46 protein-coding genes and 1 tRNA gene are annotated in these 48,950 nt (G+C 71.0%); 38 read left to right on the top strand and 9 right to left on the bottom strand.

Annotation, left to right across the window (positions count from 1 at the left end; translation table 11 throughout):
- On the bottom strand, positions 1-1,775 hold a 1,775-nt coding region (locus AC792_RS00265; protein ID WP_049828597.1), incomplete at its 3' end, for a DNA gyrase/topoisomerase IV subunit A.
- A gap of 134 nt (positions 1,776-1,909) precedes the next feature.
- Between AC792_RS00265 and AC792_RS00260 the strand changes: the two genes are divergently transcribed.
- From AC792_RS00260 to AC792_RS00245, 4 genes are read left to right on the top strand one after another with little or no spacing between them, the layout of a single operon-like run.
- Positions 1,910-4,735 carry a bifunctional acetate--CoA ligase family protein/GNAT family N-acetyltransferase gene (locus tag AC792_RS00260; RefSeq protein WP_049828596.1) on the top strand — a complete coding sequence of 942 codons (2,826 nt, stop codon included), beginning with the start codon at positions 1,910-1,912 and terminating at the stop codon, positions 4,733-4,735.
- A gap of 48 nt (positions 4,736-4,783) precedes the next feature.
- The gene (locus AC792_RS00255; protein WP_049828595.1) at positions 4,784-5,461 is read left to right on the top strand and encodes a DUF5998 family protein; all 678 of its coding nucleotides are present in this window, start codon (positions 4,784-4,786) and stop codon (positions 5,459-5,461) included.
- 6 nt (positions 5,462-5,467) lie between these two features.
- Positions 5,468-6,676, top strand: a complete 1,209-nt coding sequence (locus AC792_RS00250; RefSeq protein ID WP_049828594.1) for an alkaline phosphatase family protein — start codon at positions 5,468-5,470, stop codon at positions 6,674-6,676.
- Positions 6,669-7,442, top strand: coding sequence for a thymidine kinase (locus tag AC792_RS00245; protein WP_049828593.1), 774 nt, complete (start codon positions 6,669-6,671; stop codon positions 7,440-7,442). Before AC792_RS00250 ends, AC792_RS00245 begins: the two co-directional genes overlap by 8 nt.
- A 20-nt stretch (positions 7,443-7,462) precedes the next feature.
- Here the strand turns inward: AC792_RS00245 and sepH are convergent, their stop codons facing one another.
- Positions 7,463-8,860, bottom strand: coding sequence for a septation protein SepH (gene sepH, locus AC792_RS00240; RefSeq protein ID WP_049828592.1), 1,398 nt, complete (start codon positions 8,858-8,860; stop codon positions 7,463-7,465).
- Between the two features lie 201 nt (positions 8,861-9,061).
- On the opposite strand from sepH, the gene AC792_RS00235 reads away from it, so the two are divergent.
- Positions 9,062-9,358 (top strand): DUF4193 family protein, encoded by a 297-nt coding sequence (locus tag AC792_RS00235; protein ID WP_049828606.1) that lies wholly within the window; start codon positions 9,062-9,064, stop codon positions 9,356-9,358.
- A gap of 45 nt (positions 9,359-9,403) precedes the next feature.
- On the opposite strand, the gene AC792_RS00230 is transcribed toward AC792_RS00235, so the two are convergent.
- Positions 9,404-9,880, bottom strand: coding sequence for a DUF3093 domain-containing protein (locus AC792_RS00230; protein ID WP_049828591.1), 477 nt, complete (start codon positions 9,878-9,880; stop codon positions 9,404-9,406).
- A 98-nt stretch (positions 9,881-9,978) separates the two neighbouring features.
- On the opposite strand from AC792_RS00230, the gene dut reads away from it, so the two are divergent.
- The 4 genes from dut to AC792_RS00210 are packed head-to-tail and all read left to right on the top strand — an operon-like array spanning position 9,979 to position 12,522.
- Entirely contained in the window at positions 9,979-10,530 is a 552-nt protein-coding gene (dut, locus tag AC792_RS00225; protein WP_235436277.1) for a dUTP diphosphatase, read from the top strand.
- A gap of 13 nt (positions 10,531-10,543) precedes the next feature.
- Positions 10,544-11,290 (top strand): DUF3710 domain-containing protein, encoded by a 747-nt coding sequence (locus AC792_RS00220; RefSeq protein ID WP_049828590.1) that lies wholly within the window; start codon positions 10,544-10,546, stop codon positions 11,288-11,290.
- A 5-nt stretch (positions 11,291-11,295) separates the two neighbouring features.
- Complete coding sequence (locus tag AC792_RS00215) at positions 11,296-11,646, top strand: hypothetical protein (protein WP_235436276.1); 351 nt, start codon at positions 11,296-11,298, stop codon at positions 11,644-11,646.
- Positions 11,647-12,522, top strand: coding sequence for a DUF3159 domain-containing protein (locus AC792_RS00210; protein WP_082177205.1), 876 nt, complete (start codon positions 11,647-11,649; stop codon positions 12,520-12,522).
- Here AC792_RS00210 and AC792_RS00205 read toward each other — a convergent pair.
- Positions 12,519-13,196: a potassium channel family protein gene (locus AC792_RS00205; protein WP_049828589.1), complete on the bottom strand. Its 678-nt coding sequence runs from the start codon at positions 13,194-13,196 to the stop codon at positions 12,519-12,521. The genes AC792_RS00210 and AC792_RS00205 overlap by 4 nt on opposite strands.
- Positions 13,193-13,864, bottom strand: coding sequence for a potassium channel family protein (locus tag AC792_RS00200; protein ID WP_049828603.1), 672 nt, complete (start codon positions 13,862-13,864; stop codon positions 13,193-13,195). Before AC792_RS00200 ends, AC792_RS00205 begins: the two co-directional genes overlap by 4 nt.
- Before the next feature lie 104 nt (positions 13,865-13,968).
- Between AC792_RS00200 and AC792_RS00195 the strand changes: the two genes are divergently transcribed.
- The 20 genes from AC792_RS00195 (at position 13,969) to AC792_RS00100 (ending at position 37,145) form a co-directional block, all read left to right on the top strand.
- Complete coding sequence (locus AC792_RS00195; protein WP_235436275.1) at positions 13,969-15,945, top strand: APC family permease; 1,977 nt, start codon at positions 13,969-13,971, stop codon at positions 15,943-15,945.
- A 10-nt stretch (positions 15,946-15,955) separates the two neighbouring features.
- Positions 15,956-17,296 (top strand): class I SAM-dependent RNA methyltransferase, encoded by a 1,341-nt coding sequence (locus AC792_RS00190; RefSeq protein WP_049828587.1) that lies wholly within the window; start codon positions 15,956-15,958, stop codon positions 17,294-17,296.
- Positions 17,297-17,436: 140 nt separating this feature from the next.
- On the top strand, positions 17,437-19,410 hold the full coding sequence (dxs, locus tag AC792_RS00185) for a 1-deoxy-D-xylulose-5-phosphate synthase (protein WP_049828586.1): 1,974 nt from the start codon (positions 17,437-17,439) through the stop codon (positions 19,408-19,410).
- A 374-nt stretch (positions 19,411-19,784) separates the two neighbouring features.
- Complete coding sequence (locus AC792_RS00180) at positions 19,785-23,420, top strand: Rne/Rng family ribonuclease (RefSeq protein WP_082177204.1); 3,636 nt, start codon at positions 19,785-19,787, stop codon at positions 23,418-23,420.
- Positions 23,421-23,611: 191 nt separating this feature from the next.
- Positions 23,612-25,204 carry a bifunctional hydroxymethylpyrimidine kinase/phosphomethylpyrimidine kinase gene (gene thiD / locus AC792_RS00175; protein ID WP_049828585.1) on the top strand — a complete coding sequence of 531 codons (1,593 nt, stop codon included), beginning with the start codon at positions 23,612-23,614 and terminating at the stop codon, positions 25,202-25,204.
- A gap of 223 nt (positions 25,205-25,427) precedes the next feature.
- Positions 25,428-25,736, top strand: coding sequence for a 50S ribosomal protein L21 (rplU, locus tag AC792_RS00170; protein WP_049828584.1), 309 nt, complete (start codon positions 25,428-25,430; stop codon positions 25,734-25,736).
- 57 nt (positions 25,737-25,793) lie between these two features.
- Positions 25,794-26,054, top strand: coding sequence for a 50S ribosomal protein L27 (gene rpmA / locus AC792_RS00165; protein ID WP_028280075.1), 261 nt, complete (start codon positions 25,794-25,796; stop codon positions 26,052-26,054).
- A gap of 111 nt (positions 26,055-26,165) precedes the next feature.
- On the top strand, positions 26,166-27,749 hold the full coding sequence (obgE, locus tag AC792_RS00160; RefSeq protein WP_049828583.1) for a GTPase ObgE: 1,584 nt from the start codon (positions 26,166-26,168) through the stop codon (positions 27,747-27,749).
- 5 nt (positions 27,750-27,754) lie between these two features.
- Positions 27,755-28,915 carry a glutamate 5-kinase gene (gene proB, locus AC792_RS00155; protein ID WP_049828582.1) on the top strand — a complete coding sequence of 387 codons (1,161 nt, stop codon included), beginning with the start codon at positions 27,755-27,757 and terminating at the stop codon, positions 28,913-28,915.
- A gap of 46 nt (positions 28,916-28,961) precedes the next feature.
- A complete protein-coding gene (locus tag AC792_RS00150) occupies positions 28,962-30,332 on the top strand; it encodes a glutamate-5-semialdehyde dehydrogenase (RefSeq protein WP_049828581.1) in 1,371 nt (456 codons plus the stop codon).
- A gap of 106 nt (positions 30,333-30,438) precedes the next feature.
- Positions 30,439-30,663, top strand: coding sequence for a hypothetical protein (locus tag AC792_RS00145; protein WP_049828580.1), 225 nt, complete (start codon positions 30,439-30,441; stop codon positions 30,661-30,663).
- An 83-nt stretch (positions 30,664-30,746) separates the two neighbouring features.
- Complete coding sequence (gene nadD / locus AC792_RS00140) at positions 30,747-31,412, top strand: nicotinate-nucleotide adenylyltransferase (RefSeq protein WP_268753324.1); 666 nt, start codon at positions 30,747-30,749, stop codon at positions 31,410-31,412.
- A 1-nt stretch (position 31,413) separates the two neighbouring features.
- Positions 31,414-32,331 (top strand): hypothetical protein, encoded by a 918-nt coding sequence (locus AC792_RS00135; protein ID WP_049828578.1) that lies wholly within the window; start codon positions 31,414-31,416, stop codon positions 32,329-32,331.
- A gap of 27 nt (positions 32,332-32,358) precedes the next feature.
- A complete protein-coding gene (gene rsfS, locus AC792_RS00130) occupies positions 32,359-32,760 on the top strand; it encodes a ribosome silencing factor (RefSeq protein WP_049828577.1) in 402 nt (133 codons plus the stop codon).
- Positions 32,757-33,437 (top strand): histidine phosphatase family protein, encoded by a 681-nt coding sequence (locus AC792_RS00125; protein WP_049828576.1) that lies wholly within the window; start codon positions 32,757-32,759, stop codon positions 33,435-33,437. The genes rsfS and AC792_RS00125 overlap by 4 nt, the downstream gene beginning before the upstream one ends.
- Before the next feature lie 93 nt (positions 33,438-33,530).
- Positions 33,531-33,603 (top strand) — tRNA-Ala (locus AC792_RS00120).
- A 193-nt stretch (positions 33,604-33,796) separates the two neighbouring features.
- Positions 33,797-34,537 carry a M15 family metallopeptidase gene (locus tag AC792_RS16660; RefSeq protein WP_152915926.1) on the top strand — a complete coding sequence of 247 codons (741 nt, stop codon included), beginning with the start codon at positions 33,797-33,799 and terminating at the stop codon, positions 34,535-34,537.
- Positions 34,538-34,642: 105 nt separating this feature from the next.
- Entirely contained in the window at positions 34,643-35,299 is a 657-nt protein-coding gene (gene pnuC, locus AC792_RS00110; RefSeq protein ID WP_049828575.1) for a nicotinamide riboside transporter PnuC, read from the top strand.
- Positions 35,296-36,402, top strand: coding sequence for an AAA family ATPase (locus AC792_RS00105; protein ID WP_049828574.1), 1,107 nt, complete (start codon positions 35,296-35,298; stop codon positions 36,400-36,402). The genes pnuC and AC792_RS00105 overlap by 4 nt, the downstream gene beginning before the upstream one ends.
- On the top strand, positions 36,399-37,145 hold the full coding sequence (locus AC792_RS00100) for an NUDIX hydrolase (RefSeq protein ID WP_049828573.1): 747 nt from the start codon (positions 36,399-36,401) through the stop codon (positions 37,143-37,145). The genes AC792_RS00105 and AC792_RS00100 overlap by 4 nt, the downstream gene beginning before the upstream one ends.
- A gap of 173 nt (positions 37,146-37,318) precedes the next feature.
- On the opposite strand, the gene AC792_RS00095 is transcribed toward AC792_RS00100, so the two are convergent.
- The gene (locus AC792_RS00095) at positions 37,319-38,215 is read right to left on the bottom strand and encodes a serine hydrolase (protein WP_049828600.1); all 897 of its coding nucleotides are present in this window, start codon (positions 38,213-38,215) and stop codon (positions 37,319-37,321) included.
- Positions 38,216-38,301: 86 nt separating this feature from the next.
- Between AC792_RS00095 and AC792_RS00090 the strand changes: the two genes are divergently transcribed.
- The 3 genes from AC792_RS00090 to AC792_RS00080 all read left to right on the top strand — a co-directional run bounded on the left by AC792_RS00090 (position 38,302) and on the right by AC792_RS00080 (position 40,623).
- Positions 38,302-38,829 carry an AAA family ATPase gene (locus tag AC792_RS00090; RefSeq protein WP_049828572.1) on the top strand — a complete coding sequence of 176 codons (528 nt, stop codon included), beginning with the start codon at positions 38,302-38,304 and terminating at the stop codon, positions 38,827-38,829.
- A gap of 17 nt (positions 38,830-38,846) precedes the next feature.
- Positions 38,847-39,092 carry a hypothetical protein gene (locus AC792_RS00085; protein WP_049828571.1) on the top strand — a complete coding sequence of 82 codons (246 nt, stop codon included), beginning with the start codon at positions 38,847-38,849 and terminating at the stop codon, positions 39,090-39,092.
- 127 nt (positions 39,093-39,219) lie between these two features.
- Positions 39,220-40,623 carry an acetamidase/formamidase family protein gene (locus AC792_RS00080; protein ID WP_049828599.1) on the top strand — a complete coding sequence of 468 codons (1,404 nt, stop codon included), beginning with the start codon at positions 39,220-39,222 and terminating at the stop codon, positions 40,621-40,623.
- Positions 40,624-40,714: 91 nt separating this feature from the next.
- Here AC792_RS00080 and AC792_RS17405 read toward each other — a convergent pair whose 3' ends face one another.
- The 3 genes from AC792_RS17405 to AC792_RS00065 all read right to left on the bottom strand — a co-directional run bounded on the left by AC792_RS17405 (position 40,715) and on the right by AC792_RS00065 (position 42,100).
- Entirely contained in the window at positions 40,715-40,996 is a 282-nt protein-coding gene (locus AC792_RS17405) for a hypothetical protein (protein WP_049828570.1), read from the bottom strand.
- 296 nt (positions 40,997-41,292) lie between these two features.
- A complete protein-coding gene (locus AC792_RS00070; protein WP_152915925.1) occupies positions 41,293-41,550 on the bottom strand; it encodes a hypothetical protein in 258 nt (85 codons plus the stop codon).
- A 196-nt stretch (positions 41,551-41,746) separates the two neighbouring features.
- Positions 41,747-42,100: a hypothetical protein gene (locus AC792_RS00065; protein WP_049828568.1), complete on the bottom strand. Its 354-nt coding sequence runs from the start codon at positions 42,098-42,100 to the stop codon at positions 41,747-41,749.
- A gap of 186 nt (positions 42,101-42,286) precedes the next feature.
- On the opposite strand from AC792_RS00065, the gene AC792_RS00060 reads away from it, so the two are divergent.
- From AC792_RS00060 to nrdF, 6 genes are all read left to right on the top strand, one after another.
- Positions 42,287-43,417 carry an App1 family protein gene (locus AC792_RS00060; RefSeq protein WP_049828567.1) on the top strand — a complete coding sequence of 377 codons (1,131 nt, stop codon included), beginning with the start codon at positions 42,287-42,289 and terminating at the stop codon, positions 43,415-43,417.
- A 94-nt stretch (positions 43,418-43,511) separates the two neighbouring features.
- Positions 43,512-44,414: a methylenetetrahydrofolate reductase gene (locus AC792_RS00055; RefSeq protein WP_049828566.1), complete on the top strand. Its 903-nt coding sequence runs from the start codon at positions 43,512-43,514 to the stop codon at positions 44,412-44,414.
- Positions 44,415-44,860: 446 nt separating this feature from the next.
- Positions 44,861-45,106, top strand: a complete 246-nt coding sequence (gene nrdH, locus AC792_RS00050; RefSeq protein WP_049828565.1) for a glutaredoxin-like protein NrdH — start codon at positions 44,861-44,863, stop codon at positions 45,104-45,106.
- Between the two features lie 54 nt (positions 45,107-45,160).
- Positions 45,161-45,619, top strand: a complete 459-nt coding sequence (gene nrdI, locus AC792_RS00045; RefSeq protein WP_049828598.1) for a class Ib ribonucleoside-diphosphate reductase assembly flavoprotein NrdI — start codon at positions 45,161-45,163, stop codon at positions 45,617-45,619.
- Complete coding sequence (gene nrdE / locus AC792_RS00040; RefSeq protein ID WP_049828564.1) at positions 45,616-47,769, top strand: class 1b ribonucleoside-diphosphate reductase subunit alpha; 2,154 nt, start codon at positions 45,616-45,618, stop codon at positions 47,767-47,769. Before nrdI ends, nrdE begins: the two co-directional genes overlap by 4 nt.
- Before the next feature lie 83 nt (positions 47,770-47,852).
- Positions 47,853-48,827, top strand: coding sequence for a class 1b ribonucleoside-diphosphate reductase subunit beta (nrdF, locus tag AC792_RS00035; protein ID WP_049828563.1), 975 nt, complete (start codon positions 47,853-47,855; stop codon positions 48,825-48,827).
- Positions 48,828-48,950: the final 123 nt, after the last annotated feature.

The raw sequence follows: 48,950 nt of genomic DNA, 5'->3' as shown, positions 1-48,950 counted from the left end.
AGGGTGGGCATGTCCATCACCTGCAGGCGGACCATCCGGCCCGCGGAGGTCACGGCACCCACCTCACCGCGCGCGGTGGCCGGCAGGACCGAGCGCAGGGCGTCGTGCTTGACGCGCCGGCCGTCACCGAACGGTTCGCGGTCGGAGGTCCGGGCGAGCTGGCCCGAGGCGGAGAGCACCACCCAGCAAGGGTCGTCGGCGATCTCCAGCGGCAGGACCGCCCCGGCGTTCCTCCCGGCGGCGCCCGACGGCGGTGTGCCCTTCAGGGGCGCGGCCGCCTCCGATTCCAGCAGCACGGTGCGCCGCGGTGTGGCGTACTGCTCGGACAGGGCGCCGAGCTCGTCGGAGACGAGGCCGCGGAGCCGCTCGTCCGAGCCGAGGATCGCCTCGAGCCCGGTGATGTCGAGGCGCAGCTGCTCCTGCTCCTTCTCCAGCTCGATCCGCGAGTACCGGGTGAGCTGGCGCAGCCGCAGCTCCAGGATGTGGTTGGCCTGGATCTCCGAGAGGGCGTAGACGGACATGAGACGCGTCCGGGCGGCGGCGGTCTCGTCGGAGGACCGGATGATCCGGATCACCTCGTCGATGTCCACGATCGCCACCAGCAGGCCCTCCACCAGGTGCAGGCGGTCGCGCTTGCGCGCCAGGCGGTAGGAGGTGCGGCGCCGGACCACCAGGACGCGGTGGTCGATGTACACCCGGAGCAGCTCCAGCAGACCGAGGGTGCGCGGCTGCCCGTCCACGAGGGCCACGTTGTTGATCCCGAAGGAGTCCTCCATCGGGGTGTGGCGGTAGAGCTGGGAGAGCACGGCGTCCGGGTTGAACCCGTTCTTCAGCTCGATCACGAGCCGCAGCCCCTTCACGCGGTCGGTGAGGTCCACGATGTCGGAGATGCCCTGCAGCTTCTTGGCCGTGACGGCGTCCTTGATCCGCTCCATGACCTTCTCGGGGCCCACCGTGTAGGGCAGCTCCGTGACCACGAGGCCGGTCCGGCGGGCCGAGAGCTGCTCCACCGTGACGGTGGCGCGCGTCCTGAAGGAGCCCCGGCCGCTCGCGTAGGCGTCGCGGATGCCCTCCAGCCCCACGATCTTGCCGCCGCTCGGCAGGTCGGGGCCGGGGACGAGGCGCATGAGGTCCTCGAGCGCGGCACCTGGTTCGGCGATGAGGTGCCGTGCGGCCGCCACCACCTCGCCGAGGTTGTGCGGCGGCATGTTCGTGGCCATGCCCACGGCGATCCCGCTGGCGCCGTTGACCAGCAGGTTCGGGAACGCCGCGGGCAGCACCTCCGGCTGGGTGAGCTGGTTGTCGTAGTTGGGGACGAAGTCCACGACGTCCTCGCCCAGGTGCTCCGTCATGGTCAGGGCGGGGGCCGCGAGGCGGGCCTCGGTGTACCGGGAGGCGGCCGGGCCGTCGTCGAGCGAACCGAAGTTGCCGTGCCCGTCGATCAGGGGCAGGCGCAGGGAGAAGTCCTGCGCCATGCGCACCATGGCGTCGTAGATGGCGCTGTCGCCGTGCGGGTGCAGCTTGCCCATCACCTCGCCCACCACGCGTGCCGACTTCACGTGCCCGCGCTCCGGGCGCAGGCCCATCTCGCTCATCATGTACAGGATGCGGCGCTGCACGGGCTTCAGCCCGTCCCGCGCGTCGGGCAGGGCACGCGAGTAGATCACGGAGTACGCGTACTCCAGGAAGGACTCCTGCATCTCGGCCTCGACATCGATGTCGATGATCTTCTCGGTGAAATCCTCCGGCGGGACGGAGCTCTGGCGCCTGGCCATGTGCGTGGTGGTTCCTCAACGATTCAGGGGTACGGAGACTCAGGGGTACGGGACAGGTGCGCCGGCGGACCACCGCGACGGGGGCCGAACACGGTGGGACCTCCGCCCGGGGGCATGCCGACTACCCTGAGTCTATGGTGAGCGAGGGACAATACCCCGAATACTGGGAGGCCGACGTCGTCCTGCGTGACGGCGGGACGGCCCACCTGCGGCCCATCTCGCCCCTCGACGCGGACGCCGTGCAGGCCTTCCACGTGCGGCAGTCCCAGGCCTCCGTGTACCTGAGGTTCTTCACCTACAAGGCCAGGCTCAGCGCGAAGGAACTCCGCCGGTTCACGGAGGTGGACCACCGCGACCGGGTGGCCTTCGTGATCACGCGCGGCACGGACATCATCGGCATCGGCCGCTACGACCGCCTCGACGACCCCCTCGAGGCGGAGGTGGCCTTCAACGTCTCGGACCACCACCAGGGGCGCGGGCTCGGCTCGATCCTGCTCGAGCACCTCGCGGCCGCCGCCCGCGAGAACGGGATCCGCCGGTTCTCCGCCGAGGTGCTGCCGGAGAACCGCAAGATGATCACGGTGTTCGCCGAGGCCGGGTACGAGGTGGAGCGGCACTTCGACGACGGCGTGGTGGTGCTGAGCTTCGACATCGACCCCACCCGCCGCTCGCGTGACGTCATGGAGGCCCGCGAGCACCGCGCGGAGGCCAGGAGCATGGCGGAGATCCTGACGCCGTCGTCCGTGGCCGTGATCGGTGCCAGCCGCGAATGGGGCACGGTGGGCCACGCACTCCTCGAGCACCTCGTGGACGGCGGGTTCACGGGTACCGTGCACGCCGTGAACCCCGAGGCCTTCGAGCTGAACGGCATGGTCTCCCACGCCTCCCTCGCCGAGGTGCCCGGGCCGGTGGACCTCGCGGTCATCGCCGTGCCGTACGAGCAGGTCGACGCCGTGGTGGACGAGTGCGCCCGCGCGGGTGTCAAGGGCCTGCTGGTGGTCACCGCGGGCTACGCGGACGACGACGGCGACGGCCTCGCGCGGCAGCGCGCCCTCGTGCACCGCGCCCGGGCGCACGGGATGCGCGTGGTGGGACCGGCGTCGCTCGGGCTGGTCAACACGGATCCCGTGGTGCGCCTCAACGCCTCCATGGCCCCCGGTCTGCCGGAGCGGGGCGCCATGGCCCTGTTCAGCCAGTCGGCGGGCCTCGGTGTGCTCCTCTACGCGAGCGCACGCCGGCGCGGCCTCGGGGTCTCCTCCGTGATCTCCGCGGGCAACAGGGCGGACGTCTCGGGCAACGACGCCATGCAGTTCTGGGAGGACGATCCCGCCACCCGCGCCGTGGGACTCTACTTCGAGTCGATCGGCAACCCGAGGAAGTTCTCCCGGATCGCCCGCCGGCTCGCCCGCACCAAACCCGTGATCGTGGCGAAATCGGACGTGACGGGGCTGCAGCTCCCGCCCGGCCACGCCGTGCGCACCACCGAGGCACCGCCGGGCGCCCTGGACTCCATGCTCCGGCAGTCCGGGGTGATGCGGGTGGGAACCACCGAGCAGCTCATGGACATCGCCACCATCGTGGCCAGTCAGCCGCTGCCCCAGGGTCCGGGGATCGCGGTGTTCAGCAACTCCTCCGCCCTCGGCAAGGTGGTGGCGGACGGCGTGGTGGCCCAGGGCATGGAGGTGGCACGGCTGGAGGTCGGGTTCGATCTCGACGCCGGCCACTCGGTGGTGCTGCCGGCGCTGGCGGCCATGGTGGGTGCGGCGCTGCGCGAGGAGTCCGTGCACGCGGCGATCGTCACCACGCTCCCCGCCCGCGGCCTCACCGCCGAGTCGGTCGCCGCGTGTCTCCAACGGTGCGCCGAGGACGCCGGCAAACCGGTCATCGCCTCCTTCACCGGGATCCTGGACGACCGCCTCCAGCTGGACGGGCTCGTGGCCGACCCCTCACGCCCCGCACCCGGTGCCGGTGCCGGATCCCCCGGGACACCCTCCGGATTGCTCGATCAGGCCGGGGCAAGCGGAGCGGCTAGTGCGGCCGGCACGGCGTCCGGCACGCCCGCCGACGTCGACGCGGAGGGCACCCGGCTGCCCCTCCAGCCGGGTGTCCCGTGCTTCCGCAGCCCGGGCGCGGCGCTCGCGGCGCTCGGCAAGGTGGTGCGGTACGCCTGGTGGCGCTCCCGCGACCACGGGGAATTCACCGACCCCGCCGGCGTCGACGTCGACGAGGCGGCACGCGTGCTGCTGAGGGTGCGCACCCGCGTCTCCGGCGTCGACCTCGTCCGGCTGACCGAGGAGGAGGGCACCGCACTGCTGGCCGCGTACGGGATCGGGCTCCTGCCCTCGGCGCCGTTCGTGTCCGCCGAGCAGGCCGTCGAGGAGGCCGCACGGCTGGGCTGGCCGGTGGCGCTGAAGACCACGGACGAGAACCTCCGGCACCGCCTGGATCTCGGCGGCGTGCGGCTGAACATCGACACCCCGCAGTCGCTACGGCGGAACATCACCCGCATGGAGGAGATCCTCGCGCCCTTCGGCAGCTTCGGCATGGAGGTGCAGTCCATGGCGCCCGCCGGGCAGGCCTGCACCGTCCGCGCCATCGAGGACCCGCTGCTGGGGCCGGTGATCTCCTTCGGGCTCGCCGGCGACGCCGTGAACCTCCTCGACGACTGGGCGCACGCCGTCCCACCCCTGAGCACGGTGGACGTCGCGGACCTCGTCCGGGCGCCGAGGGCCTCCCGCAAGCTCTTCGGGTACCAGGGCCTGCCGCCGGCCGACGTGGCCGCGCTCGAGGACCTCGTGGCGCGCGTGGCCCTGCTCAAGGACAACCACCCGGAGATCGCCCGCCTGGACTTCAACCCGGTGCTGGTGGCCGCCGAGGGGCTCGCCGTGCTGAGCGCGGCGATCGACGTCGGCAATCCGCAGCAGCGCACGGACAGCGCGCGGCGCGCCATGCGCGACTGAGGCCCGCCGGGTTTCGCACAACGAGACCCGGTGGGGGAAACTGGGGGCATGACCCCATCGCTCTCAGCGCCCTGGCGTGACCTCGATGCATCGCTCGAGCGGGCCGGCTTCTACCCGCGGCTCGTGGCCGACGTCGTCCACGACGCCCTGGACGGCCGCGAACCGCTCTCCCACGTGGCCCACCTCGAGACGCACTTCGAGCGCACCGAGGTGCACCGGCACATCACCGTGCTCGTGCTCACCGAGGACATGCTCGTGATCACCCACGTGGACGACCAGCAGCTCGACGACGCCGGCGAGCAGGTGACGGCCCAGGTCTCCACCGAATCGGTGCCGGTCAGCCAGATCCGCTCCGTGGTGCTCAGCTACCTCTACGCGCAGCCGCAGAACTACAAGCCCAGCGACCCGGTGCGGGAGATGACGCTCGCGATCGCCTGGTCCGGCGGACAGCGCCTGGACCTCGGGCCGGCCGGCTGTGGCGACCCCTCCTGCGACGCCGACCACGGGTACACCGGCACGGTGGCCCAGGAGGACATCGTGCTGCGGGTCAGCGCGGAGGCCGACGGCGCCCAGGCGGTGCAGAACGCGAAGGCGTTCGCGCGCGCCCTGCGGAAGGCCAACACGGAGAGCCCGCTGACCGGTGGGGCGCTCGCCGGGTCCGACGCCGTGGAGCGCCGTCAACAGGGCTTCGGTGGGCGGTTCACCCGCGCGCACCGCCAGCGGTAACGGTTGATGCCCGCGCCCTTCCCCGACCCCCTCCCGCCGCCTCCCGCCTACGGTGCCTCCACCCTGGCCGAGGTGCTGCCCAGCGCCGCCGCCGCCCTCGGCGTCGAGGGGTTCACGAACACCCTCGGGCTGCCGTCGGCGCCCCGGGTGGCCGTGGTCATGGTGGACGGCCTCGGGGCGGTGCTGCTGCGCAGACACGCTGCCCACGTGCCGTTCCTCCGGGAGAGCCTCGACACCGCCAGGACCCTGACCTCTGCGTTCCCCTCCACCACGGCGGCCTCGCTCGCCACGTTCGGCACCGGACTGCCGCCGGGATCCCACGGCATGGTGGGGTACGACGTCCTCGACCCCGCACAGGACAGGATCGTGAACATGCTCGGGCGGTGGGACGCCGGCGTGGACCCGCTCGTGTGGCAACCGCACGCCACGGTGTTCGAGCGCGTGGCCGAGCACCTCCCGGTGGTCACCGTGAGCTCGCCCCGGTTCGCCGACTCGTCCATGACCCGGGCCGCGCTGCGCGGCGGGTCCTTCCTCGGCGCGAACACCATCCACGCCCGCATCGACGCCGCCGCCGGCGCGCTCTCCGGTGAGCCGCGCATGCTCCTGTACTTCTACCTCAACGACCTCGACAAGGCCGGGCACCGGTACGGCGTGGACTCCGCCGAGTGGGTGCGGGCCCTCGAGGACCTCGACGCGGCCCTGAGGCTCCTGGCGCGCAGGGTCCCCTCCGACACGCTGCTGCTCCTCACCGCGGACCACGGGATGGTGGATGTCCCTGCGTCGCAGCGGATCGACTACTCCGCGCTGCCGGGGCTCCTCGAGGGTGTGGTGCACACCGGCGGTGAACCGCGCATGCTGCACCTCTACCTCGACCCGGCGATGTCCGACGCCGGGCGGGCGGCGCTGGCGGCCCGCTGGGAGACGGCCTTCGGCAGGTACGCCTGGGTAGTGACCCGCGCGGAAGCGGTCGGGGCGGGGTATTTCGGTGAGGTGCACGCATCCGTGCTCCCGCGCATCGGGGACCTGCTGGTCCTGGCGCGCGAGGGGATCGCCCTGATCGACGGCCGGAAGGCAGGGCCGGCCGCCTTCGGGATGGTGGGTCATCATGGCTCGCTGACGCGCGCGGAGCGGGAGGTCCCGCTCCTGACGCTGACCGGGCCCGCGGACGCGGCAGCACGCCGGCGGGGGAGCGGGAAGGGGGCACGGCGTGGCTGAGCTGCTCTTCTTCTCGGGCACCATGGACTGCGGCAAGTCCACCCTCGCCCTCCAGATGGACCACAACCACCAGGCACGGGGCCGCCGCGGCGTACTGTTCAGCTCCCACGACCGCGCCGGCGAGTCGATGATCTCCAGCCGCCTCGGACTGCAGGTACCCGCCGTCGAAGTGCTCCCGGACACCGATTTCTGGGTGGAGCTGTCCCTGCGGCAGACCCTCGGCGCGCGGATCGACTACGTCATCTGCGACGAGGCCCAGTTCTACACCGTGGAGCAGATCGACCAGCTGGCACGCGTGGTGGACGAGATGGACATCGACGTGTTCGGTTTCGGGATCACCTCGGACTTCCGCACCCGGCTCTTCCCCGGATCCCAGCGGCTGATCGAGCTCGCGGACCGCATCCAGGTGCTGCAGGTCGAGGCCCTGTGCTGGTGCGGGAAGCGCGCCACCCACAACGCCCGCATCGTGGACGGCGTGATGGTGGTCGAGGGGGACCAGATGGTGGTGGGGGACGTCGACCAGCACGCGCAGGCCGCTCCCGGGCAGGAATTCTCCGAGCCGGGCACGGCGTCCTCGCCCGGCTCGGCTCCGGCACCCGTGGTGGGCTACGAGACGCTGTGCCGCCGCCATCATCTGCGGCGCCAGACCTCCGGCAGCTCACCCTCGCTCGGGGCCAACGAGGTCCCGCTGCCGTTCGACCAGGCCGCGGTCACGGACGGCCGGGCCGCGGAGCTGACGCCGACGGCGGAGCACCGCACCGGCTGAGGGCCGCACCGGAGGCGGGACTACTCGCCCTTCCGGCCGAAGACGATGTCGTCCCAGCTGGGGACACTGGAGCGCTTCGGCTTGATGCGCCGCTCAGGGCCCACGGCCTCGGCGTCCTCCGCGGGGGCATCGCCTGCGTCCCGGTTGCCCCCGGAGCCCGGGGTCCGGGCGGCGGTGTCGTCCTTGCCCGACGCCTTCGCGCTGCCGGGTTCCGCCCGCTCCGGTCCGGCATGCCGCTGGTCCCCGGTAGGCCGCTGAGCCCTGGCCGGTCGGTGCGTCGGTCCGGCGAACGCGCTGACCTCGCGGGTCCCGGAGCCCACGCCGTCGCGAGGCCGGGAGGCCCCGTCGTCCTGGCGTCCCGGTGCACCGCCGGGGAACTCCCCGGCCGCATCGCTGCTGTCGCCACCGCTGTCGTCGTGATGGTCGTCGTCGTGGTCCCCGCCGGTCACGCGGTCGGCGCCGGGAGCGAGGGACAGCCTGCGGGCCGCGGGGCCCCCGGTCCCACCCGTGTGCTCGGCGGCGGGACCGTCGGCCTCGTCGACCTCGTCGTTCGGGCGGGCCGCGGGGACGGACCCGCGGGTGAGGAGCACCGCGAGGGCGTCGTCGCCCTCCTCGTCCACCCCGAGCCGCTGCCCGCGCCGCGAGCGGAGTACGTCGAGCAGGCCGTCCGTGTCCGTCCCCGTCCCCGAAGGGGCGTGCTCCTGCTGCTCGGCCTCGACGTCGGACACGCGGTCCGCCACCGCGCTGAGGCGACGGGCTGGCAGGGGGCCGTCCAGCGGCTCGAGCTCGCTGAGCACCTGCGCCCACCGGTTGCCGTTGACCACGGTCTTCCGCGTGGGGTTGTACGTCCACTGCGCGGGGGGCTGCTCCCCGAGGTCCACGGTGGAGGAGTCGGGGAGCTCGAAGGACACCTCGACGTGCCAGGAGCCGTCCGGCCGGCGCCACGAGTCCCACTCGAGGGACGCGGCGTCGACCCCGTAGCCCTGTACCCGGTAGGCCACCATGTCGCCGAGCAGTGCCGGCTCGTCGCCGAACGCGGAACGGTAGCCGTCGTGGCTGGGGATCGGGGTGGCCACTTCCACGCGCTGCGCCAGGTAGGCCACGTAGTCGCGTTCGGCGCGCACCGGGCCCTCGTAGCGCCGTACGGAGGCGAGCTCGACGCCGGACTCCGCGGCCACCTGCTCCGCCGTGGCCCCGGCGCGGATCCGGGCCTGGATGTCGCGGGGTGTCAGCGGGACCGGTGGCCTGGGCTGCTTCTGACGTACCGGTGCGGCGGGTGCCGGGGCCTCGCCGGGGGTGCGGGAGGTGGCCGAGCGCAGTGCGTCGTCGATGGGCAGCGAGAACCTCGCATCCTGGTCCCCGCCCAGCAGCAGGTGCTCGCCGTCCTCGTGGACACTCACCAGGCGTAACTCCTGCATCAATTCCTCCAGCCGACAGTGATTCCTAGGGCAAACTTTGCCATTGAACGGCGGGCATTCCTACTACGGCCCGACGCGTGGCGCCGACCGCCCCGCCTGCAGCACACGGGAGCCGGGCACAAATCGGCCCGCCGCGGCGTTGGGAACGCCGTGGGAACCACCACCGAGACGCCGAACAGCATGGAGCGTGAGAACACAGGTATGAGCACGAACTACGACGTACGCGGCACGACGGTCCCGGCCGACCGCCCGGGCCGGGAGCCGCACCCGGGACGGCTCCCGGCCCCGCAGCACCCCGTGGTGGACGCGGAGGAACTCGCCGCCGCGGACTCCTTCGAGCTGCCCGGCGCCGATCCCTCCACCGAGGAGATCGCGGTGGAGATCCGCCCCGCGCAGGCCGACGAGTTCACCTGCGCGTCCTGCTTCCTCGTGCGCCACCGGTCCCAGATCGCCCTGGACCGCGGCGGGATGCTCTACTGCTCCGACTGCGAGGGCTGAAGGCCCGGGAACGGGCTGCGCGTGCTCCGCCGGCGGGGCACGCGCTCAGGCCCCGAGGGCCTCGACCAGGGCCTCGGGGCGGCGCGAGGAGACGAGCCAGTAGGGTGTGCGGTCCTCCGGGTCCGTCACCTCGATCCGCACCACCGGTGAGATCCAGCCGCGGATACACAGGTAGGCAAGACCGTGGAGGCCGGGTCCGCGCTGGTAGGTGGCGTCCTCGCCCCGGAACGACTCGACGCCCCCCAGGTACTCACGTCCGATCGTGGCCCGGCCCACCGTGAGCGTGGACGGGGTGAGCACGATGCGCGGCGTGGACAGCACGAGCAGGGTGGCCACGATGCCGGCGAACACCACGGCGGCCCCGTACCCCACCTCCAGCGAGATCGGGGCGAACATCACGATCACCGCGGAGGAGACACCGGCGGCGATCACCCAGATCCAGAAGGAGGGCCGCAGCTTCTCCTCGTACAGGACGGTCTGATCGGGTGGGTTGAGGGGAGCTTCCCCTGACGCGCTGGACATGACACCAGCATTCCACCATTCGGGCGCAGTCTCATCCGGGCCGATGACGCTAAAGTGGGGTGCTGGTAACCGGACAGCTTGCGTGGGAGATGCAGTCGATGAGTACACAGCAGGACCTCCCGGTCCAGATCTCGATGCTCGACGACGGCCTGGAACCCCCCACCTACGCCACCGAGGGTGACGCCGGCGCCGATCTGAGGTCCACGACGGATCTCGTGCTGCTGCCCGGTGAGCGTGCACTGGTCCCCACGGGCGTCGCGATGGCCCTGCCGTCCGGGTACGTGGGCCTCGTGCACCCGAGGTCGGGGCTCGCCGCCCGCCACGGCGTCACCATCGTCAATGCTCCCGGCACCGTCGATGCCGGGTACCGGGGTGAGATCAAGGTGTGCCTCCTCAACACCGACGCCCGGGAACCCGTGCGGATCTCCCGCGGCGACCGGATCGCGCAGCTGCTGATCCAGCGCGTGGAGCACGCACGTTTCAGCGTGGTGCAGGAGCTCCCGGCGAGCGCACGCGGCACCGGGGGCTTCGGCTCCACCGGGGGCTTCACGGGCGCCGGGACCGCAGCGCGGCCCGAGGACGGTCCTCCCGCACACCGGGCGGCGACGACCGCCGGCAGCACCACAGAATCCGACCTCCGTCACCAGTGAAAGGGATCCGGACATGGTATTCGGCCGCAGGAAGAAGAATCAGGACGACGCCGCCCAGAGCGTGGCGGAGCAGGAAGCGCAGGCCACGCCCGCGACCGGCGCAGCCGCGGACGGTCCCGCGGCGGGCGCCGCGTACGACCGGGCGGGAGAGGGGCCGTTCGACGAGTCGGAGCAGGACACCGCGAGCGGGTACGTGGATCTCGGTGCGCTGCGGATCCACGCCACCGAGGGTCTGCAGCTGCGCCTGGAGGTGGAGGAGCGCACCAAGCGCGTGATCGCGGTGACGCTCGATCTCGGCGGGTCCACGCTGCAGCTCCAGGCCTTCGCCGCGCCGAGGACCGAGGGTCTCTGGGACGAGATCAGGGAGCAGATCGGCGTGTCCGTGGGCTCCCAGGGCGGAACGGTGGAGGCCCGGCCCGGGCGCCTGGGCACGGAGCTGCTCGCCAAGGTCCCCGCGCAGACCCCGGACGGCCAGGCGGGCTACCGGGTGGCCCGCTTCGTGGGGATCGACGGCCCGCGCTGGTTCCTGCGCGGGGTCTTCGGGGGCCCGGCCGCGATCGACGACGCGGCGGCGGCCCCGGTGGAGGAGCTCTTCCGCAGCGTGGTGGTGATCCGGGGTGACCTGCCCTTGCCGCCCCGCGAGCTCCTGCAGCTCAGGGTCCCGAAGGACGCCGCAGCGGCCCCGGCCCCGCCGCAGGCTCCCGCGCAGCCGGACTTCGACCCGCTGCAGCGCGGCCCCGAGATCACCGAGACCCGCTGACGCCGGTGCCCTCCCGGCCGCGCGCCCCTCGCACCCTCCCTCCCGCGGGGCGGGCGTCCCCCCCGCCCCAGGAGACGGCCGCGCTGCCCGTCCGCGGCAGGGTGGGGGTACGCGGGGTCATCGACCGCATCACGGTGGCTCCCGCCACCGCCCTTCCCTCCTTCACTGCACGTGCGCGGATCGAGGGGGGCGGTGTGCAGCAGAGCATCCGCATCATCTGGATGGGCCGACGGCGCGTCCCCGGGGTCGAGGCCGGCGTGGAGCTACGGTTCGAGGGCATGGTGAGCCGGGTGGAGGGCGTGCCCACCGTCTACAACCCCCGCTACGAGATCATCGGCCGTCCCGAGGAGAACTGAATGAGCCACCCCACGAACGATCCCCGGAACGAGACCGGGCCCCGGGCCGAACCGTCCGCAACCACTCCGGCGGAGGGTGCGCCCGGTGCCGAGGGCACCCCTCCCGGCAGTGTTCCGCGGACCGACGGACGCACAGGCACCGGATCGCGTGCGGGATCAGGGGGCGCGGTCCCTCCCGCCGAGCAGGCGGGAGCGCCGTCGGCCGCGGACTTCGCCACGCAGTACGCGGCCAGGTCCGGGGTGCGGCGCAACGACGCCGGGCAGATCGACGTGCTCTCCTCGATCGGCGGTGTCCAGGGCCTCGCGGAGAGCATCGCCCCGGGGCTGGTCTTCACGGTGCTGTTCACCATCACCCGTGACCTCACCGTCTCCCTCGTGGCGGCACTGGCCGTCTCCGCGGTCTTCACCCTGGTCCGCCTGGTCTCGCGCACCCCTCTCACCCAGGCCGTGGCCGGGCTCGTCGGGGTGGCGTTCTGCGCCTTCGTGGCGCAGCGCACCGGGAACGCCGAGGACTTCTTCCTCCCCGGGTTCTTCATCAACGGCGCTTACATCATCGCCATGGCGGCGTCCGTGGTGTTCCGCTGGCCCTTCGCAGGGCTCCTGTTCGGGTTCATCCGCAACGAGGGCATCGAGTGGCGCAAGGACCCCGCGCGCGTGCGGGCGTACGGCACCGCCACCTGGATCATCGTGTCCGTGCTGGCGCTCCGGCTCGTGGTGCAGGTGCCCCTGTACCTCGCCGGGAACATCACCGCCCTGGGTTCGAGCCGCGTGGCGATGGGACTGCCGCTCTACGCGCTGGGGATCTGGCTGGCCTGGCTGGTCTCCCGCCCGCGGACGGTCCGCGGGGACGCTGACGCCGCACGCCCGGGTCCCTAGTCCTCCGCGACGTCCGTGCGGGCCGCGAGGACCGTGCGGAGCTCGTCCTCCGCGGCGATCGCGGCCAGGAAGAACACCTCGTCGCCGCCCTCCACGACGTCGTCCGGGTTCGGGGTCATCGGCGATTCGTCGCGGAGCACCGCCACCACGGCGCAGTCCTCGGGCAGCCGGATCGACCCGATGGTCTCGCCCACCAGCGGCGAGTCCTGCGGCACGGTGAACTCCACGATCGAAGACACCCCGGTCTGCAGCGTCAGCAGGCGCACGAGGTCACCGACCTCCACGGCCTCCTCCACCAGGGCCGTCATCAGCCTGGGCGTATTGACGGCCACGTCCACGCCCCAGGAGTCGTCGAACATCCAGTCGTTCTTCGGGTTGTTCACGCGCCCCACGGTCCGGCCCACCCCGAACTCGCTCTTGGCGAGCAGCGAGACCACGAGGTTGACCTTGTCGTCACCCGTGGCGGAGACCACCACGTCGGCGTCCTCCAGGCGTGCGTCCTTCAGCGTGGTCAGCTCGCACGCGTCACCGATCAACCAGGTGGCGCCCTTCAGCCCGCTCCGCCCGACCACCTCGGGCTTCTCGTCGATGAGCAGGATCTCGTGCTTGTTGCCGAGCAGCTCGCGGGCTATCGAGGACCCCACGCTGCCGGCACCGGCGATGACCACCCTCATGGCTCCTCCCTCGGTGCCGCGGCGAGGATGCGCCCGATCTCGTCCGTCGCCGTCGTGCTCATCATGGCGTGCACGATGTCCCCCTGCTGGTAGCTGGTGTCCGCGGAGGGGAGCATCCCCTCGCCGAAGCGGGTGAGGTAGGCCACCCGGACGCCGCTGGCGGCCTCGATGGTGCGCAGCGACCGGCCGAGCCACGCGTCGCTGAGGGCAAGCTCGGCGAGGATCAGGCGCCCGGAGCTCTCCCGGAAGTCACCGTTGATGCTCTGCTCCGGCAGGATCCGGCGCAGCACCTGGTCCGCGCTCCAGCGCACCGCGGCCACCGTGGGGATCCCGAGGCGCTGGTAGATCTCCGCGCGGCCCGGATCGTAGATGCGGGCCACCACGTGCGGGACGTGGAAGATCTCCCGCGCCACCCGGGTGGCCAGGATGTTCGAGTTGTCGCCGCTGGACACCGCGGCGAAGGCGTACGCCTCCTCGATCTCGGCGTACGTGAGCGTGTCGCGGTCGAAGCCCACGCCGGTGACCTTCCGGCCCCCGAAGGAGGAGCGCAGGCGGCGGAACGCGCGGTCGTCCTGGTCGATGATCGCCACCGAGTGACCGGACTCGTCCAGGGTGTGGGCGAGGCTCACCCCCACCCGTCCGCACCCCATGATCACGAAATGAGCCACCGCGGGCACCCCCTGGTCCTTGTCCGTCGATCCTGCCGTTCCCTGCCGTTCCAGCCCTCAGCCTAGTGGCTGGGGAGATGGGCGGACGCGCTAGTCTGTGGGCTGTGCTGACATTTCTCGAGGCCGTCAAGCGGGTGCTGGTGGGAAGGCCCTTCGCCAATGACAGGCTGAGGAACAGGAGTCTGTCCAAGCGGTTCGCCATGCCGGTCTTCTCCACCAGTGCGCTCTCCTCGGTGGCCTACGCACCGGACGAGATCCTGCTGACGCTCGCGCTCGCGGGCGTGGCCGCCGTGGCCATCTCGCCCTGGGTGGGTCTCGCGGTGATCGCCGTGCTGCTCGTGGTGGTGGCCTCCTACCGCCAGGCCGTCCACGCCTACCCGTCCGGCGGCGGCGACTACGAGATCGCCAAGCGCAACATCGGTCCCCGTGCGGGCGCCACCGTGGCCTCCGCGCTGATGATCGACTACCTCCTCACGGTGGCCGTCTCGGTCTCCGCGGCGGCGCAGTACGCGGTCTCGCTGGCACCCGGGCTGGCCGACGTGCGGGTGCTGCTCGCGGTGCTCGGCGTCCTCGTGCTGGTGCTGCTGAACCTGCGCGGTGTCACCCGCGGTGTGCGGGCCCGCGCCGTGGTCACCTACGCCTTCCTCACGGGGGTGCTCGCCCTGTGCGTCACGGGGATCGTGCAGGAGCTCTCGGGGACCCTCGCACAGGCGCCGAGCGCCGGGTTCGAGGTGCTGCCGGACGCGGCGCTGGACAGCGGGCTCGTGGGACTGGCCGGGGCGCTGCTGATCCTGCGCGCGTTCTCGGCCGGCGCCGTCGCACTCACCGGGTTGGAGGGCCCGGGCGCGAACGTGCCCCGGTTCCGGGCCCCCCGGAGCCGGAACGCCGCCACCACGCTGCTGGTGCTCGGTGTGGTGTCCTCGATGATGCTCGCCGGCGTGATCCACCTCGCCCGGACCACCGGCGTCCACGTGGTGCAGGACCCGGCGGCGCAGCTGCTCATCGACGGCAGCCCCGTCGCCGCGGACTACCTCCAGGCCCCCGTGCTCAGCCAGCTGGCCTCGACGATCTTCACGGCCGGCTCGCCGGCCTTCTCCGCCGTGGTGGCGGTGACGGCGCTGATCCTCATGCTCGCCGGCCATGCGGCCTTCAACGCCTTCCCCGTGCTCGCCTCGATCCTCGCCGGCGACGGCTACCTGCCGCGCCAGCTCAGCACGCGGGGGGACCGCCTCACGTTCAGCAACGGGATCATCGCCCTGGGCCTCGGTGCGATGGTGCTGATCCTGCTCTTCAGAGCCGATGTCACCGCCCTCGTGCAGCTCTACATCGTGGGGGTCTTCGTCTCCTTCACGGGAGGCCAGCTGGGTCTCATCCGGCACTGGAACCGCGTGCTGCGCAGCACGGTGGGCAAGCAGGACCGGTGGAGGATCCACAAGTCCCGTGCCATCAACTCCCTCGGCTTCGGTCTCACCGCGGCGGTGCTCGTGGTCATCCTGGTCACCCGGTTCGAGTACGGCGCGTGGATCACCGTGCTCGCCATGGCGCTGCTGTTCGTGGTGATGCGCAGCATCAAGAAGCACTACGACGCGGTGGCCGACGAGCTGGCGATCGACGACGTCGTGCGCCTGCGCGCGCTCCCCTCACGGGTCCACGCCGTGATCCTCGTCTCGCACGTGCGCAAGCCCGTGCTGCGTGCCCTGGCCTTCGCCCGCGCCCCCAGGCCCCCCCGGCTCGCCGCCGGCACGGGGGGCGTCGATGCCGAACACCCCCGCCGCACCCTCGCCGACTGGGAGAAGTACGAGATCCCGGTGCCGATCACGGTGCTCGCCTCGCCCTACCGCGACACCGTCACCCCGATCCTCGAGTACGTGGGGACCGTGCGCCGTGATGCGCCGCGGGACCTGATCGTGGTCTACATCCCCGAGTACGTGGTGGGAAAGTGGTGGGAGCAACTGGTCCACAACCAGACCGCCCTGCGCATCAAGGCCCGCCTGCACTTCGTCCCCGGGGTGATGGTGGCCAGCGTGCCGTGGCAGCTCGCGTCCTCCGACGCGGCCCGCATCTACCAGGACATGAAGTAGGAAGACACCGATGAACGACGCTGCACCGACCCGACCCGCCCCCGGACCCGCCACGGGGTCCACCGCCGAGCTCGTCGTCGAGCGCCCGGCGCACGGAGGCCACTTCGTGGCCCGGCACGAGGGGCGCGTGGTGTTCGTGCGGCACGCCCTGCCGGGGGAGCGGGTGCGTGCGCGCTTCACGGAGACGGACGACGCCAGCTTCTGGCGCGCGGACGTCGTGGAGGTGCTCGAGGAGTCCCCGCACCGGGTGCGCCATCCCTGGCCGCAGGCCGATGCGCTGCGGGCCGCCGCGTCCGGACGCCACCCGGTGGGAGGGGCCGAGTTCGGGCACATCGACCTCGCCGAGCAGCGCCGGGTCAAGGCCGCGATCTTCGAGGAGCAGCTCGCCCGCCTGGCGCGGACGGAACGGACCATCACGGTGGAACCGGCCCTCGGTGAGTCCGCCGACGGGCTGGGCTGGCGGACACGCGCGGCCTTCGCCGTGGACCGCGGCGGCCGGCTGGCCATGCACGTGCACCGCTCGCACGACGTGGTCCGCGTCCGTGAGATGCCGCTGGCGGTGAGTGCCGTCAACGGGCTCCGGCTCTGGGAGGTGGATCTCACCGGCATGGCACGCGTGGACGTGGCCGTCCCCTCCGGTGGTGGCGACCCGCTGGTGCTGCTGGTACCGGCCGACGGGACCACGCCCCGTCGCACCGCAGGTGTAGCCTCCGCGATCAGCGGCGCCTCCGTGGGGGTCCTCGACCCGGAGTCGGGCAGGGTGCAGCGGCTCAGCGGGCGCACCTGGCTCCAGGAGCAGGTCCTCGGTACCGGGTACCGCGTCACCGGCGCCGGGTTCTGGCAGATCCACCGCAGCGCCCCCGAGGTGCTCGTGGGCGCCGTGCTCGACGGGCTGCAGCCGGCCGCGGGGGAGCGGGTGGCCGATCTGTACGCCGGTGCCGGTCTCTTCACGGTGGCGCTGGCCGACGCCGTCGGACCGGAGGGCTCGGTGCTCTCGGTGGAGGGCTCCTCCGGTACGAGCCGCGATGCCCGCCGGAACCTGCACGGACGGGACCACGTGGTGATCGAGCAGGGCAGGGTGGACGCGGTGCTCGGCCACCGGCGCGATCCACAGGACGTGGTGCTGCTGGATCCGCCCCGCGCCGGGGCGGGGCGCACGGTGGTCCGGCAGGTCATCGACGCCCGCCCGCGTGCCGTGGGCTACGTGTCCTGCGACCCGGCGTCGTTCGCCCGCGACCTCGGGTACTTCCTCGGTGCGGGGTGGACGCTGGACGCGCTGCGCGTGTTCGACCTCTACCCGCACACCCACCACATGGAATCGTTCGCCCGGCTGCTCCCGCCCGCCGCCTGACCACCCGTACCGCACCCGTACCGCATCCGAACCGCAGAGTGCGTGGCCCGTCGGTGACCCCCCGCAGCACGTCGGGGACGCTAGAGTTAACCCGTTCGAGGGCGCTGGCGCCCTGCCGAGAAACAAGCGAGGAGGTGCCGATGGGACTCCTGGAGACGATCCACGGCCCACAGGACCTGAGCAGACTCAGCGAGGCTCAACTCACCACGCTCGCCGAGGAGATCCGTTCCTTCCTGGTCCGCAACGTCTCACGGACGGGAGGGCACCTCGGTCCCAACCTCGGTGTGGTCGAGCTGACCCTCGGCATCCACCGCGTCTTCGACTCGCCCCGTGACAGCGTCATCTTCGACACCGGCCACCAGTCCTACGTGCACAAGCTCGTCACCGGGCGGCAGGACTTCAGCACGCTGCGGCAGGAGGGCGGGATCTCCGGGTACCCCTCACGGGCGGAATCGGTCCACGACATCGTGGAGAGCTCCCACGCCTCGTCCTCCCTGTCCTGGGCGGACGGCATCTCGCGGGCCCGCGTCCTGAGCGGTGAGGGCGAGCGCTACACCGTGGTCCTGGTGGGCGACGGCGCATTGACCGGCGGCATGGCCTGGGAGGCCATCAACAACATCGCGGCGGACAAGCGACGCCGCGTGGTCATCGTGGTGAACGACAACGGCCGCTCCTACGCACCGACCATCGGCGGGGTCGCGGACTACCTGGCCTCGCTGCGGCCCACGCTGGACTCCGTGCGGACCCACCGCTCCTACGAGCGCACCCTGGACTGGGTGAAGCACCGCATGCAGAACGGCGGCACCGCCGGCGCCTTCAGCTACAAGAGCCTCCACGCCATGAAGAAGGGCATCAAGGACTGGTGGGCACCGCAGGGCCTGTTCGAGGACCTGGGCATGAAGTACGTGGGCCCCGTGGACGGCCATGACCAGTCCGCCGTGGAGCAGGCGCTGCAGCTGGCCAAGAACTACGAGGGCCCGGTGATCGTGCACGCCATCACCGAGAAGGGCCACGGCTACGCCCCGGCCCGGGCCCACGAGGCGGACCAGTTCCACGCCGTGGGCATCATAGACCCCGAGACCGGCGAGCCCGTGGGCGTCGCCGGCGCCGAGTCCTGGACCTCGGTGTTCGCGGACGAGATCGCGGACATCGCGGACGAGCGGCCCGACATCGTGGGGATCACCGGCGCCATGCTCATCCCCGTGGGCCTGCACCGCTTCGCCGCCCGCCACCCGGACCGCGTGTTCGACGTCGGGATCGCCGAGCAGCATGCGGTGACCAGCGCCGCGGGCATGGCCTACGGCGGACTGCACCCGGTGATCGCGCTCTACGCCACGTTCCTCAACCGGGCGTTCGACCAGGTGCTCATGGACGTGGCGCTGCACCGCGCCGGGGTCACGATCGTGCTCGACCGCTCCGGGGTCACGGGACCGGACGGGGCCAGCCACCACGGCATGTGGGACCTCTCCCTGCTGCAGGCCGTCCCCGGGCTCCACCTGGCCGCTCCCCGTGACGCCTCCCGCCTCCGGGAGGAGCTCCGCGAGGCCGTGGCCATCTCCGACGCCCCGAGCGTGGTGCGGTACTCCAAGGGCTCCGTGGGCGCCGAGGTGGAGGCCCTGGAGCGGCTGGACGACGGCGTCGACGTGCTCTCCCGCCGCCCCCGGGAGTCCTCCTCCAACGACGTCCTGATCGTCAGCGTCGGCGCCATGAGCGAACTCGCCCTCGACGTCTCCGACAGGCTGGGCGCCCACGGCATCAGCTCCACCGTGATCGACCCGCGCTGGGTGCTGCCGGTCCCGCACTCGGTGATCGACCTCGCCGCGCAGCACCGCATCGTGATCGTCATCGAGGACGGCGTGCGCGCCGGAGGCGTGGGCTCCAGGGTGCGCCAGGAGATGCGTGCCGCGGGGGTGGACACCGCGCTGAACGAGGTGGGTCTGCCCGTCGAGTTCCTCGACCACGGCACACGCAAGCAGATCCTCGAGCGTGTGGGGCTCACGGCGCAGCAGATCACGCACGACGTCGTGGCACAGGTCCTCGGGACCAAGGTGCCGGTGGCACGCCCGCTCGTCGAGGACCAGGCACCCGTCACGGGGCAGCTGCCCAAGCACTGAGCCGATCCCCGCGCCGGGAGGCGCCCGGAGGTCCGTGTGAGACAATGGCGAAGGCCGGTGCGGGAACCACATTCCCGAGCCGGTCCAGTGACAGGCTTCCGTTCCACGAGCGATGCTTCTGCGCTACCGAGTCCGCCCCGTCGGCGGAAGTAGGCGGAATCCGCTCGAGGGACCCACCGCCCCACCCGGGCGGCTGAGGTGGAAAAGCGCCACTGGTCTCCGAGTGATTCCGCACCCGCACGCCGGTGTGACCTCGGGTGACATGACATCGACTTCCGGCCCGCCGCCGGGCGAAGGGCCCGCGGCAGGCCGACATACCCGCCCTGTCGGGTGCCGGAATGTGGCCGGTGCCGCAGGGCTCGGAATGAGTGCCCATGGTCCAGTCAGAGCAGCAGGGGAACGAACAGGACGAGGCGGGGACCACGGTCCCGGCGCAGGAGCAGACCGCACCGGTGAAGGCGCCCAGGAAGCGCCGCACCGCGAGCGCCCCCGCGGGAGCCCCGCCCAGTGTCCCGGAGCCTGGCGGAGCACAGCCCCCGGCACCGCGGTCCGACGCCCCGGCGTCCCCGGCCGAGGAGGGCGCGGCCGCCGCCCCGACCCGCACCCGGGCCACCCGCGTGCGGAAGTCCGCCGTCGCTGCCACCCAGGACCCCACGCCGGCCGACACCGCGCTGGACGCCGCGCTCGCCGAGCACGCTGCCGAGGCCGCCGGTCCTGCGACCACCGGTCCCGCGGGCAGCCCCGTCGCCGGCGCGGATCCGGTGGCCCCCGAGCCGGCCGGTGCCGCATCCGCGGGTGCCGAGCAGCCCGTCGCGGCAGCCGCTCCCAGCCGTCCCGCCCGAACCCGGCGCCGGGCCGCCACCGCCGAGGCCGGCCCGGCCCGCACACCGGACGCCGTCGTCGCGCAGGAGCCGGGTGCGGCCGCCCCCGCGGAGGGCGCCCCCGCCGTCGGGACGACGACCGACGCCGAACCGACCGCATCGACCGGGACCACGGATGCATCCGGTTCCGTCGCAGGTGCCGCTGCGGACACCGCGGGCGACGCCGCCCGGACGACCACCGATCGCCCGGCGCGGGCGCGGCGGTCCTCCACCCGGAGCCGGCGCGCGGCCGAGCCCCTCGCGGAGCCGGGCCAGCAGCGGGGCGCGGAGCGGGCCGCCACGAGCCGGGCCGGGACGGACCAGGCCGTCACGGAGCAGGACGCCACGAGCTCGAGCGCAGCGGCAGCCGGGAACACCGCCGACGTCGCAGCACCGGAGGAGGACCCCCCCCGGCCGCGCCGCACGCCGCGCCGACGGTCCGCGCGCGGCGCAGCCGCCCCGCAGGACACGCAGCGCGACGACGCAGGAGCGCCGGTCGATCCGGCCCCGCAGGACGTGGACGCGACGGCCGCAGCCGATGCCGCTGCCCCGGAGGGTCCGGCGGCGGACCCCTTCGCCGTACCCGAGTCCCCGCTCTCCCTGCTCTTCCACGCCCCCGACCTCAGCACGGTGACCGTGCCCTCGGTGCAGGTGGCGCCCGCCCCGGAGGACGACGCCGAGGACGAGGAAGGGACGGAGACCGAGGACTCCGGCCGGCGCTCGCGCCGCAGCCGCCGTGGTCGCAGCCGGAGCCGCGGCGGTTCCGCGTCCGCCGAACCCGGGACGGGGGAGGACGGGTCCGAGGCCCCGGAGAGCCGCTCCGGGGCCGCCGGGCCCGAGGGGACGGCGGACGTCACCTCGCGCCGGCGTCGCCGCCGCCGCCGTGGGGACCAGGACCTCGAGCTCACGGGCGGGGAGGACGACGACCCGCCCAACACGGTCACCCGTGTGCGTGCGCCCCGCCAGAACGCGGAGCCGGTGTCCGACCGCGTGACCAGCGTCCGCGGCTCCACGCGCCTCGAGGCCAAGAAGCAGCGCCGCCGGGAGTCGCGTGACACCGGCCGCCGTCGCCACGTGATCACCGAGGCGGAGTTCCTCGCACGCCGCGAGTCCGTGGACCGGCAGATGATCGTGCGTCAGCGCGACGACAGGATCCAGATCGGTGTGCTGGAGGACGGCATCCTCGCCGAGCACTTCGTGTCGAAGACCCAGCAGGACTCCCTGATCGGCAACGTGTACGTGGGCAAGGTCCAGAACGTGCTGCCGAGCATGGAGGCCGCCTTCATCGACATCGGCCGCGGCCGCAACGCCGTGCTGTACGCGGGTGAGGTCAACTGGGACGCCGCCGGCCTGGACGGTCAGCCCCGCCGGATCGAGCTCGCCCTGAAGTCGGGTGACCCCGTGCTCGTCCAGGTCACGAAGGACCCCGTGGGCCACAAGGGTGCGCGGCTCACCAGCCAGATCTCGCTGCCCGGCCGCTACCTGGTCTACGTGCCCGGTGGCTCCATGACCGGTATCTCGCGCAAGCTCCCCGACGTGGAGCGCAACCGCCTCAAGCGCATCCTCAAGGACCGCCTGCCCGAGAACGCCGGCGTGATCGTCCGGACCGCGGCGGAGGGCGCCAGCGAGGAGGAGCTCACCCACGACATCAACCGGCTCCGTGCCCAGTGGGAGGACATCGAGCGCAAGGCCGGCTCCACGAAGACCCTCGCACCCGAGCTGCTGTACGGGGAGCCGGATCTCACCATCAAGGTGGTGCGTGACGTGTTCAACGAGGACTTCTCGAAGCTCGTGGTCTCCGGGGAGGAGGCCTGGGACACCATCGAGGCGTACGTGATGTACGTGGCGCCGGACCTCGTGGGCAGGCTCGAGAAGTGGACGGGCGAGGAGGACATCTTCGCGGCGTCGCGGATCGACGAGCAGATCTCCAAGGCGCTGGACCGGAAGGTCTTCCTGCCCTCCGGCGGCTCCCTGGTGATCGACCGCACCGAGGCCATGACCGTGGTGGACGTCAACACCGGCAAGTTCACCGGTAGCGGCGGCAACCTCGAGGAGACCGTCACCAAGAACAACCTCGAGGCGGCCGAGGAGGTGGTGCGCCAGCTCCGGCTCCGCGACATCGGCGGCATCATCGTGATCGACTTCATCGACATGGTGCTCGAGGCCAACCGCGACCTCGTGCTGCGCCGACTCGTCGAGTGCCTGGGCCGTGACCGGACCAAGCACCAGGTGGCTGAGGTCACCTCCCTCGGCCTGGTCCAGATGACGCGCAAGCGCATGGGGACGGGCCTGCTCGAGGTCTTCGGCGAGGACTGCGAGCACTGTGCCGGGCGCGGTGTGGTGACGCACCTGGAGCCGGTGGAGCACCGTCACTCCGCCACCACGTTCGAGCACCAGCAGCAGGTGCGCCCGGACAGGCCGTCGCGGAGCGAGCGCAAGCGCAACCGCGGACGCAACGGCCAGCAGCAGGACGAGACCGTGTCCCAACCGGCACCTCCCGCACCGGAGGACGACGCCGGGCGTGCGGCTCGCGCGGAGGCCGCCCGTGCGGCACTGGCGAGCATCGCGGCCGCGACGCACCACGCCCACGAGGAACCTGCTGTGCACCACGCCCAGGAGGAACCCGCGGAGCAGCTCCCCGCCGTGCCCGAGGTCCAGGTGACGGAGGCCGTGCTCACCATCAACGGCGAGACGGTGACACTGCCGCGTGCCGATGGTCGCAGGTCCGGGGAACCCGAGGCGGAGGACGCACCGGCCACGCGGTTGACGCTGGACAGCCTCAGTGAGGCGTTCAACCGGAAACCCGCGACGGCCTCGACGGGCGGGACGCCCGTGACCGGGGCCGAGCCCGGGGAGGTGCCCGCCCGGCACGACGGACGGGATGCGCAGCAGGTCAGGACCGGGCTCCCCGAGGTTCCCGCCCAGGCGCCGGCCGTGACGCCTCCCGCCCGGCGGACCCGCCCCCGCCGCGTGGCCCGCAGCGCCCAGGGTGCCGCGGACACCGCGATCGAGACGCAGGCCACGGCGGAGCCCGCCGAGGGCACCGGGACGCGGCACGTCGCCACGGCCGCTCCGGCGCAGCGCACGATCGCGCCCAGCGGTGCCGAGCCGATCATGTTCGGCGTGGGGGTTCCCGCGTCCGAACTGTAGGTGCACGCCTGCGGGTGAGGGAAGGGCCGGGGTCGTGCGACCCCGGCCCTTCCCCGTCCCACCGGGACCCCGCGGTACTGCGGTAGGCTGGCCCGTGACACGGGGTGCCCTCCATCGGGGGCTGAGATCACACCCGTCGAACCTGATCTAGCGGACGCCGCGCGTCCGGTACCTAGCGGAGGGATGTCATCATGCGCACCAGTACCCCGGCGGTCCAGGACAGGGACCTCGTCCCACGGGTTCCCAACATCCTCAGCATCGCCGGTTCGGACCCGAGCGGCGGTGCCGGGATCCAGGCGGACATCAAGAGCATCGCGGCCTCCGGCGGCTTCGCCCTCACCGTGGTGACGGCCCTGACGGCCCAGAACACCCTCGGGGTCACCGGGGTGCACACGCCCCCGCCGGCGTTCCTCCGGCAGCAGCTCGATGCCGTCGGCTGCGACATCCGCATCGACGCGGTGAAGATCGGCATGCTCGGCTCGGCGGCGATCGCGCGGACCGTGATCGAGTGGCTGGACGCCGCGCACCCGGGAACGGGGGTGCTGGATCCGGGCATGGTGGCCACGAGCGGGGCGCGTCTGCTCGACGAGGAGGCGCGCCACGCGGTCCTCGACCTCGCCCGCCGATGCTCGCTGGTGCCCCCCAACATCCCGGAGCTCGCCGTGCTCGTCGGTGCGCCTCCGGCGCGGGCGTGGTCGGGGGCGCTCGCGCAGGGAGCTCTCCTCGCGACGAGGCTCGGGACCCTGGTGCTCGTGAAGGGCGGGCACCTCACGGGGGAGCGGTGCCCCGACGCCCTCGTCCCGCCCGCCGGCCCGGACGACGTCGTCGTGTTCGACGGGGTGCGCGTGGACACGCGGAACTCGCACGGCACGGGCTGCTCGCTCTCGTCCGCGATCGCCACGCGGTACGCGGTGACGGGTAGCTGGACCCGCGCGGTGTCCGAGGCCAAGTCCTGGCTCGAGGGAGCGCTGCGCACCTCGGGGGTCCTCGCGGTGGGGGCGGGCAGTGGGCCGGTCAACCACTTCCACGCGATGTCCGCCCCGCCGTCCCCGGAACGCTTCACGGACCGCGCCTGGCGTGAGTCCGGCGGGATCCGGGCGGAGATCCTCGGGCTGCCCTTCGTCGTCGCCCTGCAGGAGGGAACCCTACCGGCAGCGGACTTCGCCTACTACCTCCATCAGGACGCGCTGTCCCTCCGGGAGTACTCGGCCGTCCTCGCCCTGGCGGCTGCCGCCGCGGGCTCGGAGGAGGAGCAGCTGTTCTGGTTGTCCGCCGCGACCACCTGCCTGAGCACGGAGGCCGAACTGCACCGCACCTGGTCGGCACGGCAGACCGGTGGCACGCAGGACGACGTCGGGGTGGGCCCGGTGACGCGGGCCTACTGCGACCACCTGCGGGCCACCGCCGCCGGGGGCTCCTACGGGGAGCTCGTGGCAGCGGTGCTGCCGTGCTTCTGGCTCTACGCGGCCGTGGGGGAGCACATCCTGGCGGCCACGGCGGGGGCCGGGCCGGAGGGCGGCGGGCCCGCTGGCCCGGATCACCCCTACGCCGCGTGGATCGACCCCTACGCCGATCCGGACTTCGCCGCCGCCACCGCCCGGGCGAGGGACCTCGCGGACCGGGCCTACCGGACCGCGTCCGCCACCGAGCGCGAGGCGATGCTGCAGGCCTTCCACTGGTCCAGCCGCTACGAGCGGGACTTCTTCGACGCCCCCCGGATCCACGGACGTCAGGGCGCGCTCACGGCACGCCCTGATTTGCGGGAGGACGCCGTCCTGACGTAGCCTTGACCCTCGGTGCATTCGTCTGTCACCCGGCATGTCCGGTAGCAACTGCGCAGGATTAGCAACTGTGCAGAATGTCCGTCCGGTACGCGCGGCCCCCGGGTCGCAGCACGGTGGACGTGCGGCGGGAGTCGGCCGGCAGGGCAACCTCCAGGACTGCTGCAGATGCGCACCCAGGTTTTTTCATCAGAAGTCAAGATCGTCGAGAGAAGTGAGTTCCCCAGTGGTGTACGCGATTGTCCGCGCAGGCGGCCGCCAAGAAAAGGTTTCCGTAGGAGACCTCGTTACCCTTGACCGCGTCACCGGTCAGGCCGGAAGCACGTTCGAGCTTCCCGCCCTCCTCCTGGTGGACGGCGCCAAGATCACCTCCGCGGCCGAGGACCTCGCCAAGGTCTCCGTCACCGCCGAGATCGTCGAGAACCTTCGTGGCCCGAAGATCGTCATCCAGAAGTTCAAGAACAAGACCGGGTACAAGAAGCGCCAGGGTCACCGTTCGGAACTGACCCGCGTCAAGATCACAGGTATCGCGTAGTCCTCCCGGACTACCATTTCGGTCAAGCAGCAACTTCAGCGAAGGCAGGCATAACCCATGGCACATAAGAAGGGCGCAAGCTCCACCCGTAACGGCCGCGACTCGAACGCGCAGTACCTCGGCGTGAAGCGCTTCGGCGGCCAGGTCGTGAAGGCCGGCGAGATCATCGTCCGCCAGCGTGGCACCCACTTCCACCCGGGCGCCAACGTCGGCCGCGGCGGGGACGACACCCTGTTCGCCCTCGAGGCAGGTGCCGTCGAGTTCGGTACACGTCGTGGACGCAAGGTCGTCAACATCGTCGGTGCCGCTGCAGAGTAGTTCTGCCGACGCACCAGGCATTCGGGTGGGGTGAGCCTCTACGGCTCGCCCCACCTTTTCGTTAAGCCGGTACGATCCGGCACAGTGAAGCACTTGTAGAAGGAGAACCTCGTGGCGAGCTTCGTTGACCGCGTCGTCCTGCACGTATCCGGAGGTACCGGTGGCCACGGGTGCGTGTCCGTCCACCGCGAGAAGTTCAAGCCCCTGGGCGGCCCGGACGGCGGGAACGGCGGCGACGGCGGCGACGTCATCCTCCGGGTGGACCACCAGACCACCACGCTCCTGGACTACCCCCACGCCCCCCACCGCCACGCCACCAACGGCGGCAGCGGGATGGGCGACTGGCGGGGCGGCAAGAGCGGGGAGACCCTCGTGCTCTCCGTCCCGGACGGCACCGTGGTGAAGACCAAGGACGGCGAGGTGCTCGCGGACCTCGTCGGTGAGGGCACCGAGTTCGTGGCCGCCGCCGGTGGCCAGGGCGGCCTCGGCAACGCGGCGCTGTCCTCCCAGAAGCGCAAGGCGCCCGGGTTCGCCCTGCTGGGCATCCCGGGGGACGAGCGGGACGTCGTCCTGGAGCTGAAGTCCATCGCCGACATCGCCCTCGTGGGCTTCCCGTCCGCGGGCAAGTCCAGCCTGATCGCCGCCATGTCGGCCGCCCGCCCGAAGATCGCCGACTACCCCTTCACCACCCTGGTGCCGAACCTCGGGGTCGTCGAGGCCGGGTCCACGCGCTTCACCATCGCGGACGTGCCCGGGCTCATCGAGGGCGCCAGCGAGGGCCGCGGCCTGGGCCACAACTTCCTGCGCCACGTGGAACGCTGCGCCGCACTGGTGCACGTGCTGGACTGCGCCGCACTGGAGACCGACCGCGACCCGCTGAACGATCTCGCGATCATCGAGCGCGAGCTGGAGAAGTACTCCGTGGACATGAGTTTCGCGGGACCCGACGGCGACGTCGTCCCGCTCAACGAGCGCCCGCGGCTCGTGGCACTGAACAAGGTGGACGTGCCCGACGGCAAGGACATGGCCGGGTTCGTCCGGGCGGACCTCGAGGAGCGCGGGTACCGCGTGTTCGAGGTCTCCGCCTCCAGCCATGCGGGGCTCCGGCAGCTCGGGTTCGCGATGGCCGAGATCGTGGAGCAGGCCCGCGCCGCCGTGGCCGCCACCCCGCCGAAGGTGGAGGCGCCCGTGCTGCGTCCCCGCGGCGTGAATGCCGCGCCGTTCCGGATCCGCCACGAGGAGAAGGACGCCCTGCCCCTGTTCCGGGTGCTCGGGGAGAAGCCCGAGCGCTGGGTCCAGCAGACGGACTTCACCAACGACGAGGCCGTGGGCTACCTCGCGGACCGCCTGGCGAAGGTCGGGGTGGAGGAGGAGCTGTTCAGGATCGGCGCCAAACCCGGGGACACCGTGGTGATCGGTGAGGGCGACGGCGTCGTCTTCGACTGGGAGCCCACCATGATGGGCGGGGCCGAACTGCTCGCCGGGCCCCGTGGTACGGACCTGCGCCTGGCCGAGTACGTGCGTCCCACCCGCGAGCAGAAGCGCGAGGAGTACCAGGCGCGCAAGGACGCCAAGGCCGCCGCCCGCGCGGAGCTCGAGGCGGACCGCAAGGCCGGGGTGTGGACGGAGTCCGTCCAGGACCGCAAGCGGACCGCCCCTGCCCGGCAGGAAGCGGACTCCGAGTCCCAGGGCTAGGGACGATGTCGGCAGGCACGGTGGATCCCGGTCCGTCCACCCGCTCCGGGCTGCCCGGGGCGCGGCGGATCGTGGTCAAGGTGGGGTCCTCCTCGCTGACCTCGGTGACCGGCGGGATCTCCGAGGAGGCGCTCGTGGGGCTCGTGGACGTGCTGGCCGCCTCCCGGACGGCCGGCACCGAGGTCATCCTCGTGTCCTCGGGGGCGATCGCCGCCGGTCTGGCCCCGCTCGGACTCACCCGCCGCCCGGCACAGCTGTCCACGCAGCAGGCCGCGGCGAGCGGGGGGCAGGGACTGCTCATGGCGCGGTACTCGCAGGCCTTCGCCGTGCACGGCGGGACGGTGAGCCAGGTCCTGCTCACGGCGGACGACCTCGTCCGCCGGTCCTCGTACGCCAACGCCCACCGTGCCATGGAGCGCCTGCTGAACTGCGGGGTGGGGCCGGTCGTCAACGAGAACGACACCGTGGCCAGCCACGAGATCCGCTTCGGCGACAACGACCGCCTCGCCGCACTGGTGGCCCACCTCGTGAAGGCGGAGGCCCTGGTGCTGCTCTCCGACGTGGATGCACTCTACGACGGACCGCCGAGCGCCGGGGCCACCCGCATCCCGCTCGTCGCGTCACCCGCCGATCTCGAGGGCGTCACCATCGGGCGGACCGGGGCGGCCGGGGTGGGCACCGGGGGCATGGTCACGAAGGTGGAGGCCGCCACGATCGCCGCCGCCTCCGGCATCCCGGCCCTGGTGACCTCCACCGCCAACGCCGCGGCGGCACTGGGTGGTGCGGACGTGGGCACCTGGTTCACGGCCACGGGCAGACGCCAGCCCATACGGCTCCTGTGGCTGGCCCACCTCGCCCGGGTGCTCGGCACCCTGGTGCTCGACGACGGCGCGGTGCGCGCGGTGGCGGAACAGCGGCGTTCGCTGCTGCCCGCCGGGGTGCTCCGCGTGGAGGGCACGTTCGAGGCGGGCGACCCCGTGGCACTGGTGGCCGCGGACGGCGCCCCGGTGGCGCGCGGCCTCGTCAACTACGGGTCCGCGGAACTCCCGCGCATGCTCGGCCGCTCCACGCAGGAGCTGGCCGGGGAGCTGGGGGCCGAGTACGAGCGGTCGGTGGTCCACGTCAACGACCTCGTGGTGCTCCGGGGGGCATCCGCGGCGTCATGACGTCACACCCCCGGGCGTCCGGGAGGCCCCTGGCTAGACTGGGCGCATGACCGAACTGCAGGACGTCCGCGCCACCCGGAACCACGACGCCGCCGAGGGGGCGCCGTCGCCGTCCGGGCCTGCTCCCCGGGATGCCGCACCGTCCCCGGAGGCACTCACGGCGGCCGTCCACGCCCTCGCCGACCGTTCGCGCGAGGCGTCCCGGATCCTCGCCCGCGCCACGCGCGCCCGGAAGGACCGCCTGCTCCTGGCGGTCGCGGAGGCCCTCGTCGCACGCCGGGACGTCGTGCTCGCGGCCAACAGGACCGACGTCGACCGCGGCCGAGCCGCCGGGTCCTCCGAGTACCTCCTGGACCGGCTCACCCTCGACGCCGGGCGGATCGACGGTCTCGCCGCGGCCCTGACGCAGCTGGCGGCACTCCCGGACCCCGTGGGCACCGCCGTCCGGGCCGAGACGCTGCCGAACGGACTGCGCATGCGGCAGGTCCGCGTGCCCCTCGGCGTGGTGGCCGCGATCTACGAGGCGCGGCCCAACGTGACGGTGGACATCGCCGGCCTGGCGCTCAAGAGCGGCAACGCCGTGATCCTCCGTGGGGGCAGTGCGGCGCAGGCCACCAACGCGGCCCTCGTCGGCATCGTCCGCGACACGCTCGAGGACCACGGCCTGCCGGCGGACGCCGTCCTCACCGTCGACGAGTACGGCCGGGCCGGCGCCCAGGTCCTCATGGAGGCCCGCGGCCGGGTCGACGTCCTGATCCCGCGGGGCGGGCGCGAGCTCATCCAGTCGGTGGTCCGGAACGCCCGGGTACCCGTGATCGAGACGGGGGAGGGCAACGTGCACATCCTCCTGGACGAGAGTGCCGAGGAGTCGATGGCGATCAGGATCCTCCTCAACGCCAAGACCCAGCGCCCCAGTGTGTGCAACACCGTGGAGACCCTCCTGGTCCACAGCGCGTCCGCAGCGGCTCCCGGGGTGCTCGCGGCCCTGCGGCGGGCGGGGGTCACCCTGCACGTCGACGAGCGCTCGGCCGCACTCCTGCGAGAGGAGGACGGCGTCGTCCCGGCCGTCCCGGCCACGGAGGACGACTGGGGCCGGGAGTACATGCAGCTCGACCTCGCCGTCCGCACGGTCGACTCCGTGGGGGAGGCGCTGCGGCACATCCGGCGCTGGAGCACCGGACACAGCGAGGCGATCATCACCGACAGCCTCGCCTCCTCGGAGGAGTTCGTCGCCGGGGTCGACTCGGCGGCGGTGCTGGTCAACGCCTCCACCCGTTTCGTCGACGGCGGTGAGCTGGGTCTCGGGGCCGAGGTGGGCATCTCCACCCAGAAGATGCACGCACGGGGGCCCATGGGACTGGCCGAGCTCACCACCACGCAGTGGATCGTGCAGGGCGAGGGTCAGGTGCGTTCCTGACCCCGCGCACTGGGCGGCCCCGTTTCCCATTGCGGCTACCATGGGAGGGACAAGACAGAACCGGGCAGCAGCTGCCCGGCGACTCCTGAACCGACAGAGGACCACCATGCTCTACTCCCTCGGCAGCGCGCTGCTGGCCACCGAACACGTCGAACTGCCGATGCCGCCGCTCGTGTACGGGCTCGTGGTCATGGGCATCCTGCTCCTCCTCCTCCTCGTCACGGTCTCCTTCGCCAATGTCAGGAACCGTCACGAGGCCACCGAGGAGCACGTGGACCCGCACAAGCAGCACGCCAACAACCACGACCACGGCGAAGCGAACCGGCACTAGCAGATCCGGTGACCGAGAACAGCAGCACACAGGACGCCACGGGGGACCCACGGCCAGGCGGCCGCAGTGGAACCCCGTGGCGCCTGGGCGTCATGGGCGGGACGTTCGACCCGATCCACCACGGACACCTGGTCGCGGCGAGCGAGGTGGCCTCCGTCTTCGACCTGGACGAGGTGGTCTTCGTGCCCACCGGCCAGCCGTGGCAGAAGGCGGACAAGGACGTCACCGCCGCGGAGCACCGCTACCTGATGACCGTCGTCGCCACGGCATCGAACCCCAGCTTCACCGTCAGCCGGGTGGACATCGACCGTCCCGGGCCCACGTTCACGATCGACACCCTGCGTGACCTCAAGTCCCAGCGGCCGGACGCCGAGCTGTTCTTCATCACGGGTGCCGACGCCATGTCGCAGATCCTCACCTGGAAGAACGCGGAGGAACTGTGGTCGCTCGCGCACTTCATCGGCGTGACCCGGCCCGGTCACGAGCTGACCGGCGGCGGGCGCGACGTGAGCCTGCTGGAGGTGCCGGCCATGGCGATCTCCAGCACCGACTGCAGGCGCAGGGTGGGCGACGACAAACCCGTCTGGTACCTCGTACCGGACGGCGTGGTGCAGTACATCGCCAAGTACCGGCTCTACCGGGACCGGCGCAGCCAGGAGGGGGCGTCCTCGAGCAGCGGTGGGGACGTCCTCCTGCCGGAGCGGGAGCACGGGCACGTCCCGAGCCCCGTGGGACCGACCGGGTGGTGACATGAGGAGGACGTGGAGAGGCGCGGCGCGTCCCGCCGCGCCCGGTCCGGCGACGGATCCGGAGGCCCGCGCGGTCCACGAGGAGGACGACGGCGCGGCCGCCGACGGTAGTACGGGCTGGACCCCCGACGCTCCGCGCACCGAACTGCCCACGAGGCGCCAACTACGCCTGCAGCAGGTGGACGGCAGGGCTGTGGCCCCCGAGACCGACCAGCCGGCGCGGGACCTGAAGGAGCCGTTGCCCGGCGGACGGCGGGACCGCCGACTCCAGTACACCGCGAGCATGGCGGCGCTGCAGGGAACCGGGACGGTCCCGGCGCGCATGCCACCGGCCGGACCGAGCACCACGGGTCACCATGGTCCGGACGGCGGCATGACGGTCGAGGAGGCCCTGGCCGAACGCAACGCGCTCGCCTCCGCGACCCGGGAGCACGTCGACGAGGTCATGGCGCAGGGCTCGGACGACCCCTTCGCCGTCGACCCCGTGCTGCTCGAGCGCCAGCGGGTGCTCGCCCAGCGGGCGGCGGCGCTGAACGCCCGGGCCCGGCAGGCGCAGGAGCAGGCGGATCGGCCCGTCCTGGCCCTGCCCGCGCCCCAGGATCCCACGGTGCCCTCCAACCTGTCCTTCCTCGCCCCGCTCCAGGTGCTGCACGTCGCCGGGAGCAACCAGGTGGTCCTGCAGGCCTCCACGTCCCTCATCCCCGTGGTGATCCCGGGTGCGGCACTGCCCGGCGCGATCGCCCCGGCATCGGGACCGGTGGGCGCCAGGAGCGCGTTCGGGCTCGACCCCCTGGATGCGATGACGGCGGGCCAGCGGCGGCTCCGCCGGATGCGGTATCTGCAGTACTCGGTCTTCGGGGTGGGCGCGGCTGCGCTCGCTACCGGGATAATGATGATCGTCAGCTCCCTCAACGGGTAGGGAAGCTGTCCACACACAAGGAGATCAGTGAGCGCCACCGAACAATCCATCGAGATCGCCCGGACGGCCGCACATGCGGCTGCGGACAAGATCGCGCAGGACATCATCGCCATCGACGTCAGTGACCGCCTGGCCATCACCGACGTCTTCCTGATCGCCTCGGCACCGAGCGAGCGGCAGGTGAACGCGATCGTCGACGGCATCGAGGAGGAACTCTCGAAGCAGGACCTCAAGCCGGTCCGTCGCGAGGGCCGCAGCGAGGGCCGCTGGGTCCTGCTCGACTACGCGAACGTCGTGGTACACGTCCAGCACGAGGAGGACCGCGTGTTCTACGCCCTCGATCGGCTCTGGAAGGACTGCCCGGCCGTCGATCTGCAGCTCGCGGAAGCACCGCAGGGCGCGGCGTCCTCCGACTCCGCAGCGGAGTGACACCGCACCCCTACGAGGATCCGGCCGGGCGTCGGATCATCTTCTGGCGGCACGGCCGGACGGAATGGAACCGGAAGGGCCTGTTCCAGGGGCAGGAGGACATCGACCTCGACGCGACCGGCCAGGACCAGGCCGCCCGTGCGGCCGAGGTGCTCCTGACACGTCAGCCCACCAGGATCGTCTCCTCGGACCTCCGGCGCGCCCGGGACACCGCGCTGGCCCTGGCGTCGCTCACCGGACTCGAGGTGCGTCACGACGCCCGCCTGCGGGAGACCGATGCGGGACGGTGGCAGGGTCTGTCCTTCGCGCAGATCGACGAGCGGTTCCCGGAGGACAACGCCGCCTGGCGCGGTGGGGACCCCGAGGTGCGTGCGGGAGGGGCGGAGAGCCGGCTCGACGTGGGCCGACGGATGCTCGCAGCCGTCACGGACGCCGTCGCGGGCAGCTCCGAGGGGGAGACGCTGGTGGTGGTCAGCCACGGTGGTTCCATCCGGGCCGCCCTCGCCGCCCTCATGGGCCTGCCCCCGGAGCGGTGGGGTGCGCTGGCCGGACTGTCCAACTGCCACTGGTCCGAGGTGCACGAGGTGGTGGGCCGGAAGGACGCACTGTTCTCCTGGCAGCTGACCGAGCACAACGTGGGTCTGGGGTCGCTGCCCTCCGAGCCGCTCGAGGGCTGAGGGCACGCGCCGCCGATTTGTCGACGCGCTGACGATCCACTAGGCTGAACGAGTTGCTCCGGCAGGTTAGCCCGAAGGAGCAAGTGCAGGCGAGGGGCTATGGCGCAGCTGGTAGCGCACCTGCATGGCATGCAGGGGGTCAGGGGTTCGAATCCCCTTAGCTCCACCGACAACCGCCGGATCCCGGGGCAGAAGCCCCGGGATCCGGCGGTTCTTCGTCGTCCCGATGATGTTCTCCTCGTCATGCCCCTGCCGCGACCATTTTCCCGGTTCCGGTTCCGGTTCCGGATGCCTGCCCGAACCCGCCAGTAGTGTGGGCGGAGCAAGCATCCCGTTCTGCCGAAGGAGTGGTATCCGCGATGACCCGGAACACCACCTCCGCAGGATCCGGGTCCAGGCGGGCCGAGGTCCGGGCGGCAGGGGTCCAGGACGGTGAGGACGCCGAGCCGGGGCGGGGCTCCCCGCTTCCACACATCGCCGTCATCGGGATCGTCTGCCTCCTGCTCGTGGGGTACACGGGCGCCACGGCCCGGGAGGTGCCGGTCGAGGTCCGGCAGGGTACGGCCCCGCTCCTGGTGAACCGCGAGCACCCGCTGGACCCGGCGTTCGCCCCGACGTCCCTGGTCGACGTCGAGGGCGCCCTGCTCGCACCCATGGCGGCTGCCGATCTGACGGACCTCCTGGCCGCCGCCCGCTCAGCCGGTATCGGTATGACGGCCGTGAGCGGGTACAGGCCCTACGACCAGCAGGCCGGGCTCGTCGAGAGCTACACCCAGATCTACGGGGCCGAGGAGGCCGGGCGGATCTCGGCCCCCGCGGGGGCGAGCGAGCACCAGACGGGACTCGCCGTCGACATCGGCACACCGGACAACGCCTGCGCGCTCCAGGCGTGCTTCGCCCGGACGCCGGCGGGAGCGTGGGCCGCGGAGAACGTCTGGCGTCACGGGTTCATCGTCCGCTACCCCGCCGGGGCCGAGGGACTCACGGGGTACACCCACGAGCCGTGGCACCTGCGCTGGGTGGGCACCGAAGCGGCTGCCGACATGCACGGGCGCGGCATCACCGTGCTCGAGGAGTACATCTCGATCCTCGACCGCTGAGGAGGGTCAGGATCGCGCGGGACCGCCCCTCCTCGGTTCTTCCGCAGGGCAGGAGAATGACGTAGAATCTTTATTGTCAGATTGACAATAAATCAGGAGCGAGACATGGACGCAGTACTGGACTGGATGAACTCCCCGGCAGCCACCCTGCTCGGAGCGCCCGTCAGCTGGATCGAGGTCATCGGGTTCGTCACCGGAGCCGCCTGTGTCTACGGCGTCGCCCGGCAGAAGTCCTGGAACTGGCCGGTCGGCATCGTCAACAACATCGCCTTCATGATCCTGTTCCTCGGCGCCGGTCTCTACGGCGAGACCGTATTGCAGGCCGTCTTCGCCTCCGTGGCCGTCTACGGCTGGTACAACTGGGTCCGCGGGGCCAGGAACACCGAGGACACCGGCGATCTGCCCATCCGGGACGCCGGTCGCACCGAGATCGTCACCGGACTCGGCGCCGTCGTCCTCGCCACGATCGGCATCGCCATGATCCTCACCCACGGCACCGACTCCGAGGTTCCCTGGCCCGACGCCTTCGTCCTCGCAGCTTCCCTGCTGGCGACCTACGGGCAGGCCAAGAAGATCTTCCAGCACTGGTACGTGTGGATCGCGATCGACCTCGTGAGCGTGCCGCTGTACTTCTCCCGCGGCCTGAACCTGACCGCCATCCTCTACATCGGCTTCACCGCACTGTGCGTCTACGGTCTCGTCGACTGGAGGCGCACCCGCACCGGGGCCGCCACCTCCGGCGTCGAGAAGGTGGCGGCATGACCACCGGGCAGGGCGTCGTCATCGGCAAGTTCTACCCACCCCACGCCGGCCACCGGCACCTCATCCGTACCGCCGCCGTAGCCAGCGCGCACCTCGCCGTCGTCGTCCTCGGCAACCGGTTCGAGAACATCGGCGTGGCCGACCGCGTGCGGTGGCTGGCCGCCGAGTTCGACGGGACGGACGTGCAGGTCATCGGGATGCCGAACGACTGCCCCGAGGACTACGACTCCCCGGACATCTGGCGGGCACATGACGAGGCGCTGCGCATCGCCCTGCGGACGAACGGCATCACCGCCGTCGACACCGTCTTCAGCTCCGAGGAGTACGGAGAGGAGCTGGCCGGGCATTTCGGCGCCGCGCACGTCCTGGTGGACGCCGCCCGCACCACCTACCCGGTCAGCGGGACGCTCTGCCGCGACAACCTCACCGCGGCCTGGAGGAACATCATCAAGCCCGCCCGGCAGGACCTGGCCGTGCGCATCATCCTCGTCGGCGCCGAGTCCACGGGCACCAGCACCCTCGCAGGAGCCCTGACCGAGCACTACCGCAGCAGCTACCCCGAGCTCGTCGACGTACCCGAGTTCGGCCGCCAGTACACCTACGACAAGCTCGCCGCGCTGCAGATGACGTCCCCCGGGGCCGAGGTCCCGGACCTCGTATGGACCTCCGAGGACTTCACCGTCATCGGCGAGCGGCAGAACGAGCTGGAGAACGAGGCGGCGGCGCGCTGCCCGCTGGTCATCGCCGACACCGACTCGATCGCCACCTCCCTCTTCGAGAGGATCTACATCGGGGAGCACAGCCACGGCTCGTACCGCGCCGTCCAGCAGCTGCCGCGCCGCGACCTCTACCTGATCACCGACCACCACGGTGTGGCCTTCGAGGACGACGGCTGGCGGGAGGCCGAGCACCCGCGGGCTGAGATGACCGAATGGTTCGAGGAGGAGCTCACGGCCGCCGGCCACTCCTGGATCCTCGTCTCCGGCGACCACGAGCGGCGCATGAGGACCGCGACCGGGATCATCGACCTCGTCATCCCCCGACGTCACCGCTTCACCTCCCCGCCCTGGGCAACACGCACCGTCCTGGCAGGCGTGGAGTGAGCACCCAGGAGAGGTTCCTCGAGGACTACGACCCCGCCGAGTACCCGTCCGTGGCCCTGACCGTGGACCTGGTGGTCCTCGCGGTCACCGGCAGCACCCTGCACGCGCCCTTCATCCGCCGTGGCATGCACCCGTTCAAGGACGCCCTCGCCCTGCCCGGCGGGTTCGTGGGACCCGACGAGGATGCCGAACACGCCGCATGGCGCGAGCTGGCCGAGGAGACCGGTCTGGATCTGGCGACCCACCGCGCCCATGTCGAGCAGCTCGCCACCTACAGCTCCCCGGAGCGGGATCCGCGGATGCGCGTCGTCTCCGTCGCGCATCTCGCCCTGCTCGCCACGGACGGCCGTTCCCTGCCCGAGCTCGCCCCGGGGAGCGACGCCTCCGCCGCCCACTGGAAGCCGGTCCGCGAGGTCCTCGACCACGAGGAGCTGGCCTTCGACCACCGCGAGATCCTCACCACGGCGCTCGAGCGGCTGGCGGGAAAGATCGAGTACACGCTCACCGCCGCCAAGCTCGTCCCGGAGGAGTTCGCGCTCTACCAGCTGCGCCACGTCTACGAGGCCGTCTGGAACACCGAGAAGCTCGACGCCGGCAACTTCACGCGGAAGATGAGCGGTGCCCTGATCGGTACCGGCCGGAAGGTGGCCCGCTCTAAGGGCGCTCCGGCCGCCGTCTTCACCGTCAGGAGCGAGTACCTGAGCCCGCCCATGGCACGACCCGCGGCGACGTCGGATCACTGACGGGTTCTCGCCGGGCTCCCCGGGGATCCGGGCGCACCCGCTGTGGTCGGCCTGGAGGACGTCCTCCTCGGGCCTGGTCCGGGGCCTCCTCCGTGTCGATGACGTGCAGCCGCTCGGCGATCATCATGACCCGGCGGTGGCGTGTTCGAGGGTACGGTCCCGGGGCGTGCTGCTCAGCGGCCGGTGGGGAGGAGCGTGTCCTCGACGGCCTGGGTGACGGAGCGGATCAGCTGGATCTGGTCGACGTCGTCGGTGGCGGGATCCCGCGGGTCCTCGGTGAGCACCACCAGCGCGAAGGTGGCAGTGCCGTCGCTGAGGAGGGCGGCGTCGTGCAGGTTGCCCTCCACCTCCCCGTACTTGTGGTGCACGGTGATGTCCGCGCGGGAGGCCGCAGGGATGAGGTCCTCGTTGTTGGTGTCCTGCATGAAGCCGAGCAGCTGCGCGGTGTCCTCCGCATCGAGCAGCACTCCGTTGTCGAGGCCCCTCAGGACGACCGCGAGGTCGGTCGCCGTGAGGAGGTTCTCCTCCGGGTCGTAGGTGATCCCGATCGACGCGGCGTAGTCGATCAGCTCCGGGTACCCGATCCGCTGCATGAGCAGCAACCATGCATCGTTGTTGCTGTCGTTGATCATGGCCTGGAGCTGGAACGCGGCATCGAAGTCCCCCAGTTGCTCGTCGAGACGCAGCTGCCCGCCCTCCACCAGGTGGTAGTAGGCGGCGGCCGTGATGATCTTGGCCGTGCTGGCGGCGAAGAACCTGGAATCGTCACCGTAGGTCTCGACGACGTCGCCCGAGACATCGGCCACAGCCACCGCCACGCGGCAGTCACCGGCATCCGCGATGATCGCCGCGATCCGGTCGTCCAGGGAGGCGGGAGCCGCTGCCGCGGGCGGCTGCCGGCCCTGCGCGTCGTCCGACGTCGTCCGGGGGTCGGTGGCCGCGAAGTGCACCAGCAGCAGGCCGGCGACCACGAGCACCGGGAGGACAGCGAGGGTGCGGAGGAGGATGCGGCGTCGGCGCAGCGCGGCGGCCGACCGCCGTCCGTTCTGGTATCCGGGAGCTGCGCTCATCCTGTCCACCGGCCGTCCTCGAAGATGCATCCCTCATTCTCTCCCGGACGGACGGCGGTCCGGCGCGGTATCACTACGCTGGGTCGATGATCGTCTGGCTGAACGGAACCCACGGCGCAGGCAAGACCACCACCGCGCCCCTCGTGCAGCACCTGATCCCGGACTCCCTGGTGCTCGACGCCGAGAAGGTGGGGGAGACGCTGATGGACATCCACCCGGGGCTCCCGGAGACCGACAACTTCCAGCACTGGCGGCCGTGGCGGGAGCTCGTGGTCGAGACCGCACGCAGCGTCCTCGACTACACCGGAGGAACCCTCGTGATGCCGATGACGGTACTGGTGGAGGCGTACTGGCGGGAGATCAGCGCGGGGCTGGCCTCACATCACATCCCCGTGCACCACTTCGTGCTCCACTCCGACCAGGACACGCTCAGGGAACGGATACGGAACGACGCCGTGCTGGGGCCTTCCACGTTCCGCTTCACGTACCTCGCCCCCTACGCGGAGGCGTTCCGTACCTGGCTGGGCGACGAGGCGCACGTGATCGACACCACCTCGATCACCCCGGCGGAGGCCGCCGAACGGATCGCGGCGCAGGTCGCCGTGGCTGTCTGAGAGACTGCAGGGTGGCCATGAAGAAGAACGAGTCCTACCGGCACGACGCCTCGCTCCAGTCGATCGGCATGATGGTCCTGCTCCTGCTGGTGTTACCGGCTGCGATCCACGGGGGTGAGGGGCACTGGACGGGGACGGACCAGCTGGTGCTGACCCTCGGTGTCCTCCTCGTTCTCGCGTGGTCCGTCCGGACCGTGGTCCGGGTGACGCACGTGGTCCGGTCCCGGCGGCGGAGGAGCAGGGTCGTCCGCGTGGGGCCCTGACCGGTTCCGTCACCGTCCCCGGCGGAGGTCCACGCGGACGGGTGGCCCGGTCGCCGACACATCCCGGACACGAACCGGAAACGGGAGCCCGTTAGCGTCGTCACTCACCTCGAGCAAGGAGAACATGATGAGTGACACGTTCGGCAGGGACGCAGCGGAGGCCCTCGCGAAGGGTCTCGGGAGAAGACGTTTCATGGGGGTCGTGGCCGCGCTCGGTACCATGACCGCGGCCTCGGCCTGCAGCGGGGCGGTACCGGCCTCCGGTGGTGCACCCGCCGGCGGTGCAGCGGGCGGCTCGCCGTCGCCGACCTCTCCCGGAAGCGGGCCGACGCCCTCCTTCGGCGGATTCGGTGAGATCCTCCAGCCGAACGCGGGCACCATTCTGGGCGACGCCTACCTCGCGTCCACCCCGGACGAGGTGCTGTGGGGGTACGTCCCCACCGTCCATGCCACCCCCGTGATGACCATCGGTTCCGGCCGGACGGTCACGATCGACTCCATGTCCCACGAGGGGATCCTCGAGGACCAGGGCCGGGACCCGCGCGAGTACTTCGGTGCCCTCGGCGTACCGCAGGAGAGCGTCCTCGAGGACGCGGCGATCATCGCCGCGGAGTACAACCGGACACCCCGCGACTTCGACGTCGACGGCCCGCACATCGTGACCGGGCCGGTGGCGGTGGAGGGCGCGGAGCCGGGCGACGTGCTGAAGATCGAGACGCTGGAATCCGTTCCGCGCGTCCCCTACGGTGTGGTCTCGAGCCGTCATGGGAAGGGCGGGCTCGCCGTGCGGCCCGATGTCCAGCCGCCCGCCGGGATCACCCTGGACGAGGTCATGCCGCCCGTGGAGACGGACAACCGTTCCTCCGGCATCCCCTCCGACTACGGCAACGTGTCGGTGTTCACGCCGATCGAGGACGGCAAGGGCGTGATGACCAGCGGCGACATGTCCGTCCGGTTCCCGCTGCGTCCCTTCTTCGGCATGATGGGCGTGGCGTTCGCGGACGCCGACGGGCTCACCTCCCCGGAGGCCAACTCGGTCCCACCCACCCTGGGCGGCGGCAACATCGACATCCGCCACCTCGGCCCGGGTTCCACCTTCTACCTCCCGGTCAATGCCGACGGCGCCCTGTTCTACGTGGGCGATCCGCACATGGGGATGGGCGACGGCGAGGTGGCCCTGACGGCCATGGAGGGTTCCCTGCGCGGGACCTTCCGGTTGACCGTCTGCAAGCCCGGCTCCGGCGACGCCCCGTCCGTCGCCTACACCTACCCGTTCGGCGAGACCGCCGACGCGTGGATCCCGATCGGGCTCTCCGATCCCGCCGGACTCGCCGGGGAGATCACCAGCGACCTGAACATCGCGATGCGGCGAGCCATCGTCAATGCGCTGGACTTCCTGCAGAACGATCGCGGCATGGACCGGGCTGTGGCCTACGCCTACCTCTCCGCCGCCGCCGACTTCGCGGTGTCGCAGGTGGTGGACCGGACCGTGGGTGTGCACGGTCTGATCAGGAAGGCCGATTTCTCCTAGGACCACCGGCGCGGGACGAGGAACCCGCCCACCCGAGCGACCCGCTCGGGTGGGCGGGTTCCTCCGTGCCGACGGTCCCGTGCAGCGAGGGTTACAGGGCGCGTCTGCGGACCGCGAGAACGCCGGCCGCCGCGAGCGCGAGTACACAGCCCACGATGATCGCGGGCAGCACCGGCGAGCGGGTGGACACCTGCTGGTCCGCCGTCGCCCTGATCACGATGGGGGCGGCGGTGGACGCCGGGACGGAGACGGCGACGGCGGTGGCCGACGGCGCGGCCCGCGGCGAGGGCCGCTGCGTCGCCGGTGTCTCCTCCGGCTCCTCCTCGAGAGCAGGCTCCTCCTCGAGGACGGGCTCCTCGAGGGGCGCCTCCACCGCGGGCAGTTGGGCTGCGGTCTCGTCGACGACGGTCTGCTCGGGAAGGACGGGCGCAGGCGGCAGCGGTGCCGGAGCGGGAAGCGGAGGTGCCAGGACCGGGGGTGCAGGGGAGGCCGGGGCGGGTTCGGCGGGGTGCGGACCGACCGGTGGTGCAGGTGCGGGTGCCGGTACGGGTGCGGGGGGCGGGGGCGTAGGCGGCGGAGCCGGTGCCGGCGCGGGTGCGGCGGGTTGCGGCGTGCCGGCGGTGCCGGCGATTCAGGTGCCGGCGTGCCGGGTGCGGGGCCCGGGGACCCCTACGGCGGTGGGGTGACGGGCGTGGGGGGCGTCGTCCTCACCGCCGCGGCGCCGATGATCTCCCCCGCGGACACCTCCGCGTCGTCGAGGGGGAGGCACAGGGTCGAGTCACCGGCGGAGGATCCCTTCACCGGGCCCGGGGCGCAGGTGGCGTGCGCAGACCCGGCGGCGCCGAGCACGAGCCCACCCGAGACGGCGACGGCGAGAACCGGACCGGTGATCCGACGTACAGCAGAACAAGCCCCAGCGGCCATCATTTCCCCTCGTGGTCGATCGACGAGACCCAGCGTAGGCGCGGTGGTGCCTCCTCCAGGGGAGGCCCGGGAAATCCTGACGAAGCACTGCGGAGAAACAGTCGATCGAGCCCGCCCCCAGCCCGCCCTCGGCGCACGGCAGGTGCGGTTCCGGCAGGGTCCCCGGTCCTGCGCCGGGCCCGGCGGTCCGGCTCGGGTGTCAGAGCCGCCAGGTGGGCTGCCCCGCCCACAGGCCGAACTCGGGGAAGGACCTGATGAGCTCGATCACCCCGGGAGCGAGGGCCGGGGTGCCGTCCTGCACGGCGATCAGTGGAGCGTAATGATGCAGCTCTGCCATCTCGTTGGCGAAGTGGAGTGCCCTCGCGTGATCCGCGGTCAGCCCGGCCTCACCCACCACGAGCTGCTCGAGGGCCTCCTGTGCCCGCCCGAACCGGATGGCGTGGGCGAGGTCCATCGCGGCGGACCCGGGATCCTGTGCGGCCGCGGTGTCCCATGCCCGCAACTCCGGCTCCTCCTTGAGGAGACGCGATGCCGTTCCCGAGGTCTGTCCCATGATTCCTCCTACGATGCTCGTGCGATGGACCGAGTCCTCAGGGTCGCATCCGCCCCGCACTGCTCCGCCGTCCGCCACACGGTGGCGAGAAGTTGTTAGCCCCCCGTGACCTCGGCGGACACCGCCCGGCACACGTGGAGGGGGATCACACCTCCTTCCGTCACCCGACCGTGCCAGACTGGGGGCATGCAGCCAGATCCCGCGACACCGAGTCCTCACCGCGACACACCTCCCAGCGGTGGGACCGAGGCGGAGAGCCGACATCTGGCCATGCGCCTCAATGATGCCTGGCTGAGCTTCCAGACGCGCATCGCACTACGCCGCGGCAAGGTGGAGACGGTGATCCCCTACACCGGGTACGGGACCACCTCCTGGGTGCGTGTCCTTGCGCGTGTGGTGCGCAGCGACGCACGTGACCAGGGCGAGGGTGCAGTGGCCGGTCCGCTGAAGCCGATCCAGGAGGGGCTCCGCGGGTGGCGCAACTTCACGAGCGCGCCCGTGGCCCACGCCTCGGTGCAGGTGACCGTGGGGGACACGGTCCACGAGGTGAAGGCGGACCGCGGCGGGGTGGTCGACGTCCGCATCCCGTCGTCGCTCTGGCCGGGATGGCACACCATCACCCTGAGTTCCGGCGGGTCCGAGACCGTGAAGAGCCCGGTCCGGGTGTTCGAGGAGGACGCCGATTTCGGTGTGGTCTCGGACATCGACGACACCGTGGTGGTCACGGCCCTGCCGCGCCCGTTCCTGGCGGCGTGGAACACGTTCGTCCTCGACGAGCACGCCCGTACCCCCACCCCGGGCATGGCGGTGCTGTACGAGCGGATCGTGCGCAGCATCCGGTCCGCGCCGGTGCTCTACCTGTCCACCGGCGCCTGGAACGTCGCACCGACCCTCTCGCGTTTCCTGTCCCGTAATCTCTACCCCGCGGGGCCCAAGCTGCTGACCAACTGGGGCCCCACCCAGGACCGCTGGTTCCGGAGCGGGCAGGACCACAAGCGCAGGTCCCTGGAACAGCTGGCCGAGGAGTTCCCCGACATCAAGTGGCTGCTGGTGGGCGACGACGGTCAGCACGACGAGCAGATCTACGCCGAGTTCGCGCAGCGGCACCCGGGCAACGTCCGCGCCATCGCCATCCGTCAGTTGTCCGCGGGAGAGGCGGTGCTGGCAGGTGGCCGTTCGCGGTCCCGCGGCCATTCCACTCCCGGCATCCCCTGGATCTACGCACCGGACGGCGCAGGGATGTCGGCCCAGCTGGAGGAGCTGGGCATCATCGACGCCGATTCGCGATCCGGCGGAGGACCGACGGACGCGCACTGACGCGTCCGTCGGTCCGTCCCTTCCCTTCCCGCCGAAACCCCACCGCGCCACCCGTCGGATCCGGGGGGTGACACGTCGTCCCCGGAGGAACCTGATGTCGCCGTCGGCCTATCCCGCCCTCTCCTTCGAGTTGTACCCGCCCCGGAACTCGGAGGCGCAGGAGTCCCTCTGGACCACCGTCCAACGTCTGGAGGAGACGCGCCCGGACTTCGTGTCCGTCACCTACGGTGCCGCCGGGAGCAACCGGGAGGCGGCGATCGGCCTGCTCCGGCACCTGCTCACGGACACCACCCTGAAACCGCTCGCCCACCTGACGTGTGTGGGCAGTACGCGTGTCGAGCTGGTGGAGATCGTGGAGCGGCTCCTGGACGGGGGAGTGCGCGGGCTCCTCGCCCTCCGCGGTGACCTGCCGGAAGGCCGGACGGAGCCGAGCGGGGAGATCCGGTACGCCGACGAGTTCGTCCGGCTGATCCGAGAGGTGGAGTCGGGGCGCACCGCCCAGCTGGCGGCGGGCAAGGTCTCCGTGGGGGTCGCGGCGTACGCCATGCGTCACCCGGAGTCGGAGAGCCTGGAACAGGACGTCGCGGTGCTCCTCGCGAAGGAGGCGGCGGGAGCGGACTTCGCCATCACCCAGATCTTCTTCCGCCGCTCCGACTACGCGGGTCTGCTCACCCGTGCCCGGGATGCCGGCGTCACCATCCCGATCATCCCGGGGCTGATCCCCTTCACCAGTCCGCGGCGCCTCACGAAGCTCTGCGACCTCGCCGGGATCGAGCCGGACCGGGACCTGATGGCCCGGCTCGAGGAGGCGGAGGACGACGACGCCCGCCGCAGCCTCGGTGTGGGCGCCACCGTGGAGCTGGGGCGCGCGGTGCTGGACGAGGGCGCACCCGGCATCCACCTCTACACCTTCAACCAGCCCACCGCCGCCCTGGACGTGCTGGAGGCACTGGACCTCGCGCGTCCGCCGGAGGCCGGATCGGCCGTGACGCTGTAGCCCTGCAGCGCGGTGCACTGCCGTCCGTCCCTCCGTGTCGCCTGCCCCGGGCCCCGTCCCGGGGCAGCTCCGGGCCACCTGCGCGACACGCCGAACAATCCCGACACGGAAGTTTTTCTGCCTGTGCGGAACCGCCCTCCACATCCTGTGGACGGGGCGTGATCCCGGGGCCGGACCCCCGCCCGCCGGGGGTCCACGGGGGTCCTCACCGGGGTGGTCCTGTGGACATCCTGTGGACGATTCCGTGGGTAAATGACATAGTTGTAATACATCATCTAGGGGTCCGCTCCACGGCGGTGCACTAGATGTAGTATCGAAGAACAGAATCAACCGCTGGACGCCGTGAGCGCCGCAGCCGCGGGAATCCCCGGATTTCTTCCCCTGTCCGGGGCCGCGCTGCGGTCTTGGCGCAGTACACGAGCAGTAGAGGAAAAGGGGATCAGGACATGACTGTCACGGTTTACACCAAGCCGGCATGCGTGCAGTGCAACGCGACCTACCGTGCGTTGGACAAGAAGGGCATCGCCTACCAGAGCATCGACATCACGCAGGATCCTGCCGCACTGGAGCGACTCCGCTCCATGGGCTACCTGCAGGCACCGGTGGTCATCACGGACAACGACCACTGGTCCGGGTTCCGCCCCGACAAGATCAGTGCTCTCGCCGAGTCGGCCGTCAGCTCGGTAGCCTGAGCGGACCCCTTCAGGGGCCCGCAGGTGGAGGTCGATCCCATGACCACTCCCGCCATGGAACACCGCAGCATTTACCAGCCCGACGACGCCGGGACCGAGGTGGAGGGGCCGCTCACCGAAGCCCCGCTGATCTACTTCTCGTCGGTCTCCGACAACACCCACCGTTTCGTCGGGAAACTGGGGCTCGAAGCGGCCCGCATGCCGCTTCTGACCAGGGAGCCCACGCTGCGGGCCCTTCGCCCCTACGTCCTGGTACTCCCCACCTACGGTGGCATCACCGGTCACGGGGCGGTACCCCGGCAGGTCGTGAAGTTCCTGAACAACGAGCAGAACCGCAGCCTCCTGAAGGGGGTGATCGGGGCGGGGAACACCAACTTCGGTGAGACCTACTGCCTCGCCGCCGACATCGTCGCAGCAAAGTGCGACGTGCCGGTTCTCTACAGATTTGAAGTCATGGGTACGTCCGAGGACGTGGACCGAGTAATTACAGGATTGGAAGAGTTTTGGACATGAGTGTTGCAGAGACGGAGACGCCCGCAGCGGCGGTGGATCGGTTCAAGGACATGGGGTACCACGAGCTCAACGCGATGCTCAACCTGTACGGGCCGAGCGGGGAGATCCAGTTCGACGCCGACCGCGAGGCGGCCAACCAGTACTTCCTGCAGCACGTGAACAACAACACCGTGTTCTTCCACGACCTCGAGGAGAAGCTCGACTACCTCGTGAAGAACGAGTACTACGAGCGCGAGACCCTCGACCAGTACACGATGAACTTCATCCGCGACCTCTACAAGCGCGCGTACTCCAAGAAGTTCCGCTTCGAGACCTTCCTCGGCGCCTTCAAGTTCTACACCTCGTACACGCTGAAGACGTTCGACGGCAAGCGGTACCTGGAGCGCTACGAGGACCGCGTGTGCCTGGTGGCACTGCACCTGGCGCGCGGCAACGAGGAGCTCGCCGTCCAGATGATGGACGAGATCATCGACGGCCGCTTCCAACCCGCCACCCCCACCTTCCTGAACGCCGGCAAGCGCCAGCGCGGCGAGCTGGTCTCCTGCTTCCTGCTCCGCATCGAGGACAACATGGAGTCGATCGGCCGCTCGATCAACTCCGCGCTCCAGCTCTCCAAGCGCGGCGGCGGCGTGGCCTTCGCACTCACGAACATCCGCGAGGTGGGTGCGCCCATCAAGCAGATCGAGAACCAGTCCTCCGGCGTGATCCCCGTGATGAAGCTCCTCGAGGACAGCTTCTCCTACGCCAACCAGCTCGGTGCCCGCCAGGGTGCCGGTGCGGTGTACCTGCACGCGCACCACCCGGACATCAACCGCTTCCTCGACACCAAGCGGGAGAACGCGGACGAGAAGATCCGCATCAAGACCCTCTCCCTCGGCGTCGTGGTCCCGGACATCACCTTCGAGCTCGCCAAGCGCGACGAGGACATGTACCTGTTCTCCCCGTACGACGTCGAGCGCGTGTACGGCATGCCGTTCTCCGACATCTCGGTCACCGAGAAGTACTACGAGATGGTGGACGACGCCCGGATCAAGAAGACCAAGATCAAGGCCCGAGAGTTCTTCCAGACCATCGCGGAGATCCAGTTCGAGTCCGGCTACCCGTACATCATGTTCGAGGACACCGTGAACCGGGCCAACCCGATCGACGGCAAGATCATCATGAGCAACCTGTGCTCCGAGATCCTGCAGGTCTCCGAGCCCACCACGTACAACGAGGACCTCTCCTACGACACCGTGGGGAAGGACATCTCCTGCAACCTGGGCTCGCTGAACATCGCGAAGACCATGGACTCCCCGGACTTCGGCCGCACCATCGAGACCGCCATCCGCAGCCTCTCGGCCGTGTCCGACATGAGCCACATCAGCTCGGTGCCCTCGATCGCCGCCGGGAACGACGCCTCGCACGCCATCGGCCTCGGGCAGATGAACCTGCACGGGTACCTGGCACGCGAGCGGGTCCACTACGGCTCCGAGGAGGGCCTGGACTTCACGAACATGTACTTCTACTCGGTGGTGTACCACTGCCTCCGGGCCTCGAACCTCATGGCCATCGAGACCGGGCGCACGTTCGGCGGGTTCGAGCGCTCCACGTACGCGAGCGGCGAGTTCTTCGACAAGTACACCGACCAGGTGTGGGAGCCGGCGACGGCGCGCGTGCGTGAGCTGTTCGCCGACGTGCGGATCCCCACCCAGGAGGACTGGCGTGCGCTGAAGGCCTCGGTCATGGAGCACGGCATCTACAACCAGAACCTGCAGGCCGTCCCGCCCACCGGTTCCATCTCGTACATCAACAACTCGACGTCCTCCATCCACCCGGTGGCGTCGAAGATCGAGATCCGCAAGGAGGGCAAGCTGGGCCGCGTGTACTACCCGGCGCCGTACCTCACCAACGACAACCTGGAGTACTACCAGGACGCGTACGAGATCGGGTACGAGAAGATCATCGACACCTACGCCGCTGCCACGCAGCACGTGGATCAGGGGCTCTCCCTGACGCTGTTCTTTAAGGACACCGCCACCACGCGTGAGATCAACAAGTCGCAGATCTATGCGTGGCGCAAGGGCATCAAGACCGTCTACTACATCCGTCTCCGCCAGCTCGCGCTGGAAGGGACGGAAGTGGAGGGCTGCGTCAGTTGCATGCTCTAGGCAACTAAATTGGCCAGGTCGGGCGTAGGCCCGACCTGGCTTCCGGCACACCAGGCAGTACCCACGCAGAGAAGGAACACACCATGAGCGAGAAGCTGAAGCTCGTAGACCAGGTCCAGGCCATCAACTGGAACCGCATCCAGGACGACAAGGACGTGGATGTCTGGAACCGGCTGGTGAACAACTTCTGGCTGCCGGAGAAGATCCCGCTGTCCAACGACGTCCAGTCCTGGGCCACGCTGACGCCGGAGGAGCAGCAGCTCACCATGCGCGTGTTCACCGGTCTCACGCTGCTCGACACCGTGCAGGCGACCGTGGGAGCGGTCAGCCTCATCCCGGACGCCATCACGCCGCACGAGGAGGCCGTCCTCACGAACATCGCGTTCATGGAGTCGGTGCACGCCAAGAGCTACTCCTCCATCTTCTCCACCCTGGCCTCCACCAAGGAGATCGACGAGGCGTTCCGCTGGTCCACGGAGAACGTGAACCTGCAGAAGAAGGCGCACATCGTCACCGACTACTACCGCGGTGACGACCCCCTGAAACGCAAGGTGGCCTCCACGCTGCTGGAGAGCTTCCTGTTCTACTCCGGCTTCTACCTGCCGATGTACTGGTCCTCGCGGGCCAAGCTCACGAACACCGCCGACCTGGTGCGCCTGATCATCCGTGACGAGGCCGTGCACGGCTACTACATCGGCTACAAGTTCCAGCGCGGACTGGAGAGTGCGACGCCGGAGCGCCGTCAGGAGATCAAGGACTACGCGTTCGAGCTGCTCTTCGAGCTGTACGAGAACGAGGTCCAGTACACCCACGATCTCTACGACGGCGTGGGTCTGGCGGAGGACGTCAAGAAGTTCCTGCACTACAACGCCAACAAGGCGCTGATGAACCTCGGCTACGAGGCGATGTTCCCGTCGTCGGTGACCGATGTGAACCCGGCGATCCTCTCGGCGCTGTCCCCGAACGCGGACGAGAACCACGACTTCTTCTCCGGCTCGGGTTCCTCGTACGTGATCGGCAAGGCCGTGAACACCGAGGACGAGGACTGGGACTTCTAGGTGTTGTGGGTCATGACGTTGCTAACGCGCCAGGTGGTGTGAGCGTGCGAAAGGGGTAGGTCCCCGAGCGCAGGATGGAAGTACCTCTACAACCCATCCGCGCGAAGGACCTACCCCTCATGA

Origin of the sequence: Arthrobacter sp. RIT-PI-e (assembly GCF_001187915.1) — a bacterium.
Taxonomy (GTDB): domain Bacteria; phylum Actinomycetota; class Actinomycetes; order Actinomycetales; family Micrococcaceae; genus Arthrobacter_D.
Note: the sequence above shows the minus strand (reverse complement) of the source record. Positions and strands in the feature narration are given on the sequence as shown.

Excerpts from the sequence above, each read along its gene's own strand:
- nrdI (WP_049828598.1), top strand. The coding sequence starts at position 45,161 with ATGGAACACCGCAGCATTTACCAGCCCGACGACGCCGGGACCGAGGTG.
- dxs (WP_049828586.1), top strand. The coding sequence starts at position 17,437 with ATGGGACTCCTGGAGACGATCCACGGCCCACAGGACCTGAGCAGACTC.
- nrdH (WP_049828565.1), top strand. The coding sequence starts at position 44,861 with ATGACTGTCACGGTTTACACCAAGCCGGCATGCGTGCAGTGCAACGCG.
- AC792_RS00085 (WP_049828571.1), top strand. The coding sequence starts at position 38,847 with ATGAAGAAGAACGAGTCCTACCGGCACGACGCCTCGCTCCAGTCGATC.
- AC792_RS00250 (WP_049828594.1), top strand. The coding sequence starts at position 5,468 with ATGCCCGCGCCCTTCCCCGACCCCCTCCCGCCGCCTCCCGCCTACGGT.
- AC792_RS00060 (WP_049828567.1), top strand. The coding sequence starts at position 42,287 with ATGCAGCCAGATCCCGCGACACCGAGTCCTCACCGCGACACACCTCCC.
- AC792_RS00145 (WP_049828580.1), top strand. The coding sequence starts at position 30,439 with ATGCTCTACTCCCTCGGCAGCGCGCTGCTGGCCACCGAACACGTCGAA.
- AC792_RS00135 (WP_049828578.1), top strand. The coding sequence starts at position 31,414 with ATGAGGAGGACGTGGAGAGGCGCGGCGCGTCCCGCCGCGCCCGGTCCG.
- AC792_RS00080 (WP_049828599.1), top strand. The coding sequence starts at position 39,220 with ATGAGTGACACGTTCGGCAGGGACGCAGCGGAGGCCCTCGCGAAGGGT.
- AC792_RS00055 (WP_049828566.1), top strand. The coding sequence starts at position 43,512 with ATGTCGCCGTCGGCCTATCCCGCCCTCTCCTTCGAGTTGTACCCGCCC.
- AC792_RS00260 (WP_049828596.1), top strand. The coding sequence starts at position 1,910 with ATGGTGAGCGAGGGACAATACCCCGAATACTGGGAGGCCGACGTCGTC.
- AC792_RS00220 (WP_049828590.1), top strand. The coding sequence starts at position 10,544 with ATGGTATTCGGCCGCAGGAAGAAGAATCAGGACGACGCCGCCCAGAGC.
- sepH (WP_049828592.1), bottom strand. The coding sequence starts at position 8,860 with ATGCAGGAGTTACGCCTGGTGAGTGTCCACGAGGACGGCGAGCACCTG.
- AC792_RS00230 (WP_049828591.1), bottom strand. The coding sequence starts at position 9,880 with ATGTCCAGCGCGTCAGGGGAAGCTCCCCTCAACCCACCCGATCAGACC.
- AC792_RS16660 (WP_152915926.1), top strand. The coding sequence starts at position 33,797 with ATGACCCGGAACACCACCTCCGCAGGATCCGGGTCCAGGCGGGCCGAG.
- AC792_RS00235 (WP_049828606.1), top strand. The coding sequence starts at position 9,062 with ATGAGCACGAACTACGACGTACGCGGCACGACGGTCCCGGCCGACCGC.
- rpmA (WP_028280075.1), top strand. The coding sequence starts at position 25,794 with ATGGCACATAAGAAGGGCGCAAGCTCCACCCGTAACGGCCGCGACTCG.
- AC792_RS00065 (WP_049828568.1), bottom strand. The coding sequence starts at position 42,100 with ATGGGACAGACCTCGGGAACGGCATCGCGTCTCCTCAAGGAGGAGCCG.
- pnuC (WP_049828575.1), top strand. The coding sequence starts at position 34,643 with ATGGACGCAGTACTGGACTGGATGAACTCCCCGGCAGCCACCCTGCTC.
- AC792_RS00180 (WP_082177204.1), top strand. The coding sequence starts at position 19,785 with ATGGTCCAGTCAGAGCAGCAGGGGAACGAACAGGACGAGGCGGGGACC.
- AC792_RS00105 (WP_049828574.1), top strand. The coding sequence starts at position 35,296 with ATGACCACCGGGCAGGGCGTCGTCATCGGCAAGTTCTACCCACCCCAC.
- AC792_RS00070 (WP_152915925.1), bottom strand. The coding sequence starts at position 41,550 with ATGATGGCCGCTGGGGCTTGTTCTGCTGTACGTCGGATCACCGGTCCG.
- nrdF (WP_049828563.1), top strand. The coding sequence starts at position 47,853 with ATGAGCGAGAAGCTGAAGCTCGTAGACCAGGTCCAGGCCATCAACTGG.
- AC792_RS00150 (WP_049828581.1), top strand. The coding sequence starts at position 28,962 with ATGACCGAACTGCAGGACGTCCGCGCCACCCGGAACCACGACGCCGCC.
- thiD (WP_049828585.1), top strand. The coding sequence starts at position 23,612 with ATGCGCACCAGTACCCCGGCGGTCCAGGACAGGGACCTCGTCCCACGG.
- AC792_RS00205 (WP_049828589.1), bottom strand. The coding sequence starts at position 13,196 with ATGAGGGTGGTCATCGCCGGTGCCGGCAGCGTGGGGTCCTCGATAGCC.
- AC792_RS00255 (WP_049828595.1), top strand. The coding sequence starts at position 4,784 with ATGACCCCATCGCTCTCAGCGCCCTGGCGTGACCTCGATGCATCGCTC.
- proB (WP_049828582.1), top strand. The coding sequence starts at position 27,755 with ATGTCGGCAGGCACGGTGGATCCCGGTCCGTCCACCCGCTCCGGGCTG.
- AC792_RS00190 (WP_049828587.1), top strand. The coding sequence starts at position 15,956 with ATGAACGACGCTGCACCGACCCGACCCGCCCCCGGACCCGCCACGGGG.
- AC792_RS00095 (WP_049828600.1), bottom strand. The coding sequence starts at position 38,215 with ATGAGCGCAGCTCCCGGATACCAGAACGGACGGCGGTCGGCCGCCGCG.
- dut (WP_235436277.1), top strand. The coding sequence starts at position 9,979 with ATGAGTACACAGCAGGACCTCCCGGTCCAGATCTCGATGCTCGACGAC.
- AC792_RS00210 (WP_082177205.1), top strand. The coding sequence starts at position 11,647 with ATGAGCCACCCCACGAACGATCCCCGGAACGAGACCGGGCCCCGGGCC.
- AC792_RS00090 (WP_049828572.1), top strand. The coding sequence starts at position 38,302 with ATGATCGTCTGGCTGAACGGAACCCACGGCGCAGGCAAGACCACCACC.
- nrdE (WP_049828564.1), top strand. The coding sequence starts at position 45,616 with ATGAGTGTTGCAGAGACGGAGACGCCCGCAGCGGCGGTGGATCGGTTC.